At 44.1% G+C, this 51,990-nt stretch carries 43 protein-coding genes and 1 pseudogene (1 of these 44 cut by a window edge); 22 read left to right on the top strand and 22 right to left on the bottom strand.

Features of this window, described 5'->3' with window-relative positions; genetic code table 11:
* The 4 genes from DWX23_RS20325 to DWX23_RS20310 form a co-directional block, all read right to left on the bottom strand.
* Window positions 1–920, bottom strand: a 920-nt coding sequence (locus DWX23_RS20325) for a DNA topoisomerase (RefSeq protein ID WP_233587703.1), incomplete at its 3' end; no start/stop codon positions are given.
* A gap of 55 nt (window positions 921–975) precedes the next feature.
* On the bottom strand, window positions 976–2,577 hold the full coding sequence (locus DWX23_RS20320) for a DUF3945 domain-containing protein (RefSeq protein ID WP_005809263.1): 1,602 nt from the start codon (window positions 2,575–2,577) through the stop codon (window positions 976–978).
* Between the two features lie 20 nt (window positions 2,578–2,597).
* Window positions 2,598–2,948 carry a helix-turn-helix domain-containing protein gene (locus DWX23_RS20315; protein ID WP_032538123.1) on the bottom strand — a complete coding sequence of 117 codons (351 nt, stop codon included), beginning with the start codon at window positions 2,946–2,948 and terminating at the stop codon, window positions 2,598–2,600.
* 3 nt (window positions 2,949–2,951) lie between these two features.
* Window positions 2,952–3,311 (bottom strand): helix-turn-helix domain-containing protein, encoded by a 360-nt coding sequence (locus tag DWX23_RS20310; protein WP_032538124.1) that lies wholly within the window; start codon window positions 3,309–3,311, stop codon window positions 2,952–2,954.
* A gap of 207 nt (window positions 3,312–3,518) precedes the next feature.
* On the opposite strand from DWX23_RS20310, the gene DWX23_RS20305 reads away from it, so the two are divergent.
* From DWX23_RS20305 to DWX23_RS20295, 3 genes are read left to right on the top strand one after another with little or no spacing between them, the layout of a single operon-like run.
* The gene (locus DWX23_RS20305; protein WP_023056835.1) at window positions 3,519–3,812 is read left to right on the top strand and encodes a helix-turn-helix domain-containing protein; all 294 of its coding nucleotides are present in this window, start codon (window positions 3,519–3,521) and stop codon (window positions 3,810–3,812) included.
* 30 nt (window positions 3,813–3,842) lie between these two features.
* Window positions 3,843–4,148, top strand: coding sequence for a helix-turn-helix domain-containing protein (locus tag DWX23_RS20300; RefSeq protein WP_032538125.1), 306 nt, complete (start codon window positions 3,843–3,845; stop codon window positions 4,146–4,148).
* 55 nt (window positions 4,149–4,203) lie between these two features.
* Window positions 4,204–5,217, top strand: coding sequence for a DUF2971 domain-containing protein (locus tag DWX23_RS20295; protein ID WP_005809274.1), 1,014 nt, complete (start codon window positions 4,204–4,206; stop codon window positions 5,215–5,217).
* A 107-nt stretch (window positions 5,218–5,324) separates the two neighbouring features.
* Here the strand turns inward: DWX23_RS20295 and DWX23_RS20290 are convergent, their stop codons facing one another.
* The 10 genes from DWX23_RS20290 to DWX23_RS20240 all read right to left on the bottom strand — a co-directional run bounded on the left by DWX23_RS20290 (window position 5,325) and on the right by DWX23_RS20240 (window position 23,461).
* Window positions 5,325–5,687, bottom strand: a complete 363-nt coding sequence (locus tag DWX23_RS20290; protein ID WP_005809276.1) for a hypothetical protein — start codon at window positions 5,685–5,687, stop codon at window positions 5,325–5,327.
* A 12-nt stretch (window positions 5,688–5,699) separates the two neighbouring features.
* Window positions 5,700–6,935: a site-specific integrase gene (locus DWX23_RS20285; protein WP_032542969.1), complete on the bottom strand. Its 1,236-nt coding sequence runs from the start codon at window positions 6,933–6,935 to the stop codon at window positions 5,700–5,702.
* Window positions 6,936–7,336: 401 nt separating this feature from the next.
* Window positions 7,337–9,574 carry a glycoside hydrolase family 3 C-terminal domain-containing protein gene (locus DWX23_RS20280; protein ID WP_122375798.1) on the bottom strand — a complete coding sequence of 746 codons (2,238 nt, stop codon included), beginning with the start codon at window positions 9,572–9,574 and terminating at the stop codon, window positions 7,337–7,339.
* Window positions 9,575–9,580: 6 nt separating this feature from the next.
* Window positions 9,581–10,846 (bottom strand): glycoside hydrolase family 5 protein, encoded by a 1,266-nt coding sequence (locus DWX23_RS20275; RefSeq protein WP_122375797.1) that lies wholly within the window; start codon window positions 10,844–10,846, stop codon window positions 9,581–9,583.
* Between the two features lie 5 nt (window positions 10,847–10,851).
* Window positions 10,852–13,104 (bottom strand): beta-glucosidase BglX, encoded by a 2,253-nt coding sequence (gene bglX, locus DWX23_RS20270; RefSeq protein WP_122375796.1) that lies wholly within the window; start codon window positions 13,102–13,104, stop codon window positions 10,852–10,854.
* Between the two features lie 56 nt (window positions 13,105–13,160).
* The gene (locus tag DWX23_RS20265; protein ID WP_122375795.1) at window positions 13,161–14,726 is read right to left on the bottom strand and encodes a RagB/SusD family nutrient uptake outer membrane protein; all 1,566 of its coding nucleotides are present in this window, start codon (window positions 14,724–14,726) and stop codon (window positions 13,161–13,163) included.
* Between the two features lie 19 nt (window positions 14,727–14,745).
* Window positions 14,746–17,928: a TonB-dependent receptor gene (locus DWX23_RS20260; RefSeq protein ID WP_122375800.1), complete on the bottom strand. Its 3,183-nt coding sequence runs from the start codon at window positions 17,926–17,928 to the stop codon at window positions 14,746–14,748.
* Between the two features lie 216 nt (window positions 17,929–18,144).
* On the bottom strand, window positions 18,145–19,854 hold the full coding sequence (locus DWX23_RS20255) for a DUF6377 domain-containing protein (RefSeq protein WP_233587701.1): 1,710 nt from the start codon (window positions 19,852–19,854) through the stop codon (window positions 18,145–18,147).
* Between the two features lie 197 nt (window positions 19,855–20,051).
* On the bottom strand, window positions 20,052–22,862 hold the full coding sequence (locus DWX23_RS20245; protein ID WP_122375793.1) for a pitrilysin family protein: 2,811 nt from the start codon (window positions 22,860–22,862) through the stop codon (window positions 20,052–20,054).
* An 11-nt stretch (window positions 22,863–22,873) separates the two neighbouring features.
* A complete protein-coding gene (locus DWX23_RS20240) occupies window positions 22,874–23,461 on the bottom strand; it encodes an HU family DNA-binding protein (protein ID WP_122375792.1) in 588 nt (195 codons plus the stop codon).
* A 328-nt stretch (window positions 23,462–23,789) separates the two neighbouring features.
* On the opposite strand from DWX23_RS20240, the gene DWX23_RS20235 reads away from it, so the two are divergent.
* Entirely contained in the window at window positions 23,790–24,638 is an 849-nt protein-coding gene (locus DWX23_RS20235; RefSeq protein WP_122375791.1) for a Fic family protein, read from the top strand.
* Between the two features lie 221 nt (window positions 24,639–24,859).
* Here DWX23_RS20235 and DWX23_RS20230 read toward each other — a convergent pair whose 3' ends face one another.
* Window positions 24,860–25,195, bottom strand: a complete 336-nt coding sequence (locus DWX23_RS20230) for a hypothetical protein (RefSeq protein ID WP_233587700.1) — start codon at window positions 25,193–25,195, stop codon at window positions 24,860–24,862.
* Between the two features lie 164 nt (window positions 25,196–25,359).
* Between DWX23_RS20230 and DWX23_RS20225 the strand changes: the two genes are divergently transcribed.
* The 3 genes from DWX23_RS20225 (at window position 25,360) to DWX23_RS20215 (ending at window position 29,002) form a co-directional block, all read left to right on the top strand.
* Window positions 25,360–27,147 (top strand): lipopolysaccharide assembly protein LapB, encoded by a 1,788-nt coding sequence (locus tag DWX23_RS20225; protein ID WP_233587699.1) that lies wholly within the window; start codon window positions 25,360–25,362, stop codon window positions 27,145–27,147.
* A 161-nt stretch (window positions 27,148–27,308) separates the two neighbouring features.
* Complete coding sequence (locus DWX23_RS20220; protein ID WP_122353255.1) at window positions 27,309–27,698, top strand: DUF3244 domain-containing protein; 390 nt, start codon at window positions 27,309–27,311, stop codon at window positions 27,696–27,698.
* Between the two features lie 32 nt (window positions 27,699–27,730).
* Complete coding sequence (locus DWX23_RS20215; protein ID WP_122375789.1) at window positions 27,731–29,002, top strand: C10 family peptidase; 1,272 nt, start codon at window positions 27,731–27,733, stop codon at window positions 29,000–29,002.
* Window positions 29,003–29,181: 179 nt separating this feature from the next.
* Here the strand turns inward: DWX23_RS20215 and DWX23_RS20210 are convergent, their stop codons facing one another.
* A complete protein-coding gene (locus DWX23_RS20210) occupies window positions 29,182–29,559 on the bottom strand; it encodes a hypothetical protein (protein ID WP_122353253.1) in 378 nt (125 codons plus the stop codon).
* A 212-nt stretch (window positions 29,560–29,771) separates the two neighbouring features.
* On the opposite strand from DWX23_RS20210, the gene DWX23_RS20205 reads away from it, so the two are divergent.
* The 8 genes from DWX23_RS20205 to DWX23_RS20170 all read left to right on the top strand — a co-directional run bounded on the left by DWX23_RS20205 (window position 29,772) and on the right by DWX23_RS20170 (window position 35,364).
* Entirely contained in the window at window positions 29,772–30,170 is a 399-nt protein-coding gene (locus DWX23_RS20205; protein ID WP_122375788.1) for a DUF4377 domain-containing protein, read from the top strand.
* Window positions 30,171–30,240: 70 nt separating this feature from the next.
* Entirely contained in the window at window positions 30,241–31,137 is an 897-nt protein-coding gene (locus tag DWX23_RS20200) for a M12 family metallopeptidase (RefSeq protein ID WP_122375787.1), read from the top strand.
* Window positions 31,138–31,549: 412 nt separating this feature from the next.
* On the top strand, window positions 31,550–31,906 hold the full coding sequence (locus DWX23_RS20195) for a DUF3244 domain-containing protein (protein ID WP_233587698.1): 357 nt from the start codon (window positions 31,550–31,552) through the stop codon (window positions 31,904–31,906).
* A gap of 100 nt (window positions 31,907–32,006) precedes the next feature.
* Complete coding sequence (locus DWX23_RS20190) at window positions 32,007–32,237, top strand: NVEALA domain-containing protein (RefSeq protein ID WP_122375786.1); 231 nt, start codon at window positions 32,007–32,009, stop codon at window positions 32,235–32,237.
* 94 nt (window positions 32,238–32,331) lie between these two features.
* Entirely contained in the window at window positions 32,332–33,444 is a 1,113-nt protein-coding gene (locus DWX23_RS20185) for a 6-bladed beta-propeller (RefSeq protein ID WP_122375785.1), read from the top strand.
* 16 nt (window positions 33,445–33,460) lie between these two features.
* A complete protein-coding gene (locus DWX23_RS20180) occupies window positions 33,461–33,805 on the top strand; it encodes a hypothetical protein (RefSeq protein WP_122375784.1) in 345 nt (114 codons plus the stop codon).
* A gap of 83 nt (window positions 33,806–33,888) precedes the next feature.
* The gene (locus tag DWX23_RS20175) at window positions 33,889–35,001 is read left to right on the top strand and encodes a 6-bladed beta-propeller (protein ID WP_122375783.1); all 1,113 of its coding nucleotides are present in this window, start codon (window positions 33,889–33,891) and stop codon (window positions 34,999–35,001) included.
* A gap of 18 nt (window positions 35,002–35,019) precedes the next feature.
* A complete protein-coding gene (locus DWX23_RS20170; protein ID WP_122375782.1) occupies window positions 35,020–35,364 on the top strand; it encodes a hypothetical protein in 345 nt (114 codons plus the stop codon).
* Between the two features lie 123 nt (window positions 35,365–35,487).
* Here the strand turns inward: DWX23_RS20170 and DWX23_RS20165 are convergent.
* A pseudogene (locus DWX23_RS20165) lies at window positions 35,488–35,892 on the bottom strand (ATP-binding protein); the annotation flags it as partial.
* A 278-nt stretch (window positions 35,893–36,170) separates the two neighbouring features.
* Between DWX23_RS20165 and DWX23_RS20160 the strand changes: the two are divergent.
* The 7 genes from DWX23_RS20160 (at window position 36,171) to DWX23_RS20135 (ending at window position 45,271) form a co-directional block, all read left to right on the top strand.
* Complete coding sequence (locus DWX23_RS20160; RefSeq protein WP_122375781.1) at window positions 36,171–36,878, top strand: hypothetical protein; 708 nt, start codon at window positions 36,171–36,173, stop codon at window positions 36,876–36,878.
* A gap of 127 nt (window positions 36,879–37,005) precedes the next feature.
* Window positions 37,006–38,568 (top strand): ATP-binding protein, encoded by a 1,563-nt coding sequence (locus tag DWX23_RS20155; RefSeq protein WP_122375780.1) that lies wholly within the window; start codon window positions 37,006–37,008, stop codon window positions 38,566–38,568.
* A gap of 164 nt (window positions 38,569–38,732) precedes the next feature.
* Window positions 38,733–38,888 (top strand): hypothetical protein, encoded by a 156-nt coding sequence (locus DWX23_RS24910; RefSeq protein WP_158607103.1) that lies wholly within the window; start codon window positions 38,733–38,735, stop codon window positions 38,886–38,888.
* 282 nt (window positions 38,889–39,170) lie between these two features.
* Window positions 39,171–42,413 (top strand): DUF2723 domain-containing protein, encoded by a 3,243-nt coding sequence (locus DWX23_RS20150; RefSeq protein WP_122375779.1) that lies wholly within the window; start codon window positions 39,171–39,173, stop codon window positions 42,411–42,413.
* Between the two features lie 3 nt (window positions 42,414–42,416).
* Window positions 42,417–43,028: a polysaccharide deacetylase family protein gene (locus DWX23_RS20145; protein ID WP_122375778.1), complete on the top strand. Its 612-nt coding sequence runs from the start codon at window positions 42,417–42,419 to the stop codon at window positions 43,026–43,028.
* Window positions 43,029–43,031: 3 nt separating this feature from the next.
* A complete protein-coding gene (queG, locus tag DWX23_RS20140; RefSeq protein WP_122375777.1) occupies window positions 43,032–43,985 on the top strand; it encodes a tRNA epoxyqueuosine(34) reductase QueG in 954 nt (317 codons plus the stop codon).
* On the top strand, window positions 43,982–45,271 hold the full coding sequence (locus DWX23_RS20135; RefSeq protein ID WP_122375776.1) for a S28 family serine protease: 1,290 nt from the start codon (window positions 43,982–43,984) through the stop codon (window positions 45,269–45,271). The genes queG and DWX23_RS20135 overlap by 4 nt, the downstream gene beginning before the upstream one ends.
* Window positions 45,272–45,370: 99 nt before the next feature.
* Here DWX23_RS20135 and DWX23_RS20130 read toward each other — a convergent pair whose 3' ends face one another.
* From DWX23_RS20130 to DWX23_RS20110, 5 genes are all read right to left on the bottom strand, one after another.
* Window positions 45,371–45,820, bottom strand: a complete 450-nt coding sequence (locus tag DWX23_RS20130; RefSeq protein ID WP_122353240.1) for a YqaA family protein — start codon at window positions 45,818–45,820, stop codon at window positions 45,371–45,373.
* Complete coding sequence (locus DWX23_RS20125) at window positions 45,808–46,815, bottom strand: hypothetical protein (RefSeq protein ID WP_122353239.1); 1,008 nt, start codon at window positions 46,813–46,815, stop codon at window positions 45,808–45,810. The genes DWX23_RS20130 and DWX23_RS20125 overlap by 13 nt, the downstream gene beginning before the upstream one ends.
* Before the next feature lie 144 nt (window positions 46,816–46,959).
* On the bottom strand, window positions 46,960–48,228 hold the full coding sequence (gene purD, locus DWX23_RS20120; protein ID WP_122375775.1) for a phosphoribosylamine--glycine ligase: 1,269 nt from the start codon (window positions 48,226–48,228) through the stop codon (window positions 46,960–46,962).
* A 132-nt stretch (window positions 48,229–48,360) separates the two neighbouring features.
* Window positions 48,361–50,562 carry a DPP IV N-terminal domain-containing protein gene (locus DWX23_RS20115; RefSeq protein WP_122375774.1) on the bottom strand — a complete coding sequence of 734 codons (2,202 nt, stop codon included), beginning with the start codon at window positions 50,560–50,562 and terminating at the stop codon, window positions 48,361–48,363.
* A protein-coding gene (locus DWX23_RS20110) for a class I SAM-dependent RNA methyltransferase (protein WP_370450109.1) crosses the window boundary here: on the bottom strand, window positions 50,546–51,990 show its 3' portion. It continues 166 nt past the right edge of the window; only the last 1,445 of its 1,611 coding nucleotides appear in the window; the start codon falls outside the window, past its right edge; its stop codon occupies window positions 50,546–50,548. The genes DWX23_RS20115 and DWX23_RS20110 overlap by 17 nt, the downstream gene beginning before the upstream one ends.

The following is a 51,990-nucleotide window of genomic DNA, read 5'->3' as shown; positions in this document are numbered from 1 at the left end:
AGTTTCTGCGCGATTTCAAGCGTCTGTTCCGCCGTGAAGCCGTGCTTGGCGTTGGCTTCCTTCTGGAGCGTGGTCAGGTCATACAGGAGCGGAGTTTCCTCTATCTTCTCTTTACGTTCGGCTTTTGTGACAGTGGCAAAGCCGGCTTCCTTTACCTTATTATATAGTGCTGTGGCAGGTTCTTTCTCTTTCCATTTCTTGGAAGATGAGAGTTTCACCACTTCGCCGTCGCCTGTGTCTGCGGCGATATGGAGCTGCCAGAAAGGTTCCACCGTGAAACGGCGGTTTTCCCAATAGCGAGCGCACACCATCGCCAGCGTGGGTGTCTGCACCCGTCCGACGGAATATGTGCCGTGTCCGGCTGCGATGGAGAGTGCCTGCGTGCCGTTGATGCCCACAAGCCAGTCGGATTCGCTCCGTGCTTTGGCGGCAAGGTAGAGGTTGTCGTATTTGTCGCCCGCTTCGAGGTTACGCAACCCCTCGCGGATAGCCTTATCGGTGAGCGAACTTATCCAGAGGCGCACGAAAGGCGTGGTACATCCGATATAATGGTAGAGGTATCTGAAGATAAGCTCACCTTCGCGTCCTGCATCGGTCGCCACAATGATCTGCTCGCTTTCCTTGAAAAGACGGGCGATGATTTTTATCTGCGACACCACGCCGCTGTCGGGTTTGTAGCCCTTCTCTGTCTTTTCCTGACGGGGAATGAGCGTGAAGGTTTCGGGAATGACGGGCAGGTTGTCACGGACGAAGCCGCGTATGCCGTAGCCGTCGGGCATGGCAAGCTGGACGAGGTGTCCGAACGCCCATGTCACGGCATAGCCGCCTCCCTCGAAATATCCTTCCTCTCTCTTTGTCGCGCCTACGATGCGGGCGATTTCACGTGCCACGGATGGCTTTTCTGCAATGATTGTCTTCATGCTGTTTTACTTTTTAATGGATTATTACTTTGGATTTAGTGGCGGACACGGGATGTTACATCTTCATGCCCTTGTTGTTTTTCTTCTGAGGCTTTTCCTGCTGCTTTTGCTGTTTGTCGTCTTTCGGAGCGGTCTGCCCTTTCAGCAACGGCTCTTTCAGGTTCTTGGTCGCCTCGTTGGTCTTTCCTTCGCTGTTCACCGCCACCTGTGTGCGGCTCTCGTTGGACGGGGCGACCTTCTGCGCGTTGTCGGGGTTGGTGTCGTAGCGGTACGGACGTCCCTTCTCCGGGTTGAACTTGATGTACATCGTGGCGTGGAAGCCTTGCTTGTCGGTCACGTTCTCCAGTTTGATGGCTTTGCCTGCCGCGTAATCGGCTTTCTGCTGGTCGGTGAAGTTCACACCGCTCCATTTGCTGATGGGGCGGATGCTGCCGTCGGCGTTCGTCCACGTGTTGCGGCGTTGCTCTTTCTGTGGGGCTGCGGAGTTTTCCATGCCCTGAGCCTGTCCCTGCGTGGGATTGTTCTTGGCTTCCTGCGTCTGGGCGGTACGGGGCGACCTGCCGGTTCCCGGTACGAACTCCACGCCTCGCTGCTCTACATTCACTTGGAGGGTGGTGACGAACTTCCTGCCGTCGTTACGCTCGATGAGCTTGTCGCGCACGGGCAGCCCGGCACGCAACATATCCTGTTCCTGTTTGGTGATTTCCGTCTTTCCGATGCGCTCCGGTATGCGTACCTTGTTTGCTGGTATGTCTGTGATTTCATTCGTCTTGCGGTCTATGCTGATGAACGAGGGGATGATTTCACCCGTTTCCCTGTCCACGATGTCCACGACCCTGCCGAGGTTGCCCGTTTCGCGCAGGTTCTTACGGTCTTCGTCGGAGAACTTGTGTTCCTTGTACTCGTCGAGTTTCTGCTCCTTGCGGATGAAATGCGGCACGAGGCTGACATTGCCTTCACCGTCTTTCTTGAAGGAAAGGCGGGCATCCAGCTCGAAAGCCTCGCCGCCGAACTTGGGCGACACTTTCACCAAATCGGACTTGCCGTAGTTGAGCATCTTCTGAAGGTCGCCGGACTTTTCAAGGTCGTCACGTTTCACGCCCCATTTCTCTTCCAGCTCCTGCCAGTTGATTTTGCTCTCGTCAATGGGCTGGTAGCCCCGTCTGCCTTGCGTCTGTTGTTGCGGGCCTTCCTGATTCTGTTCCTGCTTCTTTTCCATTTCTTCCTGTTTTGGGGTTTCTTTGGGCTGCTCTTCCTGCTTTTGTTCCGTCTGCTCCGTCTTTCCGGCGGTCTGTTCTTCCTTCACCTGCTTTTCGTAGCCGGAAGTGTCCACCTTGTGGGGCGCAAGCAGTTCCTTGTTGGCTTCGGGGTCTTTCAGCAGGTCTTTCATCACCTCCATCAGTTTGTCGGCTTGGTCTGCCGCGACACGGTAGAAACCGAAGCGGCTGGGTTCCTTGCACTGCCGGAAGAAGTTTTTGAAGAAGTTGTCCAGCACGTCGCCGTGGCGGTCGAATTGCAGGAAACTCTGCGCGTTCTCCGCTTTCGCGGGGGTGCGCTTGGGGGAACCGTCGGCATCCAGCCCGGCTACCACGCTGATCTCGCCCGTCTTCTCATCACGGACTATCAGCACGTCCTTTTCGCTTTTTTTCTTTGCCATTTGAAAAATGTTTTAATGGGTTATTTTTGAAAGAAATTATGGATACGAGCCTTGTAGAAGGCTATATCTTCCTTTTTGAAGTCCTTTACGTGTCCGGAAAGGAACGTCAGCACGTCCTCTTCGCTGTAATAGGTCTTTTTGCCGAGCGTCTTGTACGGCAACGCGCCGATGCTGCGGTAGCGTTGCAGGGTACGCTTGCTTATCTGGAGCAGCATACAGAGGTCTTGGTTGTCGAACATCCTGATACGCTCCATCGGGTTCGGGGCTTTGCCGGACGGCTGCAAGGACAGCAGCAGTTCGTCCTGACGGTCGAGCCGTTCCATCAGCTTCCGCATCCAGCTCTCAAAATTGTTTCGGGTAAGCAGTTCCATATGTCACGTCCTCCTTCTTTTGGGTTTGCCGCCGCCCGTGCGTAGCGTATGGTTGCGTTTCAGTTCCGTCGGTGTCGCCGCGTCTTCCATGACGGTGCAGTCCGCAAGCAGGCGGTCGATTTCAGACTGTCGGTAGCGGCATTTGCCGCGCAGCACTACATAGCCGATGCGATGCTCGTTACGCATACGCTGGAGGGTGCGGGTACTCACATTCAACAGGTGCGCCGCCTCACGGGTGGTGAGCAACCTGTCTGCGGATTTTTCCTTTCTTTCGCCGGAAACGGCACGCACGTGTGCCGCTATCTCGGCTATCTGTTCCGTCAATGCGGTGAAAGCGGAACTTTCCATCGTTATTACTTTCATATTCAGTCCTTTCTTTTGGTTTCTGCGGCAAAATTCGGCAATAAACAAAAGGGGCTTTAACAGCTCACTACGTGTCTCACGTAAGATTTTTATTGGAAATGGCTCCATTACCCGGACAGACGGCGCAACATACAGCCTTTCAGCGGGAAACGATATGCGTTCATGAGGATGGCGTTACCTTTGCGGCAAACCTGAAATGTTTTGAATATGGAAATTGTATCTATCGAGAAAAAGACCTTCGAGATGATGGTGGCGTCCTTCAACGCCCTCTCGGAGAAGGTTGCCGCCCTGAGGCGCAAGAGCGACGGCGGGCGGTTGGAAAGATGGCTCACGGGCGAGGAAGTCTGCGGGCAGTTGAGAATCAGCCCGCGCACGTTGCAGACGTTGCGCGACAAGCGGCTTATCGGCTACTCGCAGATAAACCGCAGGTTCTATTACAAGCCGGAAGAAGTTAGGAGGCTGATTCCGCTTATCGGTACGCTCTATCCCGGCGGCAGGTAATCTTATTATTCACCCACTGAATCCAAAGTTATGATGAACGAGAACAACGATGTTTTTACACTGGAGGACGAGCCGCTTGCCACCGTGGTGCAGAATATGCGCAAAGGCTCTAAATGGCTCTCTGCATTTTTGGAAAACTACCGTCCACCGCTGGACGGGGAACGTTACCTGACGGACAGGGAGGTGGCGGAGTTGCTCCGTGTGAGCCGCCGTACCTTGCAGGAATACCGTAACAACAGAGTGTTGCCCTTTATCCTTTTAGGCGGGAAGGTGCTTTACCCCGAATCGGGATTGCGTGAACTGCTGGAGGCGAATTACCGCAAACCGATGGAGTAATGTCCTGACATTCCGGAATAAAATGCGTACCTTTGTGGTTAAAACGAATACCATTATGCTTCGGAGTGAATTTGCAAAATTGTTAGAATCCACAATAATTCCTGAAGGAATTGAGCAAGAGGACATAAAATCCCGAATCTATCCTATAAGTGCAGCATTGATGTCAATGTTGCCACAAAAACTGTATAGATATAGGAGTTGTTCAACATTAAACCTTGATGCTTTTGACAAGGATCTGGTTTATGCTGTTACTGCTGATAAGTTTAATGACCCCTATGACACTCTTGTTTATTATAGTTTGGATAATATTCAAGAGCAAATGAGAGCTTGTTGTACAGAAGAATTTCTTGAACAATTCAAACAGATACTTGAAACTAAAGATTTCGAATTTCCTCCAAGTGTAATCCAATTTTTCGGAAGAAACAATTTGACAGGTTTAAAAAAACAGGTAATATCGTGTAACGGCATAAATCCATTGACATTAGCTCTTTTTAGTGTTGTAATGGAAAACATATTGAAAGAAATCCTATTAAAAATGGGGGATACATTAAAGGTCGTATCTACAATAGCATGTTTAAGTGAAAGCATAGATTCTGTTATAATGTGGAGTCACTATGCCCAAAATCATGAAGGGTTTGCATTGGAATATGATTTAAGGTTCTTATTAGAACAAGGAGAAATGAATTGTTGTATCTTGCCTGTTATATATGATAATAACCGCTTTGATGCAAATAGTTTTATTCAATGGTATATAGCAAAGAGCTTGGGGCTGGATGTTAAAAATATAGATTCACTATCGCATTTGAAAATGGCTATTCACAAATCCACACAGTGGGAATATGAAAATGAATGGCGTATTATTCATTCAGAGAAACAACCTGCCGCACATTCTCGTGCAACAAGCCTGAAAATTGTTCCTAAAGCAATCTATTATGGAGAGAGAATTTCAAACATCCACAAGAAAACTTTGCATTATATAGCACAAGAAAAAGGAATTGCGGAATATGATATGTACATTGATTGTGGCTCGTTAAAGTATGAGATGTTATATAAGCCATCTCAATTTTGATACCTCATATTCTTTAGCACATAATTTGTATATTCAAAATTGACTATTTTAAAGTTAAAACGGACAGCTTGATGGTTGTCCGTTTTTAATTGATTTTCATCGTCTTTTCAGCAGTAACCGCCTTTTCCGCTATGTACGAATAACATGTAGGCGGTATGCTTGTCTTTTGCAAGTGCCTTGTCCATCAGCCAGCGGCGGAAAAGATGGGCATGGTATGTGCTCAGCCGAAAGGTGACGGGGATGATTATCTCAAGCGAGTAAACATCCGCATACAGACCGTTTTCAAGTTGGATGTAGCGGCATGCCTCGTAGTCGTTCAGCACGTCCGTTTTGAGGATGGCTTTGATGGCGGCGTTCACTGCCGGGACACCCGTGTGGAACAGTCTGGCGATTTCTCCGGCGGTCATCCATACATCGTTACCGGTTACGCTGACCGCCTTGTCCTCAATGATGATTATGTCACGTTTCATGGCTTCTCTGTTTTAGATGGTACGACCTGCAAATTCTTCGATTTGGTTCAATCTCGCGGCAAGGTTCTCCATGTCTTGATTGAGCTTCTCTTTGGTTATTTTCGCGTATATCTGCGTTGTCTTTATGCTTTTGTGTCCCAGCATGGAACTGACCGTTTCGATGGGTACGCCGTTGGAGAGGAACACCGTCGTGGCGGCCGTGTGGCGGCTTTGATGCCATGTAATATGCTTGGTGATACCGCAACGCTTGGCGACGGCACGGATTCCGGCAAGGCACGTGTTATAGTGGGGTACGGGGAATATCCTGCCGTCCCCACACAGCCCACGGTATTTGTCGATGATGCGCTTCGCTATGTCGAGCATACGGATGTTGGACACCACACCCGTCTTCTGGCGGTTGATGTTTATCCACTCGTGTTCGTCAAAGTAGGTGCGGATATTCTCTTCCGTCAGGTTGCGCATATCGGCGAACGACAAGCCCGTGAAGGCGCAGAACAGGTATAAATCACGATACAGTTCTTGCTTCGCATTCTTCAGCTTACCTTCCATCAGCAGGCGGATTTCATCTTTCGTCAGAAAGCTGCGGGTCGTTTCCTCCTTCTTGATTTCATACTCGCGGAACGGGTCGCGCGTGAGCCACTCATTGTTGATGGCGATGAACACCATCGTCCGAAGCGGGCAGACATACAGCCACACGGTGTTGGTGCAGCAGTGTTTGTCCGTGCGCAGGAACATTTCAAAATCGGAAATGAAAGCGGGGGTAAGCTCTTTCAGGGCGATGTCCTTCACGTGGTAGCGGATGGTGAGGAACTCTTGCAGGTGCTTGTAAACGATCTTGTATTTGTCAAACGTGCCTTTGGCTTTCATGCCTGCCTCCACCTGCTTGGCATAGTCCTCGTTGTGTTGCCGGAACACCTGCAATAGCGTGTGGTAGCGGTGTTCCAGTCCAAGAAAGGCGTTTTTCACCTTTTCCGCAGTGACGAAGTTGTCACGCTCCATGATTTCCTGATAGTGCTTGTTGATGCGTACGCGCATCTTGTCGAGCATACGGTTCGTTTCGAGTGCAGCCGTGCTTCTGCCCGTGACACGTCCTCCTTTGGTGTCCCACAGCTTAGGATCGACGGTCAGTTTGCAGCTGAACTGTGTTTGGCTGCCGTCCACCGTGATACGTCCCATGACGGGTACTGTCCCGTCCTTTTTCACTACCTGACGTTTGAGGTAGTAGATAACTGAAAATGTACTCTTCATCGTCCTTAATTTTTTTAGGTTCAAAATTAGTCGGTGAAGAATCCTTCGTCGGTACGCAAAACACGGAGGAACGACGCAATCTTTTTCCGTAACTGGATTTGTCGCGTGAGTTGTTAGTAACTCACTATATCACAACGCCTTGTTTTGCCATTCGTGCCAATTTCGTCACCTATATGGTGTGGTTACGAACAAGTAACGTTGCGACGTCTTGACTTGGCTTCGGCAAGGATTGTGGTGGCGTTGGAGATAATCGGCTGCTTAAATGAAACCTCTGTAAATCAATTCTATTACTTCATTCTTCTGTATTCCACTTTTTTGTAGTATCTTTGTGGCAGGAAATTGATATATATATATTTGATAAAATAGTAAGAGGGAAGCTTGACAGACTTCCCTCTTTTCATCTATTTTAATTCAAACACAACTTTTTCCCGGATATCCGTAGAGGAGGCTCCGATGAGAATTTCGAACTGTCCGGGTTCGGCAACCCATTCATGTTTGCCGTCATTAAAGAAGCTCAGGGCATCGGTGCCGATGGTGAAGGATATCTGTTTCATCTCTCCCGGTTGCAGGTAAACTTTTTGAAAACCTTTCAGTTCCTTGACAGGACGGGGGAGTGATGATTTTTTGTCGCTGACGTAAAGCTGTACGACTTCTGCCCCTTCACGGTTACCTGTGTTTTTTACGGTTAGGGTGAAAGTGATAGGTTCGTTTTTCGTAATCGTCTTCTTGTCGGCTGTTATTTTTCCATATTCGAATGTAGTGTAGCTCAGACCGTGGCCGAAGCTGAAGAGCGGTTTGACTTTCTGCTTGTCTGCCCAACGGTAGCCGACGAAGATACTTTCGTTGTACTTCTCGTCTACTATGTTACTACCGTCATTTCTGGGAGTACCCGGATATTCGCCTAACCGGTGTGCACCTACGTCCTGTAAAGAGACAGGGAAGGTAAACGGTAACTTACCGGATGGATTTACATCACCGACTAATACCGAAGCAATGGCATTTCCCGCTTCCGATCCCAGATACCACGCCTGTACGATGGCCGGAACATCTTTCACCCACGGCATGGCGATGGCATTCCCTGAAATATTTACCAGGATCAGATTTTTATTCGCCTGAGCCAGGGCTGTTATTACCTGATCCTGTCCGTAAGATAAGCCTAGTTCCTTGCGGTCCGCGTCCTCACAGTCCTGATGCGCACTCTTGTTCAGACCACCGATAAAGATCACATAGTCGGCCTCCTTGGCTACAGCCACGGCTTCGGCTATTAATTCCTCCGGCGAACGGTTGTCTTCCAGATCCTGTCCGGACTTCACCCCATTGTATTCACCACTCGGATCGCCTACATAACCACGTGCATAAACTACTTCGGCTTTGTCACCCACTCTCTTCCGGATACCATCCAGCGGAGATAATTCGTATTTCACTTTAAGGGAAGAGGAACCGCCGCCTACGGTCATCATTTTGACGGCATTTTCACCGATAACGGCTATTTTCTTTGCACGGTTCAGGTCGATAGGGAGTACATTGTTCTTGTTTTGCAGCAAGACAATACCTTCTTCCCCGATTTGGCGGGCTGTGGTAAAATGTGCTTCCGAGCAAAGTGACCCGTAAGGACGGTTTTTATCCATATTCGTGCGATAAGCCAGGCGAAGGATACGTCTTACCTTGTCGTCCAGCTCTTTCGTTCCGACTTTACCCTCCCGGATCAGCTGAAGATAGGGATCTGCCAGGTAATAATTATCGTAAGCGTTGCTTGCTCCGTTGGATAATCCGTTGGTCCAGCTACCGAACTCCATATCGAGCCCGTTGGTTACGGCTTCCTGCGTATTATGAACGCCTCCCCAGTCGGAAACGACAACGCCGTCAAAACCCCAGTCGCCTTTCAGAATGTCATTCAACAGATATTGGTTATGGCAACCGTGCTGGTCTTTGTACAGATTATAAGAACCCATGATTGCCCAGGCTTTTCCTTCCTGAACAGCGGCTTTGAAGGCTGGCAGATAGATTTCGTGCAGAGCACGGTCATCTACAATTACATTGGTTGTATGACGGTTTACTTCCTGATTGTTTAGTGCATAATGCTTCACACAGGCTGCTACGCCATTCTGTTGAACACCTTGTATATAGGGAACCACCATCTTTCCGGCTAGATAAGGGTCTTCACCCATATATTCAAAGTTACGTCCGTTCAGTGGTGAGCGGTAAATGTTTACACCGGGACCCAGTAACACTGTTTTGTTACGATAGCGGGCTTCTTCGCCGATGCTCTTTCCGTACAACAAAGCTATTTCCGGATTCCAGGTAGCAGCCAGGCAGGTCAGCGCCGGGAAAGCGACACAAGAGTCGTTGGTCCATCCGGCTTGCTCCCATTCATCCCATAATACTTCGGGACGAATGCCATGAGGGCCGTCGGTCATCCAGAATTCCGGAATGCCCAGGCGTGCCACCCCCGGCGAACAGAATTTGGATTGCGCATGTGTCAGCGCCACTTTTTCTTCGAGTGTCAGACGCGACAGGGCATCTTCTACACGTTCTTCCATCGGTTTGTTGTTATCCAGATAAACCGGAATGCTTTGTTGCGCCTGGCTGAAAGAGGGCAGCAGCAATAGGAAGCAAGCAATATACTTAATCGGTTTCATGTTGTTTTATTGTGCTTTTAAACTTAGTGAGCGGATATATTCGTTCTGAATGATACAGTTCTGTAACCGGCTGTTCTCTATAAATTCCATGAGGGCAGCTTTTGCCTCTTCCTGGTTGGGACGGGTCTCGCGTATTTCCTGGTAGGTACTTCGGGGAGCTTCTGAGAAGGCTATGATACGGTCCCAGTTCTTAGGCGCTTTGATACCGGCAAAAGATGAGTCGTCGATCTTTTTATAGGGCCAGAAGGTCCAGCCGATGTTGTTCTCCTGCATGACGTGGCAGAATGCATTTTGCCAGGCTGCCGTGTTGTGACCGATCTCTCCCATGTACATCGGCAGGTTCACGCGGTCGCGGAAATCGATGATCTCCTGGATAGCGGCCTTTGTCGCTTCTCCGCCGTAACGATGGCAGGTGTACATGATCTTATCATCGAATGTGGAATCGGTAAACGGACGGAAATTACCGTTCCACTGGGCACCTCCCAGTAGGATGATGTGGTTGGTATCTGCCTCACGGATAGCCGAGACAGCCCGTTTATACAACGGTTCCAATTTCGCATTCAGCTCTTCCATATTGCTGAAATAAGGAGCGATAGGTTCGTTGGCCAGTTCGTATCCCAGGATAACCGGTTCGTTCTTATAGTATGTGGCTATTTTTTTCCAGATATTGCAGAACTGTTGCTGGCTGGCTTCGCTTTCAAACAGCCAGGGATAACCGTAACTGTCATCGATATTATCACCGGTCTGTCCGCCCGGGGCATCGTGCATATCGAGGATCAGGTACAAACCGGTTTCCCGGCACCAGTTGACAACACTGTCTATGCGGGCGAAACCGTCCTGGTTGGCTGTCAGCCCCATATAATCCTCATCGGTAAAGAGTTTATAATGGAAGGGGAGGCGGATCGTGTTGGCACCTGTCCCGGCGATGAACTGCACATCGTCGCGGGTAATATAATTGTCTTTGAATGATTTCCAGAACTCAGCGGTGAAATCAGGTCCGACCATTTCGCACAACATCTGGTTGATCCGTCCCGGTGAGTTCGTCTTGCTAAAGCCGAACATGTAGCCTTCGGGATTCAGCCAGTTACCGAGATTGGTCCCTTTGATAAAGAACTTCTGCCCCTTGGGGGTAATCAGGTCTGTTCCGGATATGCGCATAAATGCCTCCGGAGGCATATCGGTCGTGTCCGTACCTGTTGTTGTTGCGTCCTGCTGACATCCGGTACAGGATACCAGCAAAAGTATGATCATTAAATATAGATTCTTTTTCATATCTGTTATTCTACTGTGAATGTTGTTTGTAATCCTTCTGCACTGCTGGGACCGACCCAAAGGTTGAACTCACCCGGCTCCACTACTTTCTGCATGTCTATGTTCCAGAAAGCCAGCTCTTCGACAGGAAGAGAAAAGGTGACGGTTTTCTTTTCACCCTGCTTCAGGGGAACACGTTGGAAACCTTTCAGCTCTTTGACCGGACGGGTAACAGAGCCAAAGGTATCTTGTACGTACAATTGTACCACTTCTGTCCCGTCATATTTACCGGTATTGGTCAGGTCGAAACTGATTTCCAGTGTTCCGTTGGCAGCCAGCTTATCGTTGGCCAGTTGCAGGTTGTCGTATCCGAATGTGGTGTACGACAATCCATAACCGAAGGGGAACAGAGGATCGAAACCGGCATCCATATAGAAAGAGGTACAGCCCAGTGAAGTCTGCCCGGCTTCCAGCGGGATAGCGTCGATCAGCGTTTCCTGGCGGGATGCGGGGCGGCCTGTATTGTTATGGGCATAGTAAACGGGTATTTGTCCTACCATCTTCGGGAAGGTAACCGGCGTTTTACCGCTCGGTGCTACTTTACCGAAAAGCAGGTCGGCAATAGCCGGACCGCCCATAGTTCCCGGGTGGAAGGCGTAGAGAACGGCATCGGACAGGTTTACTTCCTGCTCGATCGTCAGCGGACGACCTGCCATGATAACCGTTACGAGGGGTTTCCCTGTCTTTGCCAGGGTAGCAATCAGTTCGTTTTGCGCTCCCTGCAGATGTAAATCTGCTAAAGAATGGGCCTCGCCCGAGAGGATAGACTCTTCTCCTACGCATACCAATACGACGTCAGCACGTGTGGCTGCACTTACGGCTTTGGAGATATTGCCTGTGTTCTTGTCGCGGCTGTATCCCAATCCGGGTTCGTAGATAAACTGAACCTTGTCGCCATACATTTCTTTCAAGGCTGTCAGTACGGTTTGAGTATGTGCTTTTTCTCCGTCGAATACCCAGGTACCCATCTGGTCGTGAGGGGCATCCGCTAACGGACCTACGACCGCAATGGTACGGATCTTATCGGTGAAAGGTAAGGTTTCCCGGTCGTTCTTTAACAGGATAACCGATTGTTCTACTGCTTCTTTGGCTTTGGCTAGATGTTCAGGTGCATATTTTACATGTTGGTCTGTGTTTACATAAGGATTGTCGAACAGTCCCAGACGGAACTTAAGACGAAGGATGTTACGTACTGCATTATTAATGGTCGCTTCCGATATTTCCCCATCTTTTACAAGTTCTTCCAGATGACGGATAAAGGTACCACTGACCATTTCCATATCGATACCGGCATTAACCGATTTCAAGGCAGCTTCCTTCTCGTCTTTGCAGAAGCCGTGGGAGATCATTTCGGCTGTCGAAGCCCAGTCGGTAACGACCATGCCGTCGTATTTCCACTCATTGCGCAATACATCTTTCAGGATAAAGGTATTTCCTGTCGAAGGAACACCGTCATTATCGTTGAAAGACGTCATAAAGGTGGCACATCCGGCTTTCGCAGCCGCTTCGAACGGAGGAAAATAGACGTTACGCATCTGGCGTTCGGGAATGAATGTCGAATTATAATCGCGTCCTCCTTCTGCTGCTCCGTAGCCGATAAAATGTTTGGCACAGGCTGCAATGGAGGTCGGATCGTTCAGGGAATCGCCCTGAAAACCTTTCACCATAGCTACACCCATAATGGAACTCAGGTACGGATCTTCACCACAGCTTTCAGCGATTCGTCCCCAGCGGGGATCGCGAGAGATATCGATCATCGGGGCAAATGTCCAGCGGATACCGTCGGCTGATGCTTCTATTGCGGCTACACGCGCACCGTCTTCCACAATTTGAGGATTGAAAGTAGCGGCCTGTCCCAGGGGTATTGGGAATATTGTTTTATATCCGTGAATGACATCACGCGATATTAACAGGGGGATACCCAGCCGGGATTCTTCCACCGCTACTTTCTGTATCTCATTGACTTTTTCAGGGTCCGTCACATTCAGTAACGACCCGATCTCTCCTTGGCGAACCTGCCCTGCGATTTCATCCATGCTGCCAAACGGACTCAATTGGTTCATCTGACCGATCTTTTCGGGTAAGGTCATTTTGCCGAGTAGTTCTTCTATCTGTTTTTCGATAAGAGAATCTTTACCAGTTCCGGAAGGCTGGCTGCACGCCGTCAGAATAAGAGCCATCAGACCGGTGTAGAATATCGTTGATCTTACTGTTTTCATGGTTGTTATATTATTGTTGTAAAGGGCGGATAAACGCCGCCCCTACATGGTAACTATTAATACGGATTCTGAACGATAGTCCCTTTGGCCGCTTCGATTTCACTCTGCGGGATGGGAAGATATTTCTTGTTTATCGTCCATTGAACGCGTTCGGGGATACCGTCTTTCACGTACGATCCGCCTTTCTTATCCAGTACTTTTCCGCCTTTGGGCTTTAAAACTTCTTCCGCTTTGCCGAAACGGACCAGGTCGAAATAGCGTTTGCCTTCACCGACGAACTCGCGGCGGCGTTCCTGTAGGATATTATCCAGTGTCGGATCGATCGAAGCTACTCCGGCACGTTCACGGACCTGGTTCAGGTAGCTTTTGGCAGAACCTGTATCGTTGGTGCGTGTTGCCAGTTCGGCTGCGTTCAGTAATGTTTCCGCGTAACGGTAGATACGGAGATTGTTATCCCAGTTCAGGTCGGGATCACCTACACAACCGGCATTGCCCCCAATGCGTCCCAGGTATTTACGAAGGAACAATCCCGTGTTCTGATAACGGCCTCCGTAAGTAACTGTTATCCCTTTTGCCGCATTGTCTGCTATATATTTATCCATATTCAGAATACCGGTGTCACGGCGTTTGTCATTTTCCTCGTAGGCATCGTAAGCCTCTTTGGCCACTGCTTCAAATCCCCAGCCGCTAACATAGTCGGGACTGCCGCTCAGTCCGTCGATACCGATCATGGCAGGAACTACGGTGCCTCCGGTAAAGTTGGCATCACCCCAGGTTCTTTTACCGCCTTTGGCTATATAATTGATGTCGAAGATCGTCTCGTTATTCCATTCGAACTCTGTTTCCCAGAGATTTTCGAACGGCTGCAGGGAATATTCGCCGGAAGAAATGATATCTTTCATATATCCCAATGTTTTTGCATACTTACTTTCATCCTGCTGGTACATCACATATTCTGCATATACCATCGAAGCCATAGCCTGTGTGACACGTCCTGCCCATTCGGCCGGTTGTTTCATCGGAAGCACTTTGCTGTCGAGTACTTCAGCCAGATCTGCTTCCACCAGGTCGTACACTTCTTTCGCTGTTTTCTGCTCTGCGATATACGGGAAAATCAGGTTCACATCATAATAAGGAACATTTCCCCATAATTTCCACAGGACAGAATAATACCAGGCACGCAGTACGCGGGCTTCTGCGATCAGTTTTTTCTTATCCGTATCGGACATATCCGAAGTTTCGACATTGGCAATCACAAGGTTTGAACGGTTGATACCCGAATAGCTGGTAGTCCATGCACCGCTGATCGTCTTGATCGGGTCCGACAGGTATTGTGAGATCAGATGGATCTCACCCTGGTCGCTGGTGCTGCCGCCACCTACGTAAACATCGTCGCTCATGCAATCGTATACCAAGCTTAGAGGTGCCCAACCTGAGAAGTAGTCATACCATTGCAACGGATCGTAAGCAGCGGTCACTGCCTCCATGATACGGCTTTCCGTATTGTAATATCCGTCGATAGGTACACTGCTGGAAGGATCAACGGATAAGAAATCATCTCCGCATGAGGTAGCTCCGAACAGGGTGAGAGCTACACAAGAAATTGTTATTATCTTTTTCATTTGTCTTATCTTTTTAATGTTAGAAATTAAGGTTCAAACCAACGGTGAATGTACGTGCCTGCGGGTAGATTCCACGGTCGATACCGGCAGAAGCGTCGTAGGAAATTTCAGGATCGAATCCCTTGTATCCCGTCAGTGTAAGCAGGTTCTCTGCCGCTACATAAATGCGCAGGCTGGATATGAATGCCTTTGAAGTCAGGTCTTTCGGTAAGGTATAACCTAACTGGATATTTTTCAGACGCATGTATGAACCGTTCTTGATATACAGGTCCGATACACGGTAGTTGTCATTGTTGTTTGCCCAAGTGAAGCGGGGAACCGTATTGGAAGTTCCTTCTCCATGCCAGCGGTCCATCATCTCGCCAGACAGGTTGACATATCTCAAGTCGATACGGCGGGTAGCATCGAATATATCGTTACCGATAGAACCGGCGATCAGCATGCTGAAATCGATGTCTTTCCAGGAAGCCTGGAAGTTGAGGCCGTATGTCCAGTCGGGAGTACCTTTACCTATCTTCGTCCGGTCCGTATCACTGATAGTCCCGTCCTTGTTCGTATCTATGAAAATTACATCACCGGGTTCGGCATTCGGTTGCAGTTTCTCACCTTTGTTGTTCACGTAGGCATCGATCTGTGCCTGGTTCTGGAAGATACCGGCTGTTTTGTAACCGTAGAAGAACGGATAGACTTCTCCGTTTTCTGCGCGGCTGACATTACCCAACTGGTGTACGTTGTCTTTCATTTCGAAACCGTCGGAGTTTCCTAAGTTGATCAGTTTGTTTTTCAGGTAACTGATGTTACCACCTACTTTGAAGTTCCAGTCGCCTGTATTGAATTTATATCCCAGGTCCACTTCAACGCCCGAATTTTCCATAGAGCCTACGTTACCCCAGGGTTTGGATTCACCCAGGTAAGAAGGGATACTCATTTCCTTCAACATGCCGTTTGTTCTCTTATTGAAATAATCGGCACTGATTGTCAGTGAATTATTCAGGAATCCGAAGTCAAGACCTGCATCGTATTGTTCTGACTCTTCCCATCTCAGGTCGGCATTCGGAGTGCCCGACGGTTTGCTACCCATAATAATCTGCTGGCCTGATCCGCCGCCGAATACATAGTTGTTGCCGGTTGCCACGTTCGCTGTATAGCGGAATGCTCCGATATTCTCGTTACCGTTCTTACCCCATGACAGGCGGAGTTTCGTACTGGTCAGCCAGTCCGGGCGTTCTGCCATGAAAGATTCGTTGGTGATATTCCATCCCAGGGAAACGGAAGGGAAAGTAGCCCATTTATTGTTCGGTCCGAAATTGGACGAACCGTCACGGCGTACCGTGAATTGCAGCATATAGCGTTCATTGTAATTGTAGCTGATACGGCCGAAGTAAGAAGCCAGTGTGGAAGGATCGAACATACCGCCGTATACATCGCGTTTACCGTCGGATGCCAGGCCGCTTGTAAAGTCGAGATTCGCTTTATCTTCTAGTTCCGCAATCATGTCGTATGCGCTACCGCCTATTTTACGGCCGGTATATTTCTTTGCCGATTGTCCCAGTACGACTGAGAATGAATGAGCTCCGAATGTCTTGTCGTACGTCAGGATATTTTCCAGCTGCCAGGTGCAGCCGCGGTTCATTTCCGACCATACTTTCGATTTGTCGTTATGGCTGTTTACTGCCAGGTAATACGGTTTGCTCCATCCGTCGGTTCCCCAGAATGCCAGGTCGGTCCCGTAGGATGTTTTGAATTTCAGATTGTCCCAAAGAGTCAGTTCGGCGAAGAAATTGGCTACGAACTTGTCTGAATTGAATTTTTCTCCCGGCAGGGACAGATATCCGAGCGGATTGCTTATCTCATTGAAATCTTTGCTTGGAATGGTTACCAGGCGTCCGGTTTTCTTATCTCTCACCAGGTCGCCATATTGTTTGATTTCGTCCGCATACTGATTATACAGTGCACTCTCGTCATCGGCATATACCCCCATGATAGGAGAAAGGAACATCGCGTTACCCAACGCGGAACCTGTCAGCGAGTTCGTCTCGATGGTCGTATTGTTGATACGGGAATAAGCGGCATTCACACCGATCACTATTTTATTCAGCCAGTTGCGTGTCTTGCTTTCGTCGAATAAGGTGTAGGTCGAATTGGTACGCATGGTCATACGTTTGTAGTTGGAACGGTCGTAATCGCCGCCTACGATACCTTCCTGGTTATAATAACCGAGTGAAAGAAAATAATTGACCTTTTCACCGGCACCGCTTACGCTTACCTGGTGGTTCTGTACCGGAGCGTTGTAGTTGAACGTTTCTTTCTGCCAGTTGGTTCCGATACCGTATTGCGACGGATTCTGGTATATATCGCCTTCGCCTGCATAATTGCTGGCTTCGTTCATCAGGGTCGCATATTGAGTGGCATTCAGCATATCGCGTTCTTTCCAGGGACGTTGCCAGCCGAAAGAAAAGTCATAAGTGACTCTTACCTTCCCTTCTTTACCACTTTTTGTCGTTACAAGAACGACACCGTTGGCGGCACGTGCACCATACACAGCACCTGAAGCTGCGTCTTTCAATACTTCGATAGAGGCGATATCATTCGGGTTCAGATAATCGATCCCGCCGTCAATAGCCATCCCGTCTACGATATAGAGCGGATCGGAATTGTTGATAGTACCTGTACCGCGGATGCGTATCTTAGCGGCTGCTCCCGGCTGACCGTTGGTAGTCGTTACCTGTACCCCCGAAGCCAGACCTTTCAGTGCATTATCCACACGTACAGGAGCTGTTGAACTCAGGTCGTCGGCAGAAACGCGGGCGATGGAAGCCGTTACCACACTCTTCTTCTGAACCCCGTAGCCGATAACGACCACTTCATCCAGTGCCTGGTTGTCTTCTATCAATGTAATGAATATAGGAGCATTTCCCGACACCTTTACAGACTGGGATAAATAACCGATAAAAGAGATATCCACCGTGGCACCTACTTCTACATCAGGAATACTGAACATACCGTCCAGATCCGTTATGGCTCCGGTCGTAGTACCTTTTATCGCGATATTCGCACCGATGACCGGTTCTCCTAGGTGATCTTTTACCTGTCCGTTGACAGTCACTTTTTGGGCAAACACAAATACTGGGAATAATAACAGGCATAGGAATAAAGGAATGATCCCTTTATAATGCCTCCTTTTTGCTAAAATGTCTTTCATACGATACATACATTTTTAAAGTTAACATACTAATTGTTTTTACACTTTTTGTACTTGCAAAAGTAAAGTGCAATCTGTAAGTCTCAATAGCCTGGTAAGCGGGAGAAGTAAACTCGGTTAAATTGTATATTGTTTATTATTAATTGGTTATGTATGTGTGGTTGTTCGAAAAAAGTAAGTTTCAATAGTAGGTAAAGGAGGCTTTCTGAGCCGTTTTCAGCGTTCTATTTTTCCCAAAGATTTTACAATATCTGCAAAATGCTCCTTAGGAACGACAGCTTTGCTGCGTGTTTTCAGCCGGTTGTTGTAAACGGTCTGTGGGGAACAATGCAGGAACTCGGCAATTTTTACGCTGTCGCTGATACCCAGGCGCACGAGGGCATAGATGCGGAGTTCGGTGTTCAGCAATTCTCCTTCCCGGGGTATGATCTGTTTGTCCGGTTGTAGCAAGGCATTGAAATCAGAGACAAAATCCGGATAGATATGCAGGAAGATGGCATCGAAGTTACTGTAAAACTCTTTCAGTTCGTTAGCTGCCAGGGTAGAGGTATCCGTCATCTTCTTGACTTCTTCTACCATGCCCGTTTTGATTTTCCGGTTGATATTCTTCCGGTATTCGTCCAGTTTGCTGATATAGCTGGAACAGATGTTGAATACGTAACCTATATATTCTTCCTTGACATAATTGGATTCCGTCAGTTTGTTGTTGGCATCCAGTAACTGTTCATTGAGCGACTGAAGCTGGTTGTTCACTTCCGCCAGCTGTTTATGAGCCTGTTCGAGTTCTTCTACATGCCTGTTCAGGTCCAGGTTGGCGCTGTTCAGCTTCTTGCGTGATTCTTTCAGCCGCTTCATTTGTGATCCGATAAGGAATACGGCTGCAAGCAGGACCAATAGCAATGTGCTGACAATGAACAGATACCGGCGCAGGTCGGCTTCCTGTTTCCTGTTCCTTTGTTCGTATGTTTTGTGGATGGCATCCAAAGCGGAGGAAATGCCGATCATACGTATCCTGTTCTTATATAATTGCGCGCATCCCAGACAATAGTTAAGATATGAATAGGCACGGTCTATGGATCCTTTTTCGTAAAGGATCTTTCCCAGTTCTTCCAGGGAAGCAATATCATGGTTCGCCGAGCGGATATCAGCCATGGCTGATAAAATGAGGTAACGAAAATATTCATCTTCGTTACCTTCGTCTCTATACATGATTGCCAGGATATAAGCATTCATGGCATCTTTTCTGGAGTCGAAAGATGCAGAAGCAAGTACTTGTGTCAATTGTTCTTTTACTTCAGCAGCCTGTGGAGTTTTGTTATATTGCCATCCTTTGTACCATAAGCCATAAGGATGGTTGTCGGGGATACTGGCGAAGATAGAATCCCGGTAGTTCCTTTCTTTTGCATAGTAAAGAGTGCTCTGTTCTGAATTCTCCCCGGAATATTGTCCGTAATGGGAATAGAGATACATCATTTGTCCGTAATAGTCCGTTCTGTAATAAGGCGACAGGTTTTCGGGGGTTATTTCGTTCAGGGCATCCAGCCCCTCTTTCAGGAAACCGGTGGCTGTCAGGATGAACGATTGTTCGATCTTCCACTGTGCAACCCATTGGGGATTGTTCAGCCGCTGTGCTATTTCCAGATTTTTATAGATATAACTAAATGCGGAGTCGCTGTCATAGACCATATATTCTTCATAAAACAGTTTGTTCATCCAGTATTGCTCTTCCTCTGTTGCAACTTTCATCTCCATTTTCCTCAGGTCCTCGATTCTTTTTTCTTTAGCAATGATAAAAGTCTCTTTTTTAGCCAGTAACGAGTCCAGGCTGTTCAACATTTTTTCAGTCTCGGCAGAAAAAGCTTGTCCGGATATATTCCCGGAAAGAATGAATAGTGGTAGCAGACAGAGAATTACTCGGATGTACATTGTATTCGATTTAAGGTTTACAAGAACAAAGATAAAAAAAGAGGATGAATTCATCCTCTTTTTCGCTTTAGATATCATCTGAATATCTCAACATATTTTTTTAAGATATAGATCCGTCCTCGTTTTCCACCTGTAATCTCTTTTAAAACGTTGGTTGATCGATTTCCTAATTGTTTTATGCACTCGTTATTATAGTCTTACGGCTCCATCACCACCTCGATACTATTTCCCTGGTCAAGTAGTTTCTTAGCGAAGGCCTGTATTTTGGCAGGAGTGATACTGTTGACCGTTTCAACATATTTTGTTTCCCCGTCGAATCCTTTGTAATAATAATTATCCAGCGTATTCAGCCAGTAACCATTTTCCTGCAGGTTTTCAGCATGACGTTTCAGGATGTTGTCCTGTGTTTTCTTGAAATATTCAGGAGTCGGGCCGATGTCGGAAATACGTTTCAGCTCGTTGCGGACGATCGTGTTCATCTTTTCGCGTTTGTCCGGGTCGGTATCGAAATAAGCCTGCAGGAATGTCTGTCCTTTGGGGAAGGAAGAGATGCGGGCGGAAGTCTGCACACCGTAAGTACCACCTTCGTCTTCACGTACTTTTTCTGTATATACCAAGTCGAGAACCTGTTTCAACATGGTTGCCGTAAGGATATTTTCCAGATTGTAATCCATCTGTCCGGAATAGAGATTCACGACGGATGCTTTCGGGGTTTCCATCGGGCGTTTGAAACGGTTTACGTAATCGCCTTTGCGGATGGGAGGTACTTCTTTCGGGTTACCCTGTTCTATCTTTCCGTTTGCCGGAAGGGTTGCCAAATATTGTTCAGCCAACGGGCGGATGCTGTCTATGTTGATATTCCCTACAAAAGTGAAAACGAAACCGGAAGCATCGCCGAAACGTTCTTTATACATCTCCATGATACGCGGATAACTGATATTCTTGAAATCGGCAGCGTCGATACGCATGGCACGCGGATTATTATCGTAAATCGCTTTAGTCAACGAATCACTGAAAGCGACCATTGGGTTTAGTTCCAGATTCTTCAACTGTGCCTTCATGCGGTTTTCAAAAGAAGTATATGCCTCTTCATCCATGCGTGGAGCCGTGAAGTTGAGATAAATCAGTTCGAATAACGTTTTCAGGTCGGCAGGAGTGGACGAACCGTTTACGTTCTCACTATCCATTCCCAACGAAGTGGAACAGGATACTTTCTTACCTGCCAGCATCTTGCTCAGGTCGGTCGCAGAGAAGTTACCCAGACCACCCAGGCCGATCACGTCGTTGAACACTTTCAGGTTGTCGATGTCCTTATTCCCGAACAAAGTACTTCCTCCCGGGCTGGTTGCCGTCATTTGGATCTCATCCTTCTTGAAGTCAGTGTGTTTCAATACCACTTTGATACCGTTACCCAATGTCAGGATCGTGGCACCGAACAGCGGGTCTTCCTTTGTCTCCGTGATCTTACCCGGAGCAGGGAGTTCAGCGATCAGCGGTTCGTTGGAGACTGTTTCCTTATAGGCTTCTACAGGAATGCGTTGCGCCTTCATAAAATCGCGGAGCAATTCTTCTTCTGTAGGAAGGGTGATACCTTCTTTTTCCGGACCGGTCAGGCTGATAACGATATTTCTGTCACCGATCATATCCTGTATATATTTGTTGATCTGTTCGACCGGAACAGCCTGTGCAACCTGGTTGATCAATGCATATTCGGCTTCGATGCCGGGAATATATCCTCCTTCGGTAAAGTGGCGGACATATTCATTGGTGAAAGTGCTGTTACGCTGTTTGTCGCGGTCATTGTAGAGCGATTCGTAGTCTTTCAGTACGTTGATACGGGCGCGGTCATACTCTGAAGGAGTGAAGCCGAAACGTTTTACCCGCTCTGTCTCTGTTACCAAAGCATTCATGGCCGAGTCGACCTCGTTATCTTTTACCAGGGCAGCAACTGTCCAGGCTCCTTTTGTCTTGGAAACCATGAAATCACCGTCTGAAGCCTGGGCCGCAACAAACGGCGGATTGGCTTTCTGCACCATTTCGTTGAAGCGTTCGTTCATTATCGTTGCCGCTATGTTCTGGATATAATCTTTCACCAGTCCGGCAATCGTTCCGTACATATCCTGCGGCATTTTTTCATGTTTATATGAAATAGAGAGGATCGTGTTCGATGCCTCTTTGTCTGTCGCAACGGAGATCAGCGGCATATCGTTGTCGGGAACCTCGAACATGGTACGCGGAGCGGGGTTTACAGGAGCGGGGATATCGGCAAATATTCTTTTTACAGCGCCTTCCACCTTGTCGACATCTATATCTCCTACAATGATGATACCCTGCAGGTCGGGACGGTACCATTTATGGTAATAGGCGCGCAATTCGTCCGGCTTGAAATTGTTGATCACGTCGATCGTACCGATCGGCATGCGGTTGGCATAACGGCTGTTCGGATAAATTTTCGGCAACTGCTGTTCCCAGATACGCATTTGTGCATCCTGGCGGGTACGCCATTCTTCGCGGATCACACCACGTTCCTTTTCGATGGCCGAATCGGCAAGCGTGATGAAGCCGGACCAGTCATGTAGGATCAGCAGGCAGGAATCCACTACACTCTCGCGAGTCACCGGGGCATTCATGATCATATAAACCGTTTCATCGAAGCTGGTATAAGCATTGAAATTTTCACCCATACGCATACCGATACTTTCAGTAAATTCGTCCATTCCCTTATTCGGGAAGTTTTTGGAACCGTCGAATGCCATATGTTCCAGGAAATGTGCCAGCCCGCGCTGATTTTCTTCTTCGAGAATGGAACCGACGTTTTGGGCGATATAGAAATCGGCCCGTTCTTTTGGTAACTCATTATGACGGATATAATACGTCAAACCATTCGGAAGTTTACCGTAACGAACCTGCGGATCGATAGGTAACGGTTGCAGTTCCTGTTGTGCCGCCAGTTGGAAAAGGCAGAAGAAGCTCAGCAGGAAAAAGATAAAAGATCGTTTTTGTTTCATTTGTTCCTATTTTATTTATTATCAGCAGTTAATACATACATGACATGCGTGCCGCCTCCTATTTTGGATAAAACATTTTTTTTTGTGAATAGTTTCAGATCGGCGGTAGCACGATAGCGCGAGCAGCCGTTTAGCTCGGCATAATCCGGGGTTGTAATCTGTTTGTGCCGTTCCAGAAAATCCAACATTCGCTTTTCGCGTTCATCGAACGTTAATTTTTTAGGTGTTTTGACTTGTTTCAGTTCTGCATTTCTCAGTTCTTCTTTTAACTTTTCCGAGCAACGGAAGTTTACGTTGTCTACCGTTACGGTTATTTTCTTCCCGTCAACGGATGGGCGGGTACGCAATGAGGGCGAGAAATGTCCCAGCTCTTCCAGTTCCACATGTTGCCCGCTTTCCAAAGAAAATCCGATCGCCCATACAAATGAGTCGAGTACTGCCTTCACATCGGCCGAAGAGATCGTCGACCGTGAGCAGATCATTTTACACAGATGATCCATTTTTACCGTGCTGTCGCACAATGCCCGTGCATGGATTAACTTCGGACCTTTCCTGCCTTTCGGCCGTGGCGTTTCGTGGATTTTGAATCTGATTCCCATTTTTATTTTGTTTTATACTTGTGTGCCTGAAAAACAACACGTAGTCTTTCCGTTTCTCTGCCGACGAAATTGCCTGTCGACAATTGTCTGCAAGCCTGTCGATAATTATGAGCAGGTCTGCCGAAGGTTGTGTGCAGGCTTGCTCATAATTATCGGCAGGAAAAAAGGTTGAGGGCAAATATACGATGCAATAGCAGGAATTGTACTCAGGGTAGGTATAATTATGGAATATTTATACTATACCTTATTCCCATATCTTGCCGGTATCGGCAAGATATGTTATCTTTGAAGTGAAAATCGGTGTAAAACTTGCCGATAGAATTTGAATATGAAATATATTTCAGTCGGAGAATTTGCAGGAAAGTACGGTGTTTCAGAGCGCACGGCACGTAATTATTGCGCTGTCGGAAAGATTGAGGGTGCATTCCTTACTGGCAAGACATGGAACATACCGGAAGATGCGGAATTACCTTTACAGAAAAAGTCGAAAGTGAAGATTATGCCTTTGCTTGCCGTGTTGCGCGAACAAAAGCAGATGAAATTGAAAGGCGGTATCTATCACAAAACGCAGATCGATCTTACATATAACTCGAATCACATCGAAGGCAGTCGTCTGACTCATGACCAAACCCGTTATATTTTTGAGACCAATACCATCGGAGTAACTGATGAAAGCATCAATGTGGACGATATTATCGAGGCCACTAACCATTTTCGGTGTATTGATCTTATCCTTGACAGGGCTGAGGAGATTTTATCTGAGACTTTCATTAAAGAATTGCACAATATTCTGAAATCCGGCACATCGGATAGCCGGAAAGATTGGTTTGCCGTAGGCGATTATAAACGTTTGCCAAATGAGGTTGGCGGTGCTGATACAACACTGCCGGAGAACGTTCATAAGGAGATGAAGGCACTGCTGAAAGCCTATAATTCGAAAAAACAGAAATCTTTTGATGACATTTTGGACTGGCATCATTGTTTTGAGGTGATTCACCCTTTTCAGGATGGTAATGGACGTGTTGGTCGCCTGATCCTGTTTAAAGAATGCCTTGCAAACGGACATGTTCCCTTTATTATCACCGAAGAATTGAAAATGTTCTATTATCGGGATACTTGTTTGACTGCGCAGGATAATTATAAAGAGGTATTGGATAAGTATCGGATTAAGTATTGAGATTCGAATATTTTATGGAATACCGGATGGCGTAAAGTCCCTTTTCGTTATATTTCTTACAAATGACAATATGATTATTATTTAAGTGTTTTGTAAACGGATTGATACGTTAAAAAATATTACCCGCTGGGGTATTTTTATTTACCCGGTATATTAATCCGATTTACCTGGTAGAGTAGTGACATTTTGATAATGGAGGGAATCTTTTATAAGAATTACGATTAGTTGCAAGTTGTTCGGTTAGCTTGTTCGGTGCTTGTTCGGTCAACATGTTGAGATGGATTGATAATCATAGTTCTATTTTTCAACTCATTATTTTCTCCCATCATCAGATTCCTGAAAAACAAAACTAAGAAACTCATATCCGGCTCAACGCCTTTTCGTATATTTCTGTAATTTGCACGCACCAACGCATTGCGGAAGTACCAAGAGTTGTCGGCAAACAGATCATTATTCACGTCAAAACCAATACTACGCAAATACTTTATAATAAAGACTGCCGTTGTACGAGTGTTTCTAAGTGATGAATATTCAAAAGAAATTGAAGTAAGTTTCAAAAAACATGTTTTGAACTCAGATAATTAGTTTGTGGCTGTATTGAAAAAATTGATTATTAATAGCTTTAGGTTGAATTGTTTCATTATCTTTGAGGCTATAACAATTATGCCGTGCAGCGATGAGATACCTATCTTATATAGTATTCTGTCTGCTCTCTTTCGTGATGTGTACTGAACAGCCAAAAGAGTTATTGCCGGAACTGTCTCGTGCAGAGTTGCTTATGCAACGTTGTCCAAACAGTGCTTTGGCGGTATTGGATTCAATGGAAGTACCCTCTCCATCTGATAAATTTCAATATGCGACATGGTGTCTGTTGATCACTCAGGCACGTGACAAGAACTATATCAAACATATTTCTGATTCACTCATCAATATAGCATTGGATTATTTTGAAAAACAGAATGATCCGGTAAGAAAAGCGACTGCGTTATATTATGAAGGGCGGGTTAACCATGATCTGAATAATGCGGAGGAAGCTGCTGATTATTATTTACGAGCGAGGGATGCGGCAAAGAATACGACGGATTATAGGTTGCTTTGTTTGATAAATATTCACTTAGGTACATTATATGCTTATCGTGGTTTGGCGGACTTGGCATTGAAAGCTTATGAGAATGCATATGATTATTCAATTCAATTGAAAGATAGCACATTGATTTCCAACTCATATTCTTGTTTGGGACGTGTTTCTACGCTTAACAATGATTGGACTAAAGGATTAGATTATTATAAAAAAGCAATAGGAATTGCAGAACAGGCAGGAAGTTTGAAAGCTTTAACATTGGCTTATGGGGAAATCGTGACTGTGTACAGATCTTTATCCATGCTTGATTCATGTATGTATTATCTTGATAAATCAAAGAAGATAGAAGAAAAACATAACATTTCTGCTTTGCCACAAACTTATTTAGGAATCGGAGAAACTTATTATTGCATGGGACAATCTGATTCAGCTTATTTTTATTTAGAAAAAGCATTGAATACTACTAATCCTTATACAAAACAAGATGCAACACAAACTTTATATTATTTATGTAGAGATTTAGGGAAATATGAAGATGCAATTCAATATAATGAACAATATTGGATTTATAAAGATTCTGTAGATAATATCAATCGCAGTTCGGAGATTGCGGAAATTCAAGTAAAGTATAAACAGGAAAAGTTATTGAATATAAACAATAACTTAGAAAACAAGTTGTTATGGGGAACGATAATATTATTAGTAATAATATCTATATTAATATATTTTTATCAACATAAGTTGCTCAAGAAGGAACGTACAATTCAAGAAAATAGAAAGCAGTTGGAGATGAGTATAAACCATTTACATGAAAATGAAAATATAATTTATGAAAATGAGACTCTTATAAAAGCCTTATCTTCTCAGATAGAGGACCATGTAGGCTCACAGGAGCATATAAATGATCAGATGAAAGAATTTGAACGAATTCGCCAAAACAATGCTTCATTACAGTCTCAAAATGAAATATTGCAGAGAAATATAGAGAAATATGTATCCCGTTTAAAAGAAAAAGGGGAGGAACTAAAAACGTATGAACGCTTGGTTACTGAAAATACTTATTTGTCTGAGCGGCAAAGATATCTATGTTCCCAATTGATTAAGCATATAAATATACTTAATTGTTTAAAATCCAATCCGGAATATATCGATGAATTCCGATGTTCTGAAATCTTTAATTCAATGAATATCGTTTATCCGAATCTGATTGACAGGTTGAGGAGAGACTTTTCATTAACGAATGATGACCTTTTGATTTGTTGCCTGATAAAATTACAATTGAATAATTCCATTATGGCTGAATTACTAGCTATTTCACCTTCATCCGTAACCAAGCGTAAGCAACGTTTGAAAGAGCGGATCAATCAGCATTTGGAAACCCCGTTAGAGGGAGAAAGGTCCATTGATGCTTACCTTTGGAAGTACTAGGAAACGCCTTGTCCACATTTTGTGATTGCTTGATATTGATAAACGCCTTAATATTAGCGTTCTGGCTGTTCATGTCTGTCCACTTGCTGTCCGTTTATTTTTATCTGTTTCTATTATAAACCGCATACCTTTGTAGAGTAGAAATTAATAAAATTATCGTTATGGCAAAGAACCTCAAAAAGCCTGTTGGGGCAATGTGTGTATTTCTTTTTTTCAGTTGTTTACTACTACAGAGTATATCAGCGGAAGGGAGTAAGAGGGTTTCATTTTGGGGAGAATGGAGAGAAGATACTCGTTCCATTTCTCCTTCAATTCCAATCTCCGCTTTTATTAATGATGGTGTTTTATCCATTCATAGTAGTACTCAACGTTCTGATATAACAATATGTATATCGAAAGACGGAAAGGTACTTTATGAAGAAATGATTCCGGCATCGAAAACTGATTGTGTTACAATTGATTTGAGTGAATTTGAATCTGGAACTTATTCTATTGGATTGAAAAATCAATGGGCTGATTGTCTTTGGGGAGAGTTGTTTTTAAATGAATAGTTTGTATTATTATGAACTCAAAATATTAAAGTATGAAGACTATATTTAAATTAATGCCAGTTATGATGGTATTATTGTTTTGCAGTTGTAATCAAAGAGAAGTTGAAGAATTATCTCAAGTATCTCTAAAAGGTTCTATTGCGGAAAATTCTCTTGTAGAAAGCGTAACACTTGATCTTCTTAACAAGTTTAGCAAGTCTCTTCGAAATTCATCTCTAACAAAGTCTGAAAATAGCATTATCGTAGATGAATCAATAAAAACAACTTATCATTTTAAATGGAATCATGAAACAAATACTAAATCAAATGGTCCACAAATTCCTGATTCGGTAAGTGTTGATTTGTATTTAATGAAGTTTCATGAAGCAGACGGAACTTTAGGTTATTCAATTGCAACAGGAGATGAAAGAATAAATAAAGTTTATGTCTATTCACATGGGGATATTAGTGATACCGCCCGGATTTATCCTTTGGCTCATATTATAAAATCAATACCTTTCATTGTTAAAAATGATCTTGAAAATTATTATAAAAATCCGTCAGAAACTATACATACTTATGGTGCACGTCCTGATATAACTACTCATGGACCTTTACTTTGCACTCATTGGCATCAGGAATATCCTTATAATAGCCAAATTAAAGCTTTTCCTGTGATGAATGCACATCCGACCTTAAAGGGGCATGCTCCAGTGGGATGCGCGGCAACAGCAACTGCGCAAGTAGTGACTTTTTATTCAAAATTTAAATCAGATATTATGGCAAATGGAAAACCTTACGTTTATAATTTTTCAAAATTTGCATTTGTGGCAGTTCCTGGAGAAGATGCTCAATTTGAGGTTAGCCAATTATGTAAAGAGATAGGTATTGCACTTGGTATAGATTATTATCCAACCGTGGGGATTTTGTATGATCCTCGTAAAATTGGGACATACTTGGCTGATAAACAAGGATATTCAGTAGAAACAAAATATCACAAGAATATTGATATAAATAAATTGGCAGATCTTATCATGAAAAATAATCCACATATCACAGCAGGAGTTATGCATGGTACAACAAGTGGTCATGTATGGGTATGGGATGGCGTACAAATGAATTGGAATACAAATGAAGTTATGATGGTCCATTGTAATTGGGGGATGGGGATTCAAAAAGATTCTGATTTTGGCAGTGATACATGGTTTACACCAGCAACAATGAGTCAAATAGATTCACAACAACCGGCATTGACTGATGATCAAGTCCAGATATATTTATCAAATAATAATTCATATTACCCCGGTGGAGGTGGTATATTGTAAAACTATAAGAATAAGAGAAATTGTCAAAAGCAATATGAATGTAATAAATGTATTTTTTGATAAATAGTCCTATTTATATAAGACTATTTATTTTATCAATCAATTATTTTTTAATTAAAAAATACACGTAGAGAATGAAAGTCTATTTATATACAAAAATATAAGAATTGAATTTCAAATTATTTTTCTTCTGCTTTTTGTATTATTGTTAAAAGAGAATAGTAGTTGATCTTTTTTATTCCAATAGACAGTTTGCGCTCTTTTTCAGGATTGTTGGCTACTTTTATTAATATGGACTTACCGCCATTTTTTTTAATGAGCGTATACCAACTACCATTAATTGTATCACCTTCAATTATAGAATTATTTTTATCAGTGACAGTCATAATCCAATAAGTTGAACTTGCTTGAATCTCTGTCTCTTGTAGATCAGAATTTAATACAATTGGATTTTTTTCAAATGTTACAATAGTGGAAGTTTCTACTTCGTTTTCAGATTTATTACAACTACATATAATTGTAGGAAAAATTAATAATAGAAAATACAGTTTATTCATGATGTTATTCTTTTGTTTATCTATAACAATAGATGCATTTGTATGATAAAAAGCTGCATAAAATATATAAATATTATTTGTGCTGGATAAAAATAGCAATACAAAAACTAAATCCAGTATTATTATATAGCTCTAAATGATATAATTTAACATATATAATGCAGTAAATAAATTCCTAAAAGCATCATATATATAAATAAACAATTAAATATATGATTCGTATGAGATTATTTATAATAGTAGTTTTTGGTATTTTTTGTTTAGTTTCATGTAATGATAATGATTTGCCTGAAAATAATAAAAAAAGTGTACATTCGGTTGAAACTTATACGATTTTTGTTGCACCCAATACAGTAATTATTAAAGATTCAATTTCAAACTCAAAGAAAGAGTGTATATTGATCAAATATGCAAATGTTTATATGGATAAATGGATTCCATTTGAATCTGTAATAGACAGATTTGAATATGAGCTAGGATACGAATATACTTTATTAATAACAGTTGTTACATATAATGTATATTCATATAATAATAGTCAAAAAATGACAGAAAAATTTGAGAAGGAATATGTTCTAAGAAAAATATTGGAAAAAACGAAAATTTCATAATTAATTTGTTTTTTATAATACTTATTTTTATATATATATTCACCACTATAATATTAAAATTGTATAAGATATGAAAAGTGTTTTAGTTTGTATTACTTCATTTTTTTTATGGAGTTGTAGTGATGGTAATTTGCCTTTAGAAAAAAGTCTTTTGGAAGCCGATATAGGTGCCTTGGTAAAATCAACATTATCTGTTGAAAGTGATTCTGTTAATATTTATCAAGAAATTGCATTTGAATCGCTAGTAAAAGATACCATAAGGCTTGCTAATGGTCTGCAGTTATCAAAAGTAAATGAACAATATGTATGTGGTGATATACTGTTGAGTGATAAACAAGTTGAATTACTTGCTAAAAAGAATGTATCTCGTGGAATTTCTATTTCTGAATTATCCCAAATATGGCAAGATAAAGTTGTTTATTTTGTATTTGCTTCTAACGTTTCTTTAAAAGATCAAAATATAATATATGATGCTATGTATGAATGGGAAAGTGCATGTAATATTTTATTTAGAGTGGGACAGGGTTCTGGAGATTATATCGAAATTATTATAGGTAATGGTAGCTACTCAAATCTTGGTCGAATAGGTGGAAAACAAACTTTAAGTCTTTTTATTGCAGGATGGAATAAAGGAACTGTTATGCATGAACTTGGACATGCATTAGGAATGTTACATGAGCATCAGCATCCAATGAGAGACAATTATATAATAGTAAATGAAAGGAATATTCAAATTCCTGCTAGAGATCAGTTCGACATTTGGCCTTATGGCTATGCGTCATCAAAATTTGATTTTGACTCTATAATGATGTATGGATCCTATGCATATTCAAGAAATAATCAACCTACAATGACGAAAAAGGATGGTACAACTTGGACTGCTAATAGGTCATATATAACATTTAATGATCAGTTAGTTGTTATGAATTTATATGGTCATTATTTGCCACCAGGTCCAATTGGATAATTTTTGATAAGTTTGCATGATTACAAAGTGATAAATTAAAAATTCGTATTTCTGATTTGTTCTATAAAGATTCATTTTAGATAGCTGGTTAAAACTGGCTATCTAAAATGAAAATACTTAAAAAGACTATCTTGTTTTTATCTTCTGATTATCTCTTTTCTGTCACTAAATGTAGGCAACGTTTAAAAGAGCGGATCAATCAACATTTGACGACTCCATTAGAGGGTGAAATGTCCATTGAAGCTTACCTTTGGAAATACTGAGAAACAGGCTGTCCATATTCTACTTTGCTCAATTCTTTAAAAGTGTTTATTATCAATGCTTAGAGTGCTCTTGGCTGTCCACTTGTTCTCTATTGGTATTATATTAAACCTTATACCTTTGCAAGGTAGAAATTATTAAAATTATCGTTATGGTAAAAGCTCAAAAAAAGCTTGCTTGGGTAATGTGTACATTATTTGTTTTCAGTAGTCTATTGCTACAGAGTGTATTGGCGGAGGGAAAAAGAAGTATTTCTTTTTGTGGAAATTGGAAAGAAGATGCTCGTTCCATTTCTTCCTCAATTCCGATCTCAGCTTTTGTTAATGATGGTGTTTTATCCATTCATAGTAATACTAAATGTTCCGATATAACAATATATATATTGAAAGGCGGAAAGGCTTTTTATGAAGAAATGATCCAAGTATCGGAGACGGACTATATTACAGTTGATTTAAGAGGATTTGATGAGGAAGATTATTTTGTTGAGTTAAGAAATCAATGTGGCTGATTGTCTTTGGGGAGAAATTAATCTTAAATAAATTGATTATAGAAAATTGTTTCATGAATGAGACAATGATAATGTTGTTAACTAACTAAATATTTGAAAAATGAAAAGAAAAGTAATGGGTGTTATTACAATTGCTGCTATTGCATTGTTAGCAGGATGGAATGGTGTTCAGCAGGCAGATAATGTGAAGCTATCTGAGCTAGCTCTTGAAAATGTAGAAGCATTGGGGTGTGGTGAGGTAATTGGTTGGTGGCATGGTAATTATCGTGTTACTAATTATGGTTGTGCTTGGACTTGTACAGCAGGAGGTGTACTTAATTGTCCATATTAGTGCTTATAGGTGAATTTTTTAAGACTAATTTGAGTTATTAAGAAAATAATTCAAATTAGTCTTTCATTTTTTTATCAAAATATTTATTTTACTTATGAAGAAATTTGTATTTATATTATTAAGTTTTTGTTTTTTATTCTCATGTCATCAATTTCAGAATAGGAGTATAGGACTTGTATATGTTGTTAATGTGGATGAAGCTCAGAAGAGTGATTTCTATTCAATGTTTGATAGTGTGGCCTATATCTCTTTGGAGACAATAGATGATAATGAAATTGGTCAGATTGACAGAATTTTATATTATAATGAGAAATATATAATTACAGACAGACTGACTAATAGGGTTTTTATCTTTAATGATGATGGCAAATTTTATTCTGCTATAGATGCTATTGGTAATGGACCGGGAGAATATGTACAAATAACAGATGTTGCTGTAGATAAGTTTGAAGATATGATTAAAATTCAAGATGCTATGCAGGGAAAAATTGTTTCTTATGATCTGGATGGTCATTTCATAAAGGAAACAAAATTTCCTATATTTCCTGCTCCTATGCAGTTTTGTCAAGTAAACAAAGATAAGTATGCATTTGATTATCAGCGTTGTTCGAAAGAAAAGGAATGGCAATATAATTTGTCGATAAATTCGGAGGATTTTTCCGGAAAGATCAGCAAATATTTACCTTATGATAAGTCTTTGGATGTTTGCTTTTCTCCGAGGGTTACTCTTCAAGATGTAAATGGTGAGATTCTTTATATACCTTTATATAGTTCTACTGTATATACTATTGATTCTTCAGATGTAAAGCCACGTTATATATTTGATTTCGGAAATAAATGGGTTAGCCAAGAATTTATAGATACAAAATGGAAAGATGCTCTTGAATTCAGAAATAAATTAAACGATGTGAATTTTGTTTACTATTTCAATTTGTTGGAATCGGGATCTCATATTTGTGCTGAATTTATGTACAAAGAAAATAAGTATCATATGGTGATAGATAAAGAAACAGATCATTTATTTCTACAGCAAGAAACAGAAGCCTATAAATGCCATTATACGGAGAATCCTATGTGTTGTATCGGGAATCAGTTTGTAATTCCTCTGACTCCCTTTGAATATAATTCTATGATAGGTGAAGATGCCGTTCAACTTCCTGACGATAATAATCCGGTACTGATGTTTGCTACCTTTAAAAAATTCTGATTATAAACTTATTGATATGAAATTATTATTGCTATTGTTTGTTTTAATGCAAGGTTTAGTAGGAGATAAACCTGATTGTAAGGCGTTTTATGAGGAAACATTGTATCCAATATCTTTATCCGCCAGACTTTTCAAAAAAGAAAAGACAGATGAATACTATCTCTTATATTTAAAGGGTGAGGACGATGGCGATAAAGAAGTTGTTGTCCGGTTACTTAAGAATCAAATGGGAAAAAGTATATTTCTCTTTGCTGTAGACAAGAGCCTGATCAGTAAAAGAAAAGGAGAAACGGCCCTTCATATCTTAGCTCCGATGAAAGATGGTTTCAATGTCCGGATATTTACGGATCTTTGTGAATAAGTATCAGAATAAGAAATTGGATATGAAAGTTATTCAAATTTTAATTAGTTGATATCTTTTAGGTTTTGAAAATTATATTCTGTATGAAAAAATCTATAACTTTATTATTAACCATCTGTTTTTTATTTTCGTGCCGTTCATCTCGGGATGGAAATGCGGAACATATATACATTGTAAATGTTGATGAAGCTCAGGACAGTGAATTTTATTCGATGTTCGATAGTGTCGCTTATATCCCTTTGGAAACAAAAGAGGATCTTGAAATCGGCAAAATCAATCGGATCTTATATCTCAATGAGAAATATATAGTTTGGGATGGATTGACTAATATGGTCTTTATCTTTAATGATGATGGAACATATTATTCCAAAATAGACGCAATCGGTAATGGGCCAGGGGAATATGCACAGATTATAGATATTGCTATAAATAAGTATGATGGAACAATCAAAATCTTAGATGCTATGCAGAAGAAAATCGTCACTTTTGATAAGGAAGGGCAGTTTGTAGGAGAAACAAAACTGCCAGTCTCTTCTACACCTCAACATTTTTGTCAAGTAAATAGGGAAAAGTATGCATTTGATTTTCAGCGTTGTTCTTATGAAAAAGAGTGGCAATATAATGTATCTGTGAATTCAGAGGACTTTACCGGGGAAATCAATAAGTATTTTCCTTATGATAAACCTCTGAGTATTTGTTTTTCTTCAAGAGTTACTCTTCAGGATGTAAATGGTGAGATCCTTTGTTTGCCATTATATAGTCCTACTGTGTATACAATTGACTCTTTGGAAATGAAACCTCGTTATTCTTTTGATTTTGCCGGAAAATGGGTGAGTCAGGATTTTATAGATACTGAATGGAAGGATGCTCTTGAATTCATGAATAAATTAAACGATGCGAATTTTGTTCACTATTTTCATTTACTGGAATCCGGATCACATATTTATGCTGAATTTATATATGGAGAAAATAAATATCATCTGGTGATAGATAAAGAAACGGATCATCTATATTTGCAGCAGGAATCAGAGGCTTATAAATGTCATTATTCGGAGATACCAATGTGTTGTGTTGGGAATAAGTTTGTTATTCCTTTAACTCCTTTAGAATATAATTCGATGGTTACTGAAAATACTGTTCAACTGCCGGAAGATAATAATCCGGTGCTTATGTTCGCTACATTTAAGAATTTCTAATTATAAACTGGTGTTGATATGAAACTATTACTTTTATTATTTCTTTTTCTGCAAGGCTTGACAGGGAATGAATCTGATTGTAAAGCCTTTTATGAGAAAACATTGTATCCTATATCTCTAAAAGGTAATCTTATTAAAAAGGAAAAAACGGATGAATACTATCTGTTATATGTGAAGAATGAAGAAGAGGGTGGGAAAGAGGTTATTGTCCGGTTGCTTAAGAATCAAACAGGAAAAAGTATATTCCTCTTTGCTTTAGATAATAGTCTGATCAGCAAACGAAAAGGGGAAACAGCTCTCCATGTCCTGGCTCCGATATCAAACGGTTTCAAAGGGCGGATATTTCCGAATCTCTGCGAATAAATTTTAAGATCCGAAAAGCTATCATGTTGGACCAGGCTCGCAAAGAGATAAAGAAATAATTATCAGATAGCGAATGAGGTTTATGGTTCCCGGTAAATTTGTGCTTAACTAAGAAGCTGTCTTTTAATAAATCTCATTCGCCAGTTTCCATGCCTGAATATGTTTTATCCCCTGATTTAAAGGGAATGAAATATCATCAAGGGAAACTACATATTTTTCATAATTATCAGGAATGGCTTCTAAAGATGCATATTCGCGACGGATTGTCTGTTCGTTGTATCCTGTACCATAAGCAAATCCGGGATAAAGATAATTTTTAAAAGACAGGTCGTTAATATAATATTTACAGTTACCGGAAATTGTATCTTTCCCTCTTATATCATATCGTTCTGCCTTATGAATCAAAAAAGTATCTTCGATGTATCCTATATAATTAGAAACAGTATCCTTAATAGCAGCAATATAATTTCGTTTAGTCTCATTGTTGGGTAAAACAAACAATTCCGGTAAAGCACCAGTTTCCATATATCTTATCAGTATAACTATGCCTGATAAACCCTAATTCCGGTACATTCCCATTCCAGAAATTATACCGCTGCATTAATGCAAAATATTCTTCCATACTCGAAAATATCTCCCCAAAGATAAAAATATTCTTCCACACTCGAAAATTTTGCATTGAATATTGGACTGTGTTAGCTCCAGATATACTCAAAAAGTAACTGAATATTTTTATTTTCAACGTATGCAGCGGTTTTGAATATAATCTCATCTTACATAATGTAAACTTAAATACAAGGTAGGTCATGAGAACTCTAAATTTGAAATTCCCTTTATTACTTTTGTTGGTTGCGGTGTGTGCTGTTTTAAGTGCGTGTAGGTTTGATGAGGATGAAAAGATGTACTCTTCAAGGAGTTATGATGAGACTTACGCATTGTTGCGACCTTATATATTAGTGAATGAATCAGATGAATTTGAACTAAGTGCAGGTAAGGAGGTGACCGATCTGTTGAGAATTTATCCGGGGCATATTTCAAAATTAAAAGGAGAGTTGTATGATATAAATCTGCAGATAAAGAAAGCATTGAATGATCCTTTGTGTTCACAGGTTCTGATGGTTACAGAACGTCAGGGTGCCCTTATTAAAAAAACTGCACCTAATCTTAAATATGAGATCAGTTCGAATGAGCCAGATATAATAACTACACGTGCTGACGCATATATGACTATCGATTCCGATCAGGGAGGAAGTGCTGTTTTTACCGGCGGAGCACAGGTAAGATCAGATATCAGTATGTATCCCGGATCTGCTTCTCCCTATGTGCTAAACTTTCATTGTAAAACCGGTGAGCTCAGGGAGGGTGAGAATTATATTTGCTGGACGGGGACGGTTGGCTCCACACTTACAAACTGGTGGTATGCCAATAACCCTGATGGAAATAATACTCGTTGGAGCTACAATGCAGATGATTTGGGTGGAGGTGCTTATGGAAGTGCTGTTTTTCAATGGTAAGGCGGGGAATTCCCAAATGTACGAGTATCGGATTTGACGTTGATTTATCGTCAAGAAAAGATTACTTGTCTTTTATGCCTGAAATTACTATCTTTGTTATCGTATCAAAATAAGTAAACTGAAGAATATGGAAGCGAACTACAGGCGTTATCCGATCGGGATCCAGAATTTCGAGCAGTTGAGGAAACGGAATTGTGTGTATGTGGACAAGACCGAACTGGTCTATCGGTTGGCGAATACCGATAGTGTATATTTCCTGAGCCGCCCGCGACGGTTTGGGAAGAGTCTGCTGGTTTCTACGCTGGAGGCTTATTTCCAGGGGAAAAAAGAACTTTTCTCCGGACTGGCTATGGAGCGATTGGAAAAAAGCTGGGAGATATATCCTATCCTGCACATAGATTTCAGTTTAACGAAATATACGAATCTGTTCGATTTGCAGGAACAGTTGAATCTCTTTTTGTTACGTTGGGAAAAGGAGTATGGGAAGGAAGAAGAGGAAACAACGCCTGCGGCCCGTCTGCAGGGGATTATAAGAAGAGCATACGAGCAGACCGGTAAGCCTATTGTCGTATTGGTAGATGAATACGATGCTCCTTTATTGGATAGTAATTCCGATATACCCTTGCAGCAAGAACTTAGAAATGAGATGCGGAAGTTTTTCAGTCCGCTCAAGGGACTGGGGCAATACTTGCGATTCCTCTTTATCACAGGTATCAGCAAGTTTAGCCAGATGAGTATCTTCAGTGAACTGAATAACTTGAAAAATATCAGTATGCGCGATGAATTCAGTACGATATGCGGTATTACCGAACAGGAGTTGCTGACGGAACTGGAACCTGATATTGAATGGATGGCTGCGGCTAATGGGGAGACTTTTGAAGAGGCTCGCGATCATTTGAAGCGGCAATATGATGGCTATCATTTCAGCAAACGGTGTGAGGATATTTACAATCCGTTCAGCTTGTTCAATGCTTTTGATTCGAAAGAATACAAGAATTATTGGTTCTCTACGGGTACACCTACCTTTCTCATCGATTTATTACAGGAAGTGGACTTCGATGTTCGTGAACTGGATGGGGTGGAAGCTACCGATGAGCAGTTTGACGCACCGACGGAACGTATCACGAGTCCTATACCTGTTCTTTATCAGAGCGGTTATTTAACGATAAAAGGATATGATCCGGACTTTCAAACTTATTGGTTGGCATATCCCAATGGCGAGGTGCGTAAGGGTTTTATCGAATCGTTGCTTCCCGCCTATATCGGGTTGCCGGGGCAGAGCAATACTTTTTATGTCGTTTCGTTTATACGCGATTTGCGCAAAGGTGATATCGAGAGTTGCCTGGAGCGTACCCGCTCTTTCTTTGCTTCTATCCCGAACGATTTGGAGAACAAGACTGAAAAACATTATCAGACTATCTTTTACCTGTTGTTCCGCCTGATGGGGATGTATGTGGAAACGGAAGTAAAGAGTGCTGTCGGTCGTGCGGATGTAGTTATAAAAATGCGGGATGCTATCTATGTATTAGAATTTAAATATGACGGAACAGCAGCAGAGGCTTTGGCTCAAATCGAGAGCAGGCAATATGCGATTCCTTATAACAAAGACGGGCGGCGCATTGTGAAGGTCGGTATTAATTTTGACAGTGCCACACGGACGATCGGGGATTGGATGATCGTCGAAGAATGAAATAAGGACTTTTAATCATAACTTATAAACTGACGATAACGGAGGTGTTTATAAGTTATACTTAATAAAATTCCTATATTTGTATCGTTTATCAAGTATAACTTATAAAAATATGAAGATTATAGAACATATAGTAAAAGAATAAAACCTTTTAAGAGTTCCGCATGATCCGAAATGATGAAGACTTATTTGCTTACCTGAAAGACCGGATAATCGATAAAGCTGATAATTACCTGTTTGTTGATGAGATACAAGATATCGATGGTTTTGAACATGTTTTACGGAGTTTGCAGGCAAAGGAAAGTTGTGATATCTGTTGAAAGATGTTGTCAAAAGAGAAAGCATACGAAATGTTGATTTTCTGAAGAGAGAGGTGTTATGAACGATGGAATGGCAGTTTTTGCTATCTGACATTTCTGTCATACAATTGTCATCTTCAGTCACTTAAAAATCAGGTTTTTTTTAATATAATTCTAATCTCTTCAATACAATTTATGGAGTATTAAGGCGTTGGTATTAAACGTAAATGCTTACCTTTGCGGCCGACTGTCCGTGTGAGGATAGCATATATTGACAATTTAATTATCACACTTTATACAAACATGAGAAAGTATAAACTAATCAACAACGTGTTGGGGTGGGTTGTTTTTCTGATCGCCTCTACCGTTTATTTGATGACTATCGAACCCACTGCCAGTTTCTGGGATTGTGGTGAGTTCATTTCTTCAGCTTTTAAACTGGAAGTAGGGCACCCGCCCGGAGCACCGTTCTTTATGTTGACGGCTAACCTGTTCACGCAACTTGCGTCGGATACTTCCATGGTGGCAAAAATGGTGAATTCGATGTCGGCACTCTTCAGTGGGCTGACCATTTTATTCCTGTTCTGGAGTATTACGCACCTGGCCCGTAAGATCATGGTGAACGATGAGGACGAAATCTCATTAGGTAAAATGATCACTATCATGGGTAGCGGTCTGGTAGGTGCGTTGGCTTATACCTTTAGCGATACATTCTGGTTCAGTGCGGTAGAAGGTGAGGTATATGCCTATTCTTCTCTGTTCACGGCATTGGTTTTCTGGTTGATCCTTAAATGGGAAGAGGCGGCCGACCGTCCGCATGCCGACCGTTGGATCGTACTGATCGCTTACCTGATGGGATTGAGTATCGGTGTCCACCTGTTGAACCTGCTTTGTATCCCGGCTATCGTCCTGGTTTATTATTATAAGAAATTCCCGAATCCTACAATGAAAGGGACCATCTATGCGTTGTTGGTTTCTTTTGCTATCGTCGGATTGATGATGTATGGGGTCGTTCAGGGACTGGTCGAGGTATGCGGTTATTTCGAACTGTTGTTCGTAAATGTACTGGGTATGCCTTACAATTCGGGCGTCTTCGCGTATGTGATTGCTTTGTCGGGCGTCTTGATCTGGGCCATCTGGGAAACGATGCGCGATGAGATAAATCCGACGCGTATGAAGATTGCTTTTATCGTAGCGATCGTGCTGGTAGGTGTTCCGTTTATCGGTAGCGGTTATGTGATCGCTGTGATCCTGACAGCTGCATTGACGGCTTACCTGTTCATGAGCAAGAAAGTCAATATCAAATTGCTGAATACTATATTAGTTTGCCTGATGGTGATCGTTGTCGGTTATTCTTCTTATGCACTGACGATGATCCGTGCAACGGCGGATACCCCGATGAACCAGAATGCGCCGAGCGATATCTTCACGCTGCGTTCTTATCTGGCCCGCGAACAATACGGTAAGACACCGTTGATCTACGGACAGACATTTGCCTCGGAGGTAAAACGTGAGAACCAGGGCGGTAATTGTGCTCCTGTCACGAAGGAAGGTGAAGCCGTATGGAGCCGCGTGATTAAGAAAGATCCGAAAGAGAAAGATAAATATTTCGTTTCTCGTCACGATGTTGAATACGAATATGTGGATGAGTTGAATATGCTTTTCCCGCGTATGTACAGCAATGTCGATTCACATGTGGGGGCCTATAAGGAATGGTCGCAGTTTAAGGGAGAACCGGTGAAGTTCAACCGTTGCGGTGAGAATGTGACAGTGATGAAACCGACGTTTGCCGAAAACCTGCGTTATTTCTTTGCTTACCAGCTGAACTTCATGTACTGGCGTTACTTTATGTGGAACTTCTCCGGACGTCAGAACGATATTCAGGGAAATGGCGAGGTGATGAACGGTAACTGGATCACCGGTATCAAGGCGATCGACGAGGTGCTTGTCGGCCCGCAGGATAACATGCCGTCCGATATCGCGAATAATAAAGGACATAATGTTTATTATATGCTGCCGCTTCTGCTCGGTATCCTGGGCTTGTTGTATCAGGCTTATTCCGGTCAGCGGGGTATCCAGAGTTTCTGGATCACTTTCTTCCTGTTCTTTATGACAGGTATCGCTATCGTGCTTTATCTGAATCAGACACCGTATCAGCCGCGTGAACGAGACTATGCGTATGCAGGTTCCTTCTATGCGTTCTGTATCTGGATCGGATTCGGTGTCGCGGCACTGGCCAAGCTGATCGAGAAGTATGGAAAGTTGCCTGCTGTGGCTGCCGGTTCCATTGCAACCGTATTATGCCTGTTCGTTCCTATCCAGATGGCAGGACAGAACTGGGACGATCACGATCGTTCAGGACGCTACGTTTGCCGTGATTTCGGAGCCAACTATCTGGAATCGTGTGAACCGAATGCAGTGATCTTCACCAATGGCGATAACGATACATTCCCGTTGTGGTATGCACAGGAAGTGGAAGGTATCCGTACCGATGTCCGCGTATGTAACACCAGTTACCTGCAGACAGACTGGTATATCGACCAGATGAAGAAACAGGCTTACGAATCGACTCCGCTGCCTATCTCATGGGATCGTGCGGATTATATACAAGGCACACGTGATGCCGCCTATATCGTTCCGATGATGGATAAACCTATCGACCTGAGCACAGGTTTGAATTTCGTACGCAGCAATGACCCGAAATTCAAGAAGATACCGGGATTCAACCAGGAACTCGATTATATTCCTTCAGAGACACTGATCTATAAAGTCGATTCGGCTACGGCACTGGCGAAAGGTCTTGCCGACTCTACCGATCTGCTGACAGAGATGACTATCAACCTGAAAGGAAAGACAGCGCTGGGTAAACAGGAACTGATCATCCTGGATATGTTGCAGACCAACAACTGGGAACGTCCCATCTACTATGCGATCACAGTGAACCCCGACCAGTTCGTCGGCCTGGACGGTTACTTTGAACAGACAGGTCTGGCTTACCAGATCGTTCCGAAGCAAGCGGACAAAAACACCAACACAGAGAAGATGTACGACAATGTGATGAACAAATTCAAATGGGGTGGTGTAGATAAACCGGGTGTTTATATCGATGAGAACGTGATGCGTATGTGTAAGAGCTACCGTATGGCATTGTTCAATAAACTGGCTGAAGACCTGTTGAAGGAAGGCAAGAATGAGAAAGCGTTGAACGTGTTGAATAAGAGTATGGAAGTATTGCCGCCGGAAAATGTTCCGTTGGATTATACGGCTCTTTCTACCGGTGAGTTGTATTATGCGCTGGATGAGACAGAAAAGGCTGAAGAGATCTTTACCGGAATTGCAGAAAATGCCATGCGGAATATCGACTGGTTCTTCCGTCTGAGACCGTCTCAGCTGGCTTCTGTGACAAGAGAGTTGGAACATAACCTGGCCGTCATGCAGCAAGTTCTGGCAGTCAGCAAACATTATAACCCCGAATTTGCTAAGAAGTATCAGGAAGAGTTTGACAACTACCGGATGGCTTACGGTTCGGTTCGCGGAAATAAGTAATATATGTTTATAGAACAACCGCCCTGGTTCTACAGGGTCCTGTTCCCAGGGGTAATCTGGCGGATACCGGCCAAGGAGAAGTGTGTATATCTCACCTTCGACGACGGCCCTATTCCCGAGGTTACCCCTTGGGTTTTGGATATACTCGACAAATATGGTGTGAAGGCGACCTTCTTCTGTGTAGGAGACAATGTCCGCAAACACCCTGAAGTTTATCAGATGGTGCTCGATCGCGGACACCGGGTAGGCAATCACACCTACCATCATATTCAGGGGCTTCAATATTGGACGAAGAATTACCTGGATGACATCGAGCAGGCTGCCGGATATATCCACAGCGACCTGTACCGGCCGCCGCATGGTCATATGCGTTTCCCGCAGGTGGTAGCCTTGCGGAAGAAATACAAGATTATCATGTGGGACGTGGTGACCCGCGATTACAGTCCGCATATGACGCCGAACGGTGTCTTCAACGTGGTAAAAAACTATACCCGCAACGGCTCTGTCATCGTCTTCCACGATTCCCTCAAAGCCGAAACGAACATGCGTGAAGCGATGCCCCGTGCCATCGAATGGCTACAGAAAGAAGGGTATGTGTTCAAGGTATTCGAGTAGATAATGAATCTATCTGTCAGCATAAAGAAGAAAGCGAAAGAATTGGGCTTCGATGCCTGCGGAATAGCTGAGGTCTCTTCCGCAGACACCGAAGCTTTGTTTTTTGACCGCTGGATAGCTGAAGGGTATCATGCAGGGATGAAATATATGGAGAACTACCGCGATATCCGTCTGAATCCCGCCGGATTGATTGAAGGTGCCCGTTCCGTCATCTCTGTCGCTCTTAATTATTATCCGGCACAGAAACAATCTCCCGATGCTCCCCGTATCTCCTATTACGCCTACGGAAAAGACTACCATATCGTACTGAAAGACAAACTCCGCCAACTCTGGCAATACATCACGGAAGAACTTCTTCCGTCTATAGAACCTGCTCCGGAAGCCCGTGCCTTCACCGACTCCGCCCCCCTTCTCGAACGTTATTGGGCCTGGAAAGCCGGCCTTGGCTGGATCGGCAAAAATACTAATCTTATCATCCCCGGTAAAGGCTCTTTCTTCTTCCTCGGTGAGATCGTCACTACGCTGGAACTCGATTACGACAGCCCTCAGGAGAATCGTTGCGGCGACTGCCGCCGTTGTCTCGACGCCTGTCCGACGGGTGCCTTGGAGTCTGCCGGCCATCTGAATGCGAACAAATGTATCTCTTACCTCACTATCGAACATAAAGGCGATATCCCTTCGGAGCTTGCCTCCCGCCTGGGCGACCGTCTTTACGGCTGCGATACCTGCCAGGAGGTCTGCCCCTGGAACCGTTTTGCTGTTCCTACCCGTGAAGAGGCTTTTACCCCGTCGCCTGCTTTCCTTTCCTTTAAAAAAGAAGACCTGGCGGACTTTACCCGTGAAGATTATAATCGTATCTTTGCCAGGTCGGCCGTAAAACGGGCGAAATATGAAGGATTGATCCGTACGATCATTAATAAACGAAGAATTATAAACAACAAGAAAGATAAACCATGAGAAGAACATTTCATCTTCTGCTCCTCTCTTTTCTGTGTACCCTGGTGGCTTTTGCTTCACCGGGCGATTTGAAAGAGAAGCTTGCCTCCCTGAAAGGGATCAGTAACATCGAACAACTCGAATCGGATGTCTATCCGGAGAAGTACCTGGTACGTATCACCCAACCCATCGACCCGAAGCATCCGGAAGCAGGCACTTTTACCCAGCGTGTCGTTATCGGTCATGTCGGTTTCGATCGTCCGACTGTCCTGGTAACGGAAGGTTACGGCGGTGCCTATGCCCTCAATCCCAAATATGAGGAAGAGTTGACGAAGCTGTTGAACGCCAACCTGGTCTTTGTGGAGTACCGTTATTTCCTGGAGTCTACTCCCGAACCTTGCAACTGGGATTACCTGACTGCCGAAAATTCCGCTTACGACCTGCATAACGTCAATCAGACATTCAAACAGCTTTATACCGGCAAATGGATCAGTACCGGTATCAGCAAGGGCGGCCAGACCACCATGCTTTACCGTGCTTTCTTTCCCGATGATGTCGATATCTCCGTTCCGTATGTCGGTCCGCTGTGTAAGGGAGTGGAAGACGGTCGTCACGAACCGTTCCTCCGTAAAGTCGGCACAAAGAAAGAACGTAACAGGATAAAGAATTTTCAAACAGAAGTGTTGAGCCGCAAAGCTGAAATGCTCCCTTTACTCGAAGCGCTCTCCAAAGAAAAAGGCTTGGAATACCGTATCCCGATGGCAGAAGTGCTGGATTATTGTGTACTGGAATATCCTTTCGCCTTGTGGCAATGGGGAACATCGGTTTCCGTAATTCCTTCCGTGCATGCCGATACGGAAGCGCTGTTCAAACATCTGATGGATATCAGCAGTTCCGACTATTTTGCCGAGAACCAGCCGAATATCTCTTTCTTTGTACAGGCAGCCCGCGAACTGGGCTATTACGGTTATGACACCAAACCCTTTAAAAAGTACCTGACCATAGAGAGCAGCAAAGGATACCTCAACCGCATCATGCTTCCGAAAGAACTGGTAGACAAGGTAGAATTCCGTCCGGCTCTTTATCATAAGATATATAACTTCTTGAAAGACAATGATCCGAAGATGATCTTCATCTATGGCGAGATCGATCCGTGGAGCGCTGCCCATGCCCCGGTATTCAAAGGGAAGAAGAATGAGCAAGTCTATTTCCAGCCCCGTGGTAGCCACCGTTCACGTATCGGTAATATGCCGGAAGACATCAAGGAAAAGATTTTGACGCAACTGAACCAGTGGCTGGCTGAATAATTTTCAAGCTACGGATAACACAGTAGTGCTGGACACTATAGGTTTATAGTGTCAGGTAGATTAGGATTATAGTGTCGGATATCCTCTCACTATAGTCCTTTAAAACATGCTTTGCACCTTATACACGAACTCCATCCACACCCAGTAGCGGATGGCTTTGCCCAGGAACATGGAGATGGCGACGATCCAGATGTTGGCGCGGAGGAAACCCAGTGCCACTGCGATGAAGTCGCCGATGCCCGGCAGGAAGACGAAGAAGCCCATCCACGAGCCTTTTCCCGCAATCCATTCTTGTACCTTTTGCAGCTTTTTGGCATCCAGTTTGAGGTATTTCTCAATCCATTCCACTTTACCCAGCATACCGAGCCAGTAACAACTCATGCCGCCCAGGAAATTACCCAAGGTCGCGGCTACCATACAGGGCCAGTAGGCCGAACCTGCCAGCAGTACGCCGGTCAGTACGACTTCGCTGCTGAAGGGCAGGATGGTGGCAGCGAGGAAAGAGGCGATAAACACCCCGATATATCCGTATTCTATCAGAAATTCCATATACGTAAAAATAAGAGGATAAAATAAAGCACGATTGTTGCATAGAATGTCCAGAAAACGATCCTGCCCCGCATCACGGTAAAGAAGTGGGCGATCAGTATCGAAGCCGGGACACAGGCTGTTTCCAGAAATTCTTCCGATGCTTGTTCGTAAAGGAAATAGAGCCCGAATGCCCATATCGACAGAACGATAAGGAAGGATAAGAATTGGCGTGTACGTAAAACATCCTCATATTCGTGCGTAATGATATTGATGGCGGAAACCGCTGTTAAAAGAGCTACGGCCGCAATACCTATCCAGTCGAGCAACCCGATCCCTGTAGCCATCAGGAAACGTATCTTAAACAAGCCCGCAAACGGGATGGTGAACGGCGTAAAGTCACGGAACCAGACGCACCAGGCGAACAGGAACCAGTAAACGGTACCTACTCCCAGCAGGGAGGCAAGGAATGTCCGGATATTCAGCGTCCTGAAATTATACATCCCTATCCAGAAGATGGGAATGAACCAAAGAATATGCACCCACAACAAACTCCCGATCCCGATCAGCAAGGCGGTATTGTAGGCGTTGCTTTTGGCATGGGGGTCGTGGTAGGAGGTGAATAGCTGGTAGATAGCGAGTATCAGGCAGAATACACCGAGCGAGGTGGACTTCAACGGCAGGAAGTCCGGATTGGTGCTGATGAACAGTACGTAGAACAGGAAAGGCAGCAGCGTCTTTTCGCGGATCAGCACCAGGATATAGTTGGCACGGTGGAGCAGGAAGGCTCCCCCGAACATCAACAGCATACCGATGGTATACGTGAAAGCCTTGCCGGGCAATACCTGGCAGATAGCATTCCACAGGGGAGGGGCTGTCACCTCTCCGTATACCGGGTAGCCGACCGAGTTGAAATAGCTTACGATCCAGCAGGCAATACAAGCCACCAGCACAACCACAAAAGTGCCTGTGCCTGATATACTGTGCCTGCGGGAGTAATGGTATGTATTGTTCATTCTGAATTAGAAATAATTGAACCCAAATAACAGGTTCTGTAGGGGCGGGGTTTGCCCGCCTTTTGCGACAATAATATAACAACCGGTGAAGATGGGCGGGCAGACCCCGCCCCTACATTCACATCTGATAATATTTAAACTTACTTACAGATCGAACCCGATGTCTTTACGGAAATACTTCCGGTCGAATAGGATGGTCTTTGCTCCGGCAAATGAGCGGGCAAGGGCCTCTTCCTTGTTGGCTCCGTATGAGCTGACGGCGATGACGCGTCCACCGTTGGTCAGGATACGTCCGCTGGCAGCGATGGTGCCGGCATGAAAGAGGATATTGTCGGATGGCACGTCATCCAGTCCATAGATTATTTTGCCTTTTTCATACGCTTCAGGGTAACCGCCGCTTACCAGCATGACTGTAACGGCTGCACGCGGGTCGTGAACCAGGGTGCGGCTGTCGAGGTTACCTTCGGCTATCCCTTCCAGCAGGTCTACCAGGTCGCTCTGGATACGGAGCATGACTACTTCTGTCTCCGGGTCGCCCATGCGGCAATTGTATTCGATCACCTTCGGATCGTTTTCGTTGATCAGGCCGAGGAAGATGAAACCTTTATAGTCGATACCTTCCGCCTTCAGTCCTTCGATGGTCGGGCGGATGATTTGTTCGTCTACCTTTGCCATATATGCTTCGTCGGCAAAAGGAACGGGAGAAACAGCCCCCATACCGCCGGTGTTGAGGCCTGTGTTACCTTCGCCGATACGTTTATAATCTTTGGCTACCGGGAGCACTTTGTAGTTTGTACCGTCGGTCATGACGAATACGGAGCATTCGATACCTGTCATGAACTCTTCGATAAGGACTGTCTTGCTGGCATCGCCGAACATACCGTCCAGCATGTTGGCCAGTTCCTTTTTCGCTTCTTCCAGTGTGTTGAGGATCAGCACCCCTTTTCCGGCTGCCAGTCCGTCGGCTTTCAGCACATAAGGAGCTTCCAGCGATTCAAGGAAAGCATATCCTTCTTCCAGGTTTTCGGCTGAAATACTCTTATAGCGGGCAGTCGGAATGTTGTGGCGCATCATGAACGCTTTGGCGAAATCCTTGCTGCCTTCCAGCTGTGCGCCTTCCTTCGACGGGCCGATCACAGGGATACCTGCCAGTGAAGCGTCGTTTTTGAAGAAGTCGTAAACACCTTTTACCAATGGGTCTTCCGGACCTACAACTACCATATTCACATTGTTGGCCAATACGAAGTCTTTGATGGCCTGGAAATCGTCTGCCTTGATAGCTACATTGGTTCCCACCTGAGCCGTACCTGCGTTGCCGGGAGCAATGAATAACTTGTCCGTTTTCGGACTTTGAGCAATTTTCCAGGCTATTGCATGTTCGCGGCCGCCGGAGCCTAATAACAGAATGTTCATATCGTTGTAATTTATTATTATTGTTATATTGCAATATCGAATGTTTAGCCTCAGTTAAAGCAGACGGCAATTGAACTGAGCTTAAAGCCATCCTTGAAACTTAACTGTCAACTGTCATTTGTCAACTGTCAACTATTTAAGGTAGTCGTCAAAGTATCGCGTAATCTTCTCATACAGATGCGGGCGGTCTTTGCCGGTCACGTTGTGCTGATGGCGCGGGTAGACGAAATAGTCCGGATACGTATCGGCATCCACGCAGGCTTTCAGGAAGCCCAGGCTGTGTTGCCATACAACCACAGGGTCGATGTCGCCGTGGATCATCAGGAGGTGTCCTTTCAGGTTGCCTGCCTTCAACTTCATGTTGGCATTCTTATATCCTTCGGGATTATCCTGCGGACGGTCCATATACCGTTCACCGTACATGATCTCGTAGTTACTCCAGTCGATCACCGGACCGCCTGCAACGCCTACCTTGAATATTTCCGGGTATGAAAGCATCAGGTTGGTAGTCATGAAACCGCCGTAGCTCCAGCCATGCACACCGATACGGTCGGCATCCACATACGGGAGCGATTTGAGGAAGTCTACCCCTTTGATCTGGTCCGCCATCTCGTTGACACCGAGGTTGCGGTGGATAACACTTTCAAATTCAAATCCGCGGTTGGCCGATCCCCTGCTGTCTACCGTCAGCATGACGTATCCGCGTTGGGCCATATAGATATCCCATCCCCGTACGCCGTTCATAAAGTCGCCGGTAATCAGTTGGGCATGCGGGCCGCCGTACACATAGATAATGGCGGGATATTTTTTGTTTTCATCCAGTCCGACCGGTTTGACCAGGCGGTAGTTGAGATTCGTTACACCGTCGGCAGCTTTGATAGTACCGACTTCGATCTCGGGTAGGGCATAACCTTCGTACGGATTTTCAGCTGTCAGTAGGGTTTCTATCGTCTTTCTGTTTTTCGTCTGTACGATCTCTATCTTTCGGGGAACATCGGGAGTGGAATAATTGTCGATGGCATATTTCCCGTCCGGGCTGATCGAGAGGTTGTGTACCCCCCGTAAACCTGTGCCTCCGGATATCAGATGAGTCTCCCCTTTCTTCATCTCCAATCGCCAGCCGTTGATGTTTAGTGGTGTCCCGTAACTAAACGAACTCAGCGGATGTGGTTGTGTGGACGTGATGAACAGGTTTTCACCTTTCGGGTCGAAGCCCAAAACATTCATTACGATCCAGTCTCCTTTGGTTAGTTGTTTGAGCAGCTTACCACTGGTATCATAGAGATACAGATGGTTGTAGCCGTCGCGCTGGCTCTGCCAGATAAATTTATCCGGGTCGTTGGGGAGGAAGAGCACCGGGTGTTGCGGCTCTACATACCGGTCGTTCTTTTCAGTGAACAGATCGGCCTCTTTCTCGCCGGTCAGGGCGGAATAACGGACCAGTTGCATTTCATTCTGGTCGCGGTTCAGCTCGGCGATATAGATACTTTTCTCGTCCGGACTCCAGGCTATATTTGTCAGATACTTCTCTTTCGGTGTTCCGGTTTGCAGCCAGACAGTCTCCCCGTTCGACAGGTTATAGATGCCGACGGTTACTTCATGGCTCTTCATGCCTGCCATCGGATACTTCCGCGGTTCCGCTTTGGCACAACGGGCATCGATATTCACGATGGGATAATCGGTTACCATACTTTCATCCATCCGGTAAAAGGCTAGGGCAGAGCCTTTCGGCGACCAGAACAGCCCTTTGTTAATACCGAACTCCCGCTGGTGAACGGTCTGTCCGCAGACAATACCGTCTTTTGTTTCACGTGTAACAATGCTGGTCTGATTGTCCGGTGAAAGGATTTTGATATTATTCCCGTCCGTGAATGCCAGGTAACTGTTTGCCGGGCAGAACTCGTAATTGCTTCCTGCTTTATCCAGTCGATAATCGGCAACGACTTTCCCTTCCTGCATATCGTAATGGATACGATGCTGTTTCTGGGTAAAGGCCAATATCTGTTTCCCTTTATAAGGAACCGAGAACGACGGCATACGGGCCACGGAATCGAGGCCGGCAGCCTGCAACGCCTGGTTCAGTCCGGAGCGGCTGACGCGTATTTCGGGATAGTGCTTTGGCTTGGCTCCTATTACACTGTTCTTCTCTACATATATATACATGTCGCCGGCCCATTGTAACCCCGGCCGATTCTCAGGAACAAAACGGCTGTGCGTTTTCCCCCCGGGGATCAGGTCGTGTAAGGTGAACTGTTTGTCCTGTGCCATCAATGTTATAGGTGTAGATAAAACAAATGCACAAAGTAGCAGTGATGATTTAATCTTCTGAATCATCCTCTCTCTTTTTGAATGTTTTCTTGAAGGAACTGTCGCCGAAATTCCGTTTGTCCGGACGGTCATCGAAGCGCTTCCGGTTGGAGTTGAACCTCTTCCGGTCGCCGTTTTTTCCGTCTTCCGTCTTATAGCGCATCTTTGCCGGTCTTTCGCCAAAAGGCTTGCGATCCGGGCGCTCGCCTCCAAACTGCTTACGCATCGGACGCCCGTCATTGCGCTCTTCTCCAAAATAACGTTTTCCGGGTGTTGCTGCTGCGCGTTCTTCTTCATCTTCGCTATGAGCGGCAGCAAAGCGGCGGGCAGGACTATCCATGCGGTCGTACTTCATGTTGGGGCGTGTTGAAGAGAATGGGCGGTCGTTATTCCGGCTTCCGTACTCTTTTCTTGGGAACTCAGTCTTGGGCCGTGAGTCGGATGGTGTTTCCCCTTCTTCGCTCAGTGCTTTCTTATAGTCTTTGTTCTTTCCTTCAAAGATATCGTAGCAACGGTATTCACAATCGAGCGAACCGTTGATCAGTTTCATTTTCTCATTAGGGCGCAGGCCAATCTTGTCGAAGCATTCGTCTTTGTAACTGAGTATCCATACTTTATAACCGGTGAATACATGTTTGATGCGTTCGCCGATCATCGTATAGAGACCTAGTAGGTCGCGGGTGGAGATACGTTCGCCATAAGGAGGGTTGGTTACCATGATACCCGGCTGTGGTGCTTCCGTAAATTGTTGGAAAGGCAACACTTTCAGGTCGATATATTTAGCCAGTCCGGCGCTGCGGATATTCTTCTGGGCGATCTCGATGGCCGCCGGGTTGATATCCGAGCCGTAGCATTTGAAGGTGAACTCGCGTTCCTTGCTCTCGTCGTTATAGATACGGTCGAACAGTTCCTGGTCGAAGTCGATCCATTTTTCGAAAGCAAACTCTTTGCGGTGGATACCCGGAGCGATGTTCAGGGCGATCATGGCTGCTTCGATCAGCAAGGTACCGGAACCACACATCGGATCGACGAAGTTCGATTCGCCTTTCCAGCCTGTTTTCAGGATCATACCGGCAGCCAGCACTTCGTTCAAGGGTGCTTCCGTCTGTTCCACACGGTAACCACGTTTGTGGAGGCTCTCGCCGGAACTGTCGATAGACAAGGTACAATCGTTGTGGGAGATATGTATGTTGATATATAAATCGGGATTGTTCACACGTACGGACGGGCGCTTGTTGTGCTTCTCCATGAAGTAGTCGACAATCGCATCTTTGGTACGGTAAGCCACGAATTTGGAGTGATTGAAATCTTCCGAGTAGATCACGGAGTCGATCGCGAAGGTTTTATCCAGTGACATGTAGTTTTCCCATGCGACCTTTTTTACTTCTTTATAAACCGTATCGGCATCTTTCGCCTTAAAGTGATAGATAGGCTTCAGGATGCGTAAGGCGGTAC

This window comes from Parabacteroides sp. AF18-52, assembly GCF_003479145.1.
Taxonomy (GTDB): Bacteria; Bacteroidota; Bacteroidia; order Bacteroidales; family Tannerellaceae; genus Parabacteroides; species Parabacteroides faecis.
Note: the sequence above shows the minus strand (reverse complement) of the source record. Positions and strands in the feature narration are given on the sequence as shown.

Bases quoted from the DNA above. Each gene is read 5' to 3' on its own strand.
- queG (WP_122375777.1), top strand. From the start codon at position 43,032: ATGAATCTATCTGTCAGCATAAAGAAGAAAGCGAAAGAATTGGGCTTC.
- DWX23_RS20265 (WP_122375795.1), bottom strand. From the start codon at position 14,726: ATGAAAAAGATAATAACAATTTCTTGTGTAGCTCTCACCCTGTTCGGA.
- DWX23_RS20300 (WP_032538125.1), top strand. From the start codon at position 3,843: ATGATGAACGAGAACAACGATGTTTTTACACTGGAGGACGAGCCGCTT.
- DWX23_RS20285 (WP_032542969.1), bottom strand. From the start codon at position 6,935: ATGAAGAGTACATTTTCAGTTATCTACTACCTCAAACGTCAGGTAGTG.
- DWX23_RS20185 (WP_122375785.1), top strand. From the start codon at position 32,332: ATGAAGAAATTTGTATTTATATTATTAAGTTTTTGTTTTTTATTCTCA.
- DWX23_RS20315 (WP_032538123.1), bottom strand. From the start codon at position 2,948: ATGGAACTGCTTACCCGAAACAATTTTGAGAGCTGGATGCGGAAGCTG.
- DWX23_RS20115 (WP_122375774.1), bottom strand. From the start codon at position 50,562: ATGATTCAGAAGATTAAATCATCACTGCTACTTTGTGCATTTGTTTTA.
- DWX23_RS20150 (WP_122375779.1), top strand. From the start codon at position 39,171: ATGAGAAAGTATAAACTAATCAACAACGTGTTGGGGTGGGTTGTTTTT.
- DWX23_RS20155 (WP_122375780.1), top strand. From the start codon at position 37,006: ATGGAAGCGAACTACAGGCGTTATCCGATCGGGATCCAGAATTTCGAG.
- DWX23_RS20260 (WP_122375800.1), bottom strand. From the start codon at position 17,928: ATGAAAGACATTTTAGCAAAAAGGAGGCATTATAAAGGGATCATTCCT.
- DWX23_RS20320 (WP_005809263.1), bottom strand. From the start codon at position 2,577: ATGGCAAAGAAAAAAAGCGAAAAGGACGTGCTGATAGTCCGTGATGAG.
- DWX23_RS20255 (WP_233587701.1), bottom strand. From the start codon at position 19,854: ATGTACATCCGAGTAATTCTCTGTCTGCTACCACTATTCATTCTTTCC.
- DWX23_RS20205 (WP_122375788.1), top strand. From the start codon at position 29,772: ATGATTCGTATGAGATTATTTATAATAGTAGTTTTTGGTATTTTTTGT.
- DWX23_RS20130 (WP_122353240.1), bottom strand. From the start codon at position 45,820: ATGGAATTTCTGATAGAATACGGATATATCGGGGTGTTTATCGCCTCT.
- DWX23_RS20225 (WP_233587699.1), top strand. From the start codon at position 25,360: ATGTGTACTGAACAGCCAAAAGAGTTATTGCCGGAACTGTCTCGTGCA.
- DWX23_RS20190 (WP_122375786.1), top strand. From the start codon at position 32,007: ATGAAAAGAAAAGTAATGGGTGTTATTACAATTGCTGCTATTGCATTG.
- DWX23_RS20200 (WP_122375787.1), top strand. From the start codon at position 30,241: ATGAAAAGTGTTTTAGTTTGTATTACTTCATTTTTTTTATGGAGTTGT.
- DWX23_RS24910 (WP_158607103.1), top strand. From the start codon at position 38,733: ATGATCCGAAATGATGAAGACTTATTTGCTTACCTGAAAGACCGGATA.
- DWX23_RS20240 (WP_122375792.1), bottom strand. From the start codon at position 23,461: ATGGGAATCAGATTCAAAATCCACGAAACGCCACGGCCGAAAGGCAGG.
- DWX23_RS20125 (WP_122353239.1), bottom strand. From the start codon at position 46,815: ATGAACAATACATACCATTACTCCCGCAGGCACAGTATATCAGGCACA.
- DWX23_RS20145 (WP_122375778.1), top strand. From the start codon at position 42,417: ATGTTTATAGAACAACCGCCCTGGTTCTACAGGGTCCTGTTCCCAGGG.
- DWX23_RS20180 (WP_122375784.1), top strand. From the start codon at position 33,461: ATGAAATTATTATTGCTATTGTTTGTTTTAATGCAAGGTTTAGTAGGA.
- purD (WP_122375775.1), bottom strand. From the start codon at position 48,228: ATGAACATTCTGTTATTAGGCTCCGGCGGCCGCGAACATGCAATAGCC.
- DWX23_RS20220 (WP_122353255.1), top strand. From the start codon at position 27,309: ATGGCAAAGAACCTCAAAAAGCCTGTTGGGGCAATGTGTGTATTTCTT.
- DWX23_RS20295 (WP_005809274.1), top strand. From the start codon at position 4,204: ATGCTTCGGAGTGAATTTGCAAAATTGTTAGAATCCACAATAATTCCT.
- DWX23_RS20195 (WP_233587698.1), top strand. From the start codon at position 31,550: ATGGTAAAAGCTCAAAAAAAGCTTGCTTGGGTAATGTGTACATTATTT.
- DWX23_RS20175 (WP_122375783.1), top strand. From the start codon at position 33,889: ATGAAAAAATCTATAACTTTATTATTAACCATCTGTTTTTTATTTTCG.
- DWX23_RS20170 (WP_122375782.1), top strand. From the start codon at position 35,020: ATGAAACTATTACTTTTATTATTTCTTTTTCTGCAAGGCTTGACAGGG.
- DWX23_RS20135 (WP_122375776.1), top strand. From the start codon at position 43,982: ATGAGAAGAACATTTCATCTTCTGCTCCTCTCTTTTCTGTGTACCCTG.
- DWX23_RS20290 (WP_005809276.1), bottom strand. From the start codon at position 5,687: ATGAAACGTGACATAATCATCATTGAGGACAAGGCGGTCAGCGTAACC.
- DWX23_RS20275 (WP_122375797.1), bottom strand. From the start codon at position 10,846: ATGAAAAAGAATCTATATTTAATGATCATACTTTTGCTGGTATCCTGT.
- DWX23_RS20235 (WP_122375791.1), top strand. From the start codon at position 23,790: ATGAAATATATTTCAGTCGGAGAATTTGCAGGAAAGTACGGTGTTTCA.
- DWX23_RS20215 (WP_122375789.1), top strand. From the start codon at position 27,731: ATGAAGACTATATTTAAATTAATGCCAGTTATGATGGTATTATTGTTT.
- DWX23_RS20280 (WP_122375798.1), bottom strand. From the start codon at position 9,574: ATGAAACCGATTAAGTATATTGCTTGCTTCCTATTGCTGCTGCCCTCT.
- DWX23_RS20160 (WP_122375781.1), top strand. From the start codon at position 36,171: ATGAGAACTCTAAATTTGAAATTCCCTTTATTACTTTTGTTGGTTGCG.
- DWX23_RS20305 (WP_023056835.1), top strand. From the start codon at position 3,519: ATGGAAATTGTATCTATCGAGAAAAAGACCTTCGAGATGATGGTGGCG.
- DWX23_RS20245 (WP_122375793.1), bottom strand. From the start codon at position 22,862: ATGAAACAAAAACGATCTTTTATCTTTTTCCTGCTGAGCTTCTTCTGC.
- DWX23_RS20210 (WP_122353253.1), bottom strand. From the start codon at position 29,559: ATGAATAAACTGTATTTTCTATTATTAATTTTTCCTACAATTATATGT.
- DWX23_RS20310 (WP_032538124.1), bottom strand. From the start codon at position 3,311: ATGAAAGTAATAACGATGGAAAGTTCCGCTTTCACCGCATTGACGGAA.
- bglX (WP_122375796.1), bottom strand. From the start codon at position 13,104: ATGAAAACAGTAAGATCAACGATATTCTACACCGGTCTGATGGCTCTT.